The sequence below is a fragment of the Bradyrhizobium sp. USDA 4516 genome (assembly GCF_054055915.1).
In genome coordinates this window covers 7,734,159-7,790,084 of the sequence record NZ_JBSRXT010000001.1, presented here as the reverse complement: position 1 = coordinate 7,790,084, position 55,926 = coordinate 7,734,159, and the positions used below count along the sequence as shown (strand labels likewise).

52 protein-coding genes and 1 riboswitch (1 of these 53 cut by a window edge) are annotated in these 55,926 nt (G+C 65.6%); of the genes, 28 read left to right on the top strand and 24 right to left on the bottom strand.

What is annotated here, in order from left to right; all coding sequences use genetic code 11:
* The 11 genes from ACVI1L_RS35910 to fabZ form a co-directional block, all read left to right on the top strand.
* Positions 1–285, top strand: partial view of a 30S ribosomal protein S2 gene (locus ACVI1L_RS35910; protein ID WP_057016493.1) — the final stretch only. It extends 708 nt beyond the left edge of the window; the window shows 285 of its 993 coding nt (coding positions 709–993); the start codon falls outside the window, past its left edge; it ends in the stop codon at positions 283–285.
* 127 nt (positions 286–412) lie between these two features.
* Positions 413–1,336, top strand: coding sequence for a translation elongation factor Ts (gene tsf / locus ACVI1L_RS35905; protein WP_057016494.1), 924 nt, complete (start codon positions 413–415; stop codon positions 1,334–1,336).
* Between the two features lie 71 nt (positions 1,337–1,407).
* Complete coding sequence (gene pyrH, locus ACVI1L_RS35900) at positions 1,408–2,124, top strand: UMP kinase (protein ID WP_028334006.1); 717 nt, start codon at positions 1,408–1,410, stop codon at positions 2,122–2,124.
* Positions 2,125–2,198: 74 nt separating this feature from the next.
* The gene (gene frr, locus ACVI1L_RS35895) at positions 2,199–2,762 is read left to right on the top strand and encodes a ribosome recycling factor (protein ID WP_028334007.1); all 564 of its coding nucleotides are present in this window, start codon (positions 2,199–2,201) and stop codon (positions 2,760–2,762) included.
* A 21-nt stretch (positions 2,763–2,783) separates the two neighbouring features.
* Positions 2,784–3,542, top strand: a complete 759-nt coding sequence (locus tag ACVI1L_RS35890) for an isoprenyl transferase (RefSeq protein ID WP_057016496.1) — start codon at positions 2,784–2,786, stop codon at positions 3,540–3,542.
* Entirely contained in the window at positions 3,539–4,387 is an 849-nt protein-coding gene (locus ACVI1L_RS35885) for a phosphatidate cytidylyltransferase (protein ID WP_168855889.1), read from the top strand. The genes ACVI1L_RS35890 and ACVI1L_RS35885 overlap by 4 nt, the downstream gene beginning before the upstream one ends.
* A 4-nt stretch (positions 4,388–4,391) precedes the next feature.
* Positions 4,392–5,618, top strand: a complete 1,227-nt coding sequence (dxr, locus tag ACVI1L_RS35880; RefSeq protein WP_456785041.1) for a 1-deoxy-D-xylulose-5-phosphate reductoisomerase — start codon at positions 4,392–4,394, stop codon at positions 5,616–5,618.
* Between the two features lie 44 nt (positions 5,619–5,662).
* Complete coding sequence (rseP, locus tag ACVI1L_RS35875; RefSeq protein ID WP_028339659.1) at positions 5,663–6,814, top strand: RIP metalloprotease RseP; 1,152 nt, start codon at positions 5,663–5,665, stop codon at positions 6,812–6,814.
* A gap of 175 nt (positions 6,815–6,989) precedes the next feature.
* Positions 6,990–9,530, top strand: coding sequence for an outer membrane protein assembly factor BamA (gene bamA / locus ACVI1L_RS35870; RefSeq protein ID WP_057016498.1), 2,541 nt, complete (start codon positions 6,990–6,992; stop codon positions 9,528–9,530).
* Positions 9,531–9,562: 32 nt separating this feature from the next.
* Positions 9,563–10,624: a UDP-3-O-(3-hydroxymyristoyl)glucosamine N-acyltransferase gene (gene lpxD / locus ACVI1L_RS35865; RefSeq protein ID WP_316394195.1), complete on the top strand. Its 1,062-nt coding sequence runs from the start codon at positions 9,563–9,565 to the stop codon at positions 10,622–10,624.
* Complete coding sequence (gene fabZ, locus ACVI1L_RS35860; RefSeq protein ID WP_016841580.1) at positions 10,624–11,082, top strand: 3-hydroxyacyl-ACP dehydratase FabZ; 459 nt, start codon at positions 10,624–10,626, stop codon at positions 11,080–11,082. Before lpxD ends, fabZ begins: the two co-directional genes overlap by 1 nt.
* Before the next feature lie 12 nt (positions 11,083–11,094).
* On the opposite strand, the gene ACVI1L_RS35855 is transcribed toward fabZ, so the two are convergent.
* Positions 11,095–11,418: a KTSC domain-containing protein gene (locus ACVI1L_RS35855; protein WP_057016500.1), complete on the bottom strand. Its 324-nt coding sequence runs from the start codon at positions 11,416–11,418 to the stop codon at positions 11,095–11,097.
* Positions 11,419–11,565: 147 nt separating this feature from the next.
* Between ACVI1L_RS35855 and lpxA the strand changes: the two genes are divergently transcribed.
* The 5 genes from lpxA (at position 11,566) to ACVI1L_RS35830 (ending at position 15,656) form a co-directional block, all read left to right on the top strand.
* A complete protein-coding gene (lpxA, locus tag ACVI1L_RS35850; protein WP_028334015.1) occupies positions 11,566–12,360 on the top strand; it encodes an acyl-ACP--UDP-N-acetylglucosamine O-acyltransferase in 795 nt (264 codons plus the stop codon).
* A gap of 19 nt (positions 12,361–12,379) precedes the next feature.
* Complete coding sequence (locus ACVI1L_RS35845; protein ID WP_057016589.1) at positions 12,380–13,237, top strand: LpxI family protein; 858 nt, start codon at positions 12,380–12,382, stop codon at positions 13,235–13,237.
* The gene (lpxB, locus tag ACVI1L_RS35840; RefSeq protein ID WP_057016501.1) at positions 13,237–14,415 is read left to right on the top strand and encodes a lipid-A-disaccharide synthase; all 1,179 of its coding nucleotides are present in this window, start codon (positions 13,237–13,239) and stop codon (positions 14,413–14,415) included. The genes ACVI1L_RS35845 and lpxB overlap by 1 nt, the downstream gene beginning before the upstream one ends.
* A 119-nt stretch (positions 14,416–14,534) precedes the next feature.
* Entirely contained in the window at positions 14,535–15,194 is a 660-nt protein-coding gene (locus ACVI1L_RS35835) for an SRPBCC family protein (protein ID WP_076825392.1), read from the top strand.
* Positions 15,195–15,287: 93 nt separating this feature from the next.
* Positions 15,288–15,656 carry an ArsR/SmtB family transcription factor gene (locus tag ACVI1L_RS35830; protein ID WP_246786912.1) on the top strand — a complete coding sequence of 123 codons (369 nt, stop codon included), beginning with the start codon at positions 15,288–15,290 and terminating at the stop codon, positions 15,654–15,656.
* A 34-nt stretch (positions 15,657–15,690) separates the two neighbouring features.
* Here the strand turns inward: ACVI1L_RS35830 and gltA are convergent, their stop codons facing one another.
* Both gltA and gltX read right to left on the bottom strand, forming a co-directional pair.
* A complete protein-coding gene (gene gltA / locus ACVI1L_RS35825; protein ID WP_028339667.1) occupies positions 15,691–16,992 on the bottom strand; it encodes a citrate synthase in 1,302 nt (433 codons plus the stop codon).
* Positions 16,993–17,152: 160 nt separating this feature from the next.
* Positions 17,153–18,574: a glutamate--tRNA ligase gene (gene gltX, locus ACVI1L_RS35820; protein ID WP_456785040.1), complete on the bottom strand. Its 1,422-nt coding sequence runs from the start codon at positions 18,572–18,574 to the stop codon at positions 17,153–17,155.
* A 189-nt stretch (positions 18,575–18,763) separates the two neighbouring features.
* Here gltX and ACVI1L_RS35815 point away from each other — a divergent pair, with 189 nt between their 5' ends.
* From ACVI1L_RS35815 to ACVI1L_RS35805, 3 genes are all read left to right on the top strand, one after another.
* Complete coding sequence (locus ACVI1L_RS35815; protein ID WP_456785039.1) at positions 18,764–20,443, top strand: glutamine--tRNA ligase/YqeY domain fusion protein; 1,680 nt, start codon at positions 18,764–18,766, stop codon at positions 20,441–20,443.
* Positions 20,444–20,488: 45 nt separating this feature from the next.
* The gene (locus ACVI1L_RS35810) at positions 20,489–20,875 is read left to right on the top strand and encodes a YybH family protein (protein ID WP_057016505.1); all 387 of its coding nucleotides are present in this window, start codon (positions 20,489–20,491) and stop codon (positions 20,873–20,875) included.
* A 287-nt stretch (positions 20,876–21,162) separates the two neighbouring features.
* Complete coding sequence (locus ACVI1L_RS35805; RefSeq protein WP_304495523.1) at positions 21,163–21,525, top strand: SPW repeat domain-containing protein; 363 nt, start codon at positions 21,163–21,165, stop codon at positions 21,523–21,525.
* Between the two features lie 319 nt (positions 21,526–21,844).
* On the opposite strand, the gene ACVI1L_RS35800 is transcribed toward ACVI1L_RS35805, so the two are convergent.
* On the bottom strand, positions 21,845–23,173 hold the full coding sequence (locus ACVI1L_RS35800; RefSeq protein WP_057016507.1) for an MFS transporter: 1,329 nt from the start codon (positions 23,171–23,173) through the stop codon (positions 21,845–21,847).
* Positions 23,174–23,605: 432 nt separating this feature from the next.
* Between ACVI1L_RS35800 and ACVI1L_RS35795 the strand changes: the two genes are divergently transcribed.
* The gene (locus ACVI1L_RS35795; protein WP_456785038.1) at positions 23,606–25,891 is read left to right on the top strand and encodes a ComEC/Rec2 family competence protein; all 2,286 of its coding nucleotides are present in this window, start codon (positions 23,606–23,608) and stop codon (positions 25,889–25,891) included.
* Here the strand turns inward: ACVI1L_RS35795 and ACVI1L_RS35790 are convergent.
* The 9 genes from ACVI1L_RS35790 to ACVI1L_RS35750 form a co-directional block, all read right to left on the bottom strand.
* Positions 25,888–26,115, bottom strand: coding sequence for a hypothetical protein (locus tag ACVI1L_RS35790; protein WP_229193503.1), 228 nt, complete (start codon positions 26,113–26,115; stop codon positions 25,888–25,890). The genes ACVI1L_RS35795 and ACVI1L_RS35790 overlap by 4 nt on opposite strands.
* Positions 26,116–26,260: 145 nt before the next feature.
* Positions 26,261–26,689, bottom strand: a complete 429-nt coding sequence (locus ACVI1L_RS35785; protein ID WP_026192810.1) for a hypothetical protein — start codon at positions 26,687–26,689, stop codon at positions 26,261–26,263.
* A gap of 256 nt (positions 26,690–26,945) precedes the next feature.
* Positions 26,946–27,650, bottom strand: coding sequence for a transcriptional repressor LexA (gene lexA / locus ACVI1L_RS35780; RefSeq protein ID WP_016841600.1), 705 nt, complete (start codon positions 27,648–27,650; stop codon positions 26,946–26,948).
* A 243-nt stretch (positions 27,651–27,893) separates the two neighbouring features.
* Positions 27,894–29,105: a molybdopterin molybdotransferase MoeA gene (locus tag ACVI1L_RS35775; RefSeq protein ID WP_456785037.1), complete on the bottom strand. Its 1,212-nt coding sequence runs from the start codon at positions 29,103–29,105 to the stop codon at positions 27,894–27,896.
* Between the two features lie 19 nt (positions 29,106–29,124).
* Positions 29,125–29,757, bottom strand: coding sequence for an HAD family hydrolase (locus ACVI1L_RS35770; protein WP_141343147.1), 633 nt, complete (start codon positions 29,755–29,757; stop codon positions 29,125–29,127).
* A gap of 437 nt (positions 29,758–30,194) precedes the next feature.
* Positions 30,195–30,350 carry a hypothetical protein gene (locus ACVI1L_RS35765; RefSeq protein ID WP_200844552.1) on the bottom strand — a complete coding sequence of 52 codons (156 nt, stop codon included), beginning with the start codon at positions 30,348–30,350 and terminating at the stop codon, positions 30,195–30,197.
* A gap of 87 nt (positions 30,351–30,437) precedes the next feature.
* On the bottom strand, positions 30,438–31,709 hold the full coding sequence (locus tag ACVI1L_RS35760; protein WP_141343146.1) for a serine hydroxymethyltransferase: 1,272 nt from the start codon (positions 31,707–31,709) through the stop codon (positions 30,438–30,440).
* Between the two features lie 36 nt (positions 31,710–31,745).
* A riboswitch (ZMP/ZTP riboswitch) is annotated at positions 31,746–31,831 on the bottom strand.
* Positions 31,832–31,916: 85 nt separating this feature from the next.
* A complete protein-coding gene (locus tag ACVI1L_RS35755) occupies positions 31,917–32,579 on the bottom strand; it encodes a response regulator (protein ID WP_456785036.1) in 663 nt (220 codons plus the stop codon).
* The gene (locus ACVI1L_RS35750; protein WP_456785035.1) at positions 32,576–34,003 is read right to left on the bottom strand and encodes a histidine kinase; all 1,428 of its coding nucleotides are present in this window, start codon (positions 34,001–34,003) and stop codon (positions 32,576–32,578) included. The genes ACVI1L_RS35755 and ACVI1L_RS35750 overlap by 4 nt, the downstream gene beginning before the upstream one ends.
* Before the next feature lie 238 nt (positions 34,004–34,241).
* Between ACVI1L_RS35750 and ACVI1L_RS35745 the strand changes: the two genes are divergently transcribed.
* A complete protein-coding gene (locus ACVI1L_RS35745) occupies positions 34,242–35,177 on the top strand; it encodes a DUF2380 domain-containing protein (protein ID WP_456785034.1) in 936 nt (311 codons plus the stop codon).
* Between the two features lie 137 nt (positions 35,178–35,314).
* Complete coding sequence (locus ACVI1L_RS35740; protein WP_057016591.1) at positions 35,315–36,226, top strand: amino acid ABC transporter substrate-binding protein; 912 nt, start codon at positions 35,315–35,317, stop codon at positions 36,224–36,226.
* 679 nt (positions 36,227–36,905) lie between these two features.
* Here ACVI1L_RS35740 and ACVI1L_RS35735 read toward each other — a convergent pair.
* Positions 36,906–37,310 (bottom strand): hypothetical protein, encoded by a 405-nt coding sequence (locus tag ACVI1L_RS35735; protein ID WP_456780455.1) that lies wholly within the window; start codon positions 37,308–37,310, stop codon positions 36,906–36,908.
* Positions 37,311–37,540: 230 nt separating this feature from the next.
* On the opposite strand from ACVI1L_RS35735, the gene ACVI1L_RS35730 reads away from it, so the two are divergent.
* Both ACVI1L_RS35730 and ACVI1L_RS35725 read left to right on the top strand, forming a co-directional pair.
* Positions 37,541–38,734: an NADH:flavin oxidoreductase/NADH oxidase gene (locus ACVI1L_RS35730; RefSeq protein WP_456785033.1), complete on the top strand. Its 1,194-nt coding sequence runs from the start codon at positions 37,541–37,543 to the stop codon at positions 38,732–38,734.
* Positions 38,735–38,887: 153 nt separating this feature from the next.
* Positions 38,888–40,246, top strand: a complete 1,359-nt coding sequence (locus tag ACVI1L_RS35725; protein ID WP_456785032.1) for a S41 family peptidase — start codon at positions 38,888–38,890, stop codon at positions 40,244–40,246.
* A 189-nt stretch (positions 40,247–40,435) separates the two neighbouring features.
* Here the strand turns inward: ACVI1L_RS35725 and ACVI1L_RS35720 are convergent, their stop codons facing one another.
* From ACVI1L_RS35720 to ACVI1L_RS35700, 5 genes are all read right to left on the bottom strand, one after another.
* Positions 40,436–43,168, bottom strand: a complete 2,733-nt coding sequence (locus ACVI1L_RS35720) for a bifunctional diguanylate cyclase/phosphodiesterase (RefSeq protein ID WP_456785031.1) — start codon at positions 43,166–43,168, stop codon at positions 40,436–40,438.
* A gap of 157 nt (positions 43,169–43,325) precedes the next feature.
* Positions 43,326–43,853: a cyclic pyranopterin monophosphate synthase MoaC gene (gene moaC / locus ACVI1L_RS35715; protein ID WP_456785030.1), complete on the bottom strand. Its 528-nt coding sequence runs from the start codon at positions 43,851–43,853 to the stop codon at positions 43,326–43,328.
* A gap of 4 nt (positions 43,854–43,857) precedes the next feature.
* Positions 43,858–44,679, bottom strand: coding sequence for an indole-3-glycerol phosphate synthase TrpC (gene trpC / locus ACVI1L_RS35710; protein ID WP_456785029.1), 822 nt, complete (start codon positions 44,677–44,679; stop codon positions 43,858–43,860).
* An 11-nt stretch (positions 44,680–44,690) separates the two neighbouring features.
* Positions 44,691–45,704 carry an anthranilate phosphoribosyltransferase gene (gene trpD / locus ACVI1L_RS35705; RefSeq protein WP_456785028.1) on the bottom strand — a complete coding sequence of 338 codons (1,014 nt, stop codon included), beginning with the start codon at positions 45,702–45,704 and terminating at the stop codon, positions 44,691–44,693.
* A 70-nt stretch (positions 45,705–45,774) separates the two neighbouring features.
* Positions 45,775–47,676 (bottom strand): peptidylprolyl isomerase, encoded by a 1,902-nt coding sequence (locus ACVI1L_RS35700; RefSeq protein WP_253590178.1) that lies wholly within the window; start codon positions 47,674–47,676, stop codon positions 45,775–45,777.
* Positions 47,677–47,917: 241 nt separating this feature from the next.
* Here ACVI1L_RS35700 and tpiA point away from each other — a divergent pair, with 241 nt between their 5' ends.
* Positions 47,918–48,670, top strand: a complete 753-nt coding sequence (gene tpiA, locus ACVI1L_RS35695; protein ID WP_141342675.1) for a triose-phosphate isomerase — start codon at positions 47,918–47,920, stop codon at positions 48,668–48,670.
* Between the two features lie 223 nt (positions 48,671–48,893).
* Here the strand turns inward: tpiA and ACVI1L_RS35690 are convergent, their stop codons facing one another.
* Entirely contained in the window at positions 48,894–49,424 is a 531-nt protein-coding gene (locus ACVI1L_RS35690) for a GNAT family N-acetyltransferase (protein WP_229191329.1), read from the bottom strand.
* A gap of 3 nt (positions 49,425–49,427) precedes the next feature.
* A complete protein-coding gene (locus ACVI1L_RS35685; protein WP_229191330.1) occupies positions 49,428–49,994 on the bottom strand; it encodes a helix-turn-helix domain-containing protein in 567 nt (188 codons plus the stop codon).
* Between the two features lie 203 nt (positions 49,995–50,197).
* On the opposite strand from ACVI1L_RS35685, the gene secG reads away from it, so the two are divergent.
* The gene (secG, locus tag ACVI1L_RS35680; RefSeq protein ID WP_028334048.1) at positions 50,198–50,587 is read left to right on the top strand and encodes a preprotein translocase subunit SecG; all 390 of its coding nucleotides are present in this window, start codon (positions 50,198–50,200) and stop codon (positions 50,585–50,587) included.
* Positions 50,588–50,754: 167 nt separating this feature from the next.
* Positions 50,755–52,386: a CTP synthase gene (locus ACVI1L_RS35675; protein WP_057016524.1), complete on the top strand. Its 1,632-nt coding sequence runs from the start codon at positions 50,755–50,757 to the stop codon at positions 52,384–52,386.
* 23 nt (positions 52,387–52,409) lie between these two features.
* Here the strand turns inward: ACVI1L_RS35675 and ACVI1L_RS35670 are convergent, their stop codons facing one another.
* The 3 genes from ACVI1L_RS35670 to ACVI1L_RS35660 form a co-directional block, all read right to left on the bottom strand.
* Positions 52,410–53,072: a class I SAM-dependent methyltransferase gene (locus ACVI1L_RS35670; RefSeq protein WP_057016525.1), complete on the bottom strand. Its 663-nt coding sequence runs from the start codon at positions 53,070–53,072 to the stop codon at positions 52,410–52,412.
* Between the two features lie 216 nt (positions 53,073–53,288).
* The gene (locus ACVI1L_RS35665) at positions 53,289–54,668 is read right to left on the bottom strand and encodes a sensor histidine kinase (RefSeq protein ID WP_057016526.1); all 1,380 of its coding nucleotides are present in this window, start codon (positions 54,666–54,668) and stop codon (positions 53,289–53,291) included.
* Positions 54,665–55,339 carry a response regulator transcription factor gene (locus ACVI1L_RS35660; protein WP_316394226.1) on the bottom strand — a complete coding sequence of 225 codons (675 nt, stop codon included), beginning with the start codon at positions 55,337–55,339 and terminating at the stop codon, positions 54,665–54,667. The genes ACVI1L_RS35665 and ACVI1L_RS35660 overlap by 4 nt, the downstream gene beginning before the upstream one ends.
* 169 nt (positions 55,340–55,508) lie before the next feature.
* Between ACVI1L_RS35660 and ACVI1L_RS35655 the strand changes: the two genes are divergently transcribed.
* Entirely contained in the window at positions 55,509–55,835 is a 327-nt protein-coding gene (locus ACVI1L_RS35655; RefSeq protein ID WP_018271819.1) for an NIPSNAP family protein, read from the top strand.
* The last annotated feature ends 91 nt before the right edge of the window (positions 55,836–55,926 follow it).

Genomic DNA, 55,926 nt, shown 5'->3' with positions numbered 1-55,926 from the left:
GACATCGGCGCGTCGGCGACGCCCGTGCAGGAAGACCTTCCGGCGGCTGCGCCGTCCGGCTTCCAGGGCCTCGCCGGCCCGCGCGGCACCGCCGACAACCTCAAGAAGCTCACCGGCGTGTCCGGTGCGATCGAGAAGAAGCTCAACGACCTCGGCATCTTCCACTACTGGCAGCTCGCCGAGCTCGACCACGACACCGCGCACAAGATCGGCGAAGAAGTCGGTCTGCCGAGCCGTGCCGACGCCTGGGTCGCCCAGGCCAAGACGCTCGCCGAAGCGGAATAAAGGCTACGCGGCGTGGCCGGGTCTCGCCCGGCCGCCGCTTCTATTCCACGAACAACGATCTCCCTGTCGCAGATAGCGGCGCCATCGGGCGCCGCGGTTTCTGTACAGGCAAGAAGGACATTGAACGATGGCAACGATCACAGCAGCGATGGTCAAGGAGCTCCGCGAGTCGACTGGCGCGGGCATGATGGATTGCAAGGCTGCGCTGACCGAGAACAACGGCGACATGCAGGAAGCGCAGGACTGGTTGCGCAAGAAGGGCCTCTCCAAGGCCGCCAAGAAGGCCGGCCGCGTCGCGGCCGAGGGCCTGATCGGCGCGCTGACCTCCGGCACCAAGGGCGTGCTGGTCGAGGTCAACTCGGAGACCGACTTCGTTGCGCGCAATGAGCAGTTCCAGGGCCTGGTCAAGATGATCGCCCAGGTCGCGCTGCACAACGGCGCTGACGTCGAGAAGATCAAGGCGGCCAAGGTCGGCGACGTCACCGTCGAGACCGCGATCTCCGACGCGATCGCGACCATCGGCGAGAACATGACGCTGCGCCGCGCCGCCTCGCTCGAGGTGAGCAAGGGCGTGGTGTCGAGCTATGTCCACAACGCAGTCGTCGAGGGTGCCGGCAAGATCGGCGTGATCGTGGCGCTGGAATCCGCCGGCAAGACCGACGAGCTCGCGGTGCTCGGCCGCCAGCTCGCCATGCACGTCGCGGCGGCCAAGCCGCTGGCGCTCGACCCGGCCGGGCTCGATCCGGAGACCGTCAAGCGCGAGAAGGACGTGCTGGCCGACAAGTACCGCCAGCAGGGCAAGCCGGAGAACGTCATCGAGAAGATCGTCGATTCCGGCCTGAAGACCTACTACAAGGAGGTCTGCCTGCTCGATCAGGCCTTCATCCACGACAGCGGCAAGTCGGTTGCCCAGGCGGTGAAGGAAGCTGAGGGTAAGGTCGGCGGGCCGATCAAAATCGCTGGCTTTGTGAACTATGCTCTCGGTGAGGGAATCGAGAAGCAGGAAAGCGACTTCGCCGCCGAAGTCGCGGCCGCCAGCGGCAAGAAGTAACCGCTGACACCAGGGCGTCCGGCGCTCTGCGCCGGAAGCCTGCCTGCGCGGGATAAGAAAGCGATTGCATCATGGCTGAGCCGATCTATCGTCGCGTGGTGATCAAGCTGTCCGGCGAATATCTGGCCGGTTCCCACGGGTTCGGTATCGATCAACCAACGGTCGATCGCATCGCCGACGACCTGATCGCGGCCCGCAAGCTCGGTATCGAGGTCGCCGTCGTGATCGGCGGCGGCAACATCGTCCGTGGCGTCGAGGTGTCCTCGCGCGGCGTCTCCCGGCCGACCGGCGACACCATGGGCATGCTTGCCACCATGATGAACTGCCTCGCGCTGGAGGCGGCGATCGAGCGCAAGGGAACCCCGGCGCGGACCTTGTCGGCATTCGTGATGCCGGAGATTTCCGAGCTGTTCACCCGTAGTGCAACGCACAAATATCTCGCCGAGGGACGCATCGTCCTGCTCGGCGGTGGAACCGGCAACCCGTTCTTCACGACCGACACCACCGCCGTGCTCCGCGCGGCCGAAATCGGCGCGCAGGCGGTGCTGAAGGCCACCAATGTCGACGGCGTCTACAGCGCCGATCCGAAGAAGGACCCCAAAGCCAAGCGCTTCGACCGCCTGACCCATTCGCAGGCGATCGAGGGCGGCTACAAGGTCATGGACGCGACCGCTTTCGCACTTGCCCGCGAGACGTCGCTGCCTATCATCGTGTTCTCTATCGCGGAGCCCGGTTCGATCGGTGCGATTCTGCGCGGTACCGGACACGGCACCGTCGTCGCCGGCTGATTGCCGCGCCTCCGGGTCCAGATTTTGGACCCGAGGGCGTCGACAGCCGGTTTCTAGTGAAAGGGAGAAACGTCATGGCCGCAGCTGGTTTTGACATCAACGACGTGAAGCGCCGCATGCAGGGCGCCACGCAATCGCTCAAGCACGAGCTCGGCGGCCTGCGCACCGGCCGTGCCGCGGCCTCTATGTTGGAGCCGGTCCAGGTCGAGGCTTACGGCTCGCATATGCCGCTCAACCAGGTTGCCACCATCAGCGTGCCCGAGCCGCGCCTGCTCTCGGTGCAGGTCTGGGACAAGACGATGGTCAAGGCCGTGGAGAAGGCAATCGTCGACTCCAACCTCGGCCTGTCGCCGGCGACCGAAGGACAGGTGCTGCGCTTGCGGATTCCCGAACTCAACGAGGAGCGCCGCAAGGAGCTCGTCAAGGTCGCGCACAAATACGCGGAAGCGGCCAAGGTCGCGGTACGCCACGTGCGCCGCGACGGCCTCGACGTGATCAAGAAGCTCGAGAAGAATCACGAGATCTCCGAGGACGATCAGGAGCGCCTGTCGAACGAGGTGCAGAAGGCGACCGACGGCGTGATCGCCGAAGTCGATCAGCTGCTTGCCGCCAAGGAAAAGGAAATCCTGACGGTCTGAAGGCGCTACGGGAACGAGCCGATGTCGAACGCCGCCGCCCCAGCAGCTGACGGACCGGATCGCTCCGGCAGTCCGTTGCATGTGGCCATCATCATGGACGGCAACGGGCGCTGGGCCGCTTCGCGCGGCTTGCCGCGCGTCGAGGGCCATCGCCGCGGCGTCGAAGCGCTGCGCCGCGTGGTGCGTGCGGCCCATGAACTCGGCATCGTCTATCTCACCATTTTTTCTTTCAGCTCGGAAAACTGGTCGCGGCCCGCGAGCGAGATCGGCGATCTGTTCGGCCTGTTGCGCCGCTTCATCCGCAACGATCTGGCGACGCTGCATCGTGACGGGGTGCGGGTGCGCGTGATCGGCGAGCGTGACGGGCTTGACGCCGACATCTGCGCGCTGCTCAACGAGGCAGAGGAGCTGACGAAGAACAACGTCAAGCTCAGCCTTGTGGTCGCCTTCAACTATGGTTCGCGGGCGGAGATCGCCGCCGCGGCGCGGCGCCTTGCGCGCGAGGTCGCCGAAGGCAAGCGCGACGCCAACTCCATCGATGCCGACACGCTCGGGCAATATCTCGATGCGCCCGACATTCCGGATCCGGATCTGATTATCCGCACCAGCGGCGAGCAGCGTCTTTCCAACTTCCTGATGTGGCAGGCCGCCTATAGCGAACTCGTGTTCGTGCCGATTCACTGGCCGGATTTCGACAAGGCGGCGCTCGAAGGCGCGATTGCGGAATACGGCAAGCGCGAGCGCCGGTTCGGCGGGCTCGCTGCGAAAACCGGATCGTGACCGAGGGCGAGGCCGCGCCGGCGGCAGCAAACGAGCAGGGGTCGCGCAATCTCGCGATGCGCGTGATTGCGGCGCTGGTGCTGGCGCCGGTTGCGATCGCGCTGGCCTATATGGGCGGCGTCGCCTGGTCGCTCCTCGTGACATTGGCGGCGGCGGGATTGTTCGCGGAATGGCTTGTTGTCACCGGACTCGGACGCGAGCTCCGTGTCGTGGTGCCCGGCGTGGTCGCGTTGCTGCTCGCCGGACTATGCCTGATGGCCGGCCGTATCGATGCGGCCCTGATCGTGCTCGCCGCCGGTGCGGTTGTTGTGGCACTGACGTCCGGCGCGCGGCGCAACTGGGCCATTGCGGGACTGCTCTATGCGGCAGGGGCCGAGATCGCATCGGTCCTGCTGCGCCTCGACACGGCGAAGGGCTTTGCCGCGCTGATGTTCGTGTTGCTGATCGTGTGGGTCACCGATATCGGCGGCTACTTCGCGGGCCGCAGTATCGGCGGGCCGAAGCTCTGGGTGCGGGTCAGCCCGAAGAAGACATGGGCGGGCGCGGTTGGCGGCTTCGGGGCGAGCCTGCTGGTCGCTGCCGGCTTTGCCGCCTTTGAGATCGGCTCGACCGGTCCGCTCTTGATGCTCGGCGCCGTGTTGTCGGTGGTCTCGCAACTTGGCGATCTTTTCGAATCCGCGGTGAAGCGGCGGTTCGGCGTAAAGGATTCGAGTCACATCATTCCCGGTCATGGCGGCCTCCTGGACCGCCTGGACGGATTTGTCGCGGCCGTCATTGTGGCGGCGATTTTCGGCTTTCTCCGTGGTGGCGCCGATGGCGTCGGGCGCGGTCTTATGGTTTGGTGATGAGATGAGCGCAGTTCCGTTGCGTAACAACAAGGCCGCGGCGGCATCCGCCGCGCGCACCGTAACCGTCCTCGGTGCCACCGGCTCGATCGGCGACAGCACTATGGATCTGCTGCGTGGCGCGCGCGACCGCTACCGGGTCGAGGCGCTGACCGCGAACAGCAATGTCGAGGGCCTCGCCAAGCTGGCCAAGGAATTCGGCGCGCGGTTCGCGGCCATTGCCGATCCGGCGAAGCTTTCGGAGCTGAAGGACGCGCTGGCCGGAACCCGGACCGAATGCGGGGCCGGGGAGAGCGCGATCATCGAAGCGGCCGCGCGGCCGGCCGATTGGGTGATGGCGGCGGTCAGCGGCGCGGCCGGGCTGAAGCCCGCACTTGCCGCGGTTGATCGTGGCGCCACCGTCGCGCTGGCCAACAAGGAATGCTTGGTCTGTGCCGGCGATATCTTCATGGAGCGGGCGAGGAAGGCCGGCGCCTGCATCCTGCCGGCGGACTCCGAGCACAATGCGCTATTCCAGGCGCTGGCTTCCGGCAACCGCGAGGAACTGACGCGGGTGATCATCACCGCGTCCGGCGGCCCGTTCCGTACCTGGTCGCCCGCCGACATCGAGCAGGCGACGCTGGAACAGGCGCTGAAGCATCCGAATTGGAGCATGGGGCAGAAGATCACGATCGATTCCGCCTCGATGATGAACAAGGGTCTCGAGGTGATCGAGGCGTCCTATCTGTTCGCTTTGACGCCCGACGAAATCGACGTGCTGGTGCACCCGCAGTCGATCATCCACGGCATGGTCGAGTTCTCCGATCGCTCGGTGGTCGCCCAACTCGGCACGCCCGATATGCGGATCCCGATCGCGCATTGCCTCGGCTGGCCCGACCGCGTCGTCGGCCCATCCGCCAAGCTCGATCTCGCCAAGATCGGACAGCTCACTTTCGAGGCGCCGGACTTTGAACGCTTCCCGGGGCTGCGGCTGGCATACGAGGCGCTGAGGATGGGGCACGGTGCGACGACGGTCTACAACGCCTCGAACGAGATCGCGGTCGCCGCGTTTATCGCCGGCAAGATCAAGTTCGGCGCGATCGCCCGGCTGGTCGAGGCGACGATGAACGATTGGATCAAGTCAGGGAATCAGCCACCACTGCACTCGGCGGATGATGCGATTTCCGTTGACCATATCGCGCGAAATAAAGCTGCCGCCCTATTGCCTCAAATTGCCTTAAAGGCAACCTAGAGGGTTGGGGACGGAGCCTTTGGCTCTTGTCGAGGGAAAATCGAATGCCCGAGTATTTTATTCATAGTATCAATGCGTTGAGTCATGGGCTTCTCGGTACCATCGTTCCCTTCCTCTTCGTCCTGACCATCGTCGTCTTCTTCCACGAGCTCGGCCACTTCCTGGTCGCGCGCTGGGCCGGCGTGAAGGTGTTGACGTTCTCGCTGGGCTTCGGTCCGGAGCTCGCCGGCTTCAACGACCGGCATGGCACGCGCTGGAAGATCTCGGCGATTCCGCTCGGCGGCTACGTCAAATTCTTCGGCGACGACAGCGAGGCTTCGACGCCGTCCACCGAGACGCTCGCCGCCATGACGGCGGAAGAGCGTGAAGGCAGCTTCCATCACAAATCGGTCGGAAAGCGCACCGCCATCGTTGCGGCCGGCCCGGTGGCGAACTTCATTCTCGGCGCCCTGATTTTCGCGGGCATGGCGCTCTACTACGGCAAGCCGAGCACGATTGCCCGGGTCGACGGCCTAGTGGCCGAAAGCGTCGCCGCGAACGCCGGCTTCAAGGTCGGCGATGTCGTCGTGGATATCGACGGCAGCGCGATCCAGAGCTTCGCCGACATGCAGCGGATTGTAGCTTCGAATGCTGGTTCAGAGCTTGGATTCAAGGTGAAGCGCGATGGTGCGATTGTCGCGCTCAAGGCGACGCCGGCGCTCCGGGAGGTCAAGGACCCCTTCGGCAATGCCCACCGAATCGGCGTGCTCGGAATCGAGCACAAGGCTCAGGTCGGCGAAGCGACCAGCGCCTCGGTCGGCGTGCTGGAGGCCCTCAAGATCGGCGTCGAGCAGGTTTGGTACATCATTTCCAGCACGTTCAAGTTCCTGGGGTCGCTGTTCGTTGGAACCGGCAATCCGGCCGAGGTGAGCGGCGTCATTGGAATCGCGAAGCTGTCGGGGCAGGCCGCGAGCGCCGGGTTCCAGTTCGTGATCAACCTTTGCGCCATCCTGTCGGTCTCGATCGGCCTGCTGAACCTGTTTCCGATCCCGCTTTTGGATGGCGGACACCTGCTTTTCTACAGCGCGGAGGCACTGCGGGGACGCCCGCTTTCGGAGCGGACGCAGGAGGTGGGTTTCCGAATCGGGCTGGGTCTGGTCCTGATGCTGATGGTGTTTGCGACGTATAACGACATCCTCAGGATCGCCGGGTCCTGAAACGGGCTTTTTTGTGGCGTTGCCAATGGGCAACGTCTTGGAACGAAAATGGAAATGTTCAGCTCTAGTAAGTTTGCCCCCTTGGCAAATTTGGTTACAAGCTGAGCGGCAGGTTGGGAATCTGTCGGGTCGTTGGGGAACGATCTGGCATCGTTAAGATAAGGGCGCATTGCGCATGATGTTTGGAATGCGAGTGAGGGGGGGGCTGTTCGCCGCCTTGGTCATGTTCGCCGCGCCGGTGGTTGCCACCTTGGCGACCGTAGCTGTGTCTGTGCCTGCGTCGGCGCAGACCGTCGATTCGATCACGGTGGAGGGGAACCGCCGTGTCGAGCTTGAAACCATCCGCTCCTACTTCCATCCCGGACCGGGCGGTCGGCTGGCCCAGGCCCAGATCGACGACGGTCTGAAGGCGCTGATCGAGACCGGCCTGTTTCAGGACGTCCATATCGACCAGCGGGGCGGGCGCCTCGTCGTGGTCGTGGTCGAGAACCCGGTGATCGGCCGCGTTGCCTTCGAGGGCAACAAGAAGATCAAGGACGAGCAGCTCACCGCTGAAGTTCAGTCCAAGCCGCGCGGCACGTTCTCGCGCCCGATGGTCCAGTCGGACGCCCTGCGCATCGCCGAAATCTACCGTCGGTCCGGCCGCTATGACGTGCGGGTCAATCCGCAGATCATCGAGCAGCCGAACAACCGCGTCGACCTGATCTTCGAGGTCAATGAAGGCGTGAAGACCGGCGTCCGGTCGATCGAGTTCATCGGCAACAGCGCCTATTCGGCGTCCCGTCTGCGCGACGTCATCAAAACCCGCGAATCGAACATCCTGAGCTTCCTCGGCGGCAACGACGTCTACGATCCCGACCGGGTCGAGGCCGATCGCGACCTGCTGCGTCGCTTCTATCTCAAGAACGGCTATGCCGACGTCCAGGTCGTGGCCGCGCTGACCGAATACGATCCCGAGAAGAAGGGCTTCCTGGTTACCTTCAAGATCGAGGAAGGCCAGCAGTACCGCGTCGCGTCGGTCAACTATACGTCGTCGATCGCAACGCTCGACCCGAACGCGCTGCGCACCTACTCGCGCGTCAATGTCGGCTCGCTCTACAACGCCGAGGCGCTGGAGAAGTCGGTCGAGGAGATGCAGATCGAGGCATCGCGCCGCGGCTACGCCTTCGCGGTGGTCCGGCCGCGCGGCGATCGCAACTTCGACAATCATACGGTGTCGATCACCTTCGCGATCGACGAAGGTCCGCGCACCTATATCGAGCGCATCAACATCCGCGGCAACAGCCGTACCCGCGACTACGTGATCCGCCGCGAGTTCGATATCTCGGAAGGCGACGCCTACAACCGTGCGCTGGTCGACCGTGCCGAGCGCCGGCTGAAGAACCTCGACTTCTTCAAGACGGTGAAGATCACCACCGAGCCGGGTTCCTCCAGCGATCGCGTCATCCTGATCGTCGATCTCGAGGAGAAATCGACCGGCGACTTCTCGGTGTCGGGCGGTTACTCGACCACGGACGGCGCGCTGGCCGAAGTCAGCGTCTCCGAGCGCAACCTGCTCGGCCGCGGCCTGTACGCGAAGGCGTCGGTGACCTACGGCCAGTATGCCCGCGGCTACTCGCTGTCGTTCGTCGAGCCCTATCTGCTCGACTACCGCGTCGCGCTCGGCCTCGACCTCTATCAGCGCCAGCAGCTGTCCAACAGCTACATCGCCTACGGCACCAAGACGCTGGGCTTCAGCCCGCGGCTCGGCTTCAGCCTGCGGGAAGATCTGTCGCTGCAGCTGCGCTACTCGATCTACCAGCAGGAAATCACCCTGCCGTCGACGCTGAACAACTGTAACAACGTGCCGACCCTGCCGGATGGAACGCCCAACCCCGCGTTCAATCCGAGCCCGGCCTATGCGAACCTGAACGGGATCAGCCTGGTGTCGACCAATGGTCTCGGCTGCTTCTTTGACGGCGAAGCCTCGCTGCCGGTCCGCAAGGAGCTGGCGGGCGGCAAGACCCTCACATCGGCGCTGGGTTACACGCTCAACTACAACACGCTCGACAACAACAAGAACCCGACCGACGGTCTGATCGTCGACTTCAAGCAGGACTTCGCCGGTGTTGGCGGTGACGTCAGCTACATCAAGACCGCGATCGACGCGAAGTACTACACCCCGCTGGTCTCCGACATCGTCGGCGTGATCCACGCCCAGGGCGGCATCCTGAACAAGCTCGGGACCTCGGATCTGCGCATGCTCGATCACTTCCAGATGGGCCCGAACCTGGTCCGCGGCTTCGCGCCGAACGGTATCGGTCCGCGTGACATCAACCCGTACGGCACCATGGATGCCATCGGCGGCACCAAGTACTGGGGCGTGTCGGCGGAACTGCAGATGCCGTTCTGGTTCCTGCCGAAGGAAGTCGGGCTCAAGGGCGCGGTCTATGCCGACGCCGGCGGGCTGTACGACTACCAGGGCCCGACCTCGTGGGCGGCGACCGGCGAAGTCAACGTGCCTGGCTGTGTCAGGCCGACGAACAATCCGCCGTCTCCGGGTACGTGCCTTGGCCTGAGCTACGACGACAGCAAGGTTGTCCGCACCTCGGTCGGTGTCGGCCTGATCTGGCAGTCACCGTTCGGCCCGCTGCGCTTCGACTACGCGGTGCCGCTGACCAAGGGTGCGTTTGACCGCACGCAAGAATTCCGGTTTGGCGGCGGTACGACGTTCTAAGACCGATTGCCAACCGGACTGCGACGGATGGAATGGCGCAGCCGATCTTCTACAAGAGTCCTCCTTCGTCATCGCTGGCTGAAATAGCCGCGCTGACGAAGGCGCAACTGGTCGACCCCGAAAGGGGCGCGCTTCAGATCAGGGGGCTGGCCTCGCTCGACGAGGCCGGTCCGATGCATCTCGCCTTTTTCGACAATCTGAAATACGCCGACCAGCTTGCCGCGACCAAGGCCGGGGCGTGTTTGGTCAGCCCGCGCTTCGAGGCACAGGTGCCGAAGGGCACTGCCGTGCTGCGGGCGGCGAAGCCGTTCCAGGTGTTCGTCGAGCTCGCCCGGCAATGGCACGCCGATGCCCTGCGGCCGCAATCCTGGTTCGACACCGAGGGCATCGCGCCGTCGGCGATCATCGATCCCACCGCGCGCCTCGAGGACGGCGTCATCGTCGATCCGCTGGTCGTGATCGGCCCGCGGGTGGAGATCGGCTCGGGCACCATCATCGGCGCCGGCGCGGTGATCGGGGCCGACGTCAAGATCGGCCGCGACTGCAATGTCGGCGCCAAGACCACCATTCAGTTCGCGCTGATCGGCAACAACGTCCTGATCCATCCCGGCTGCAATATCGGCCAGGACGGCTACGGCTTCATCTTCTTCGGGCCGGCCGGCCATGTGAAGGTGCCGCAGACCGGCCGCGTGGTGATCCAGAACAATGTCGAGGTCGGCGCCGCCTCGACTATCGACCGCGGTTCCCTGCGCGACACCGTGATCGGCGAGGGCACCAAAATCGACAATCAGGTCCAGATCGGCCACAATGTGACGATCGGCCGGCACTGCCTGCTGGCGGCCCAGATCGGGCTCGCCGGCAGCCTGACCATCGGCGACAATGTCGCGCTCGGCGCCAAGGTGGGCATCAACAACCACCTCAAGATCGGCGACGGCGCCCAGGTGACGGCGATGAGCGCGGTCAAGGACGACATCCCGGCCAACGGTCGGTGGGGCGGGCATTTCGCCAAGCCGACCAAGCAGTGGTTCAGGGAAATTATCGCAGTGGAGCGTCTGGTGCGCGACAACGAAGCCAAAGGTGAGGGGCAGGAGTGATGGAGGAGGCACCGGTCAAATTCGAGCTGGTGGATATCAACGATATCCTGAAGACGCTTCCGCATCGCTTTCCGATGTTGCTGATCGACCGGGTGATCAAGATCCGCACCGACTACAGCGGCATCGGCATCAAGAACGTCACCTTCAACGAGCCGCCGTTCCAGGGCCACTTCCCGGACCGCCCGGTCTACCCCGGCGTGATGATGATCGAGGCGATGGCCCAGACCGCCGGCGTCATCGGCATCAAGTCGGTCGAGGGCACCGAGAAGCCGCGCGCGGTGTATTTCCTCACCATCGACAAGTGCAAGTTCAGGAAGCCGGTGATGCCCGGCGACACCATCGAGTATCACATGCGCTCGCTCGGCCGGCGCAAGACGATGTGGTGGTTTCACGGCGATGCCAAGGTCAACGGCCAGGTCGTCGCCGAGGCCGATGTCGGTGCGATGCTGACGGATTAGTCCGCGCCGGGCTCAAGACGTTGAGCAGGTGTAGCGGCCGTCCGCGCCCGCGATCCGCAGGACGCGATTGAGGAAGATGCCCATCGACGGTGCGTTCATCAGCGCGTCGTAGGTTTCGGCAGGGACGCCGCAATAATGCTGGTAGCTGCCTCTGACCGCCACCAGCAGCGCGCGCTGATCCGTGCTGTAGCAGACCCGCTGGACGATCGTGCTGCGGTTGATGTCGCGGCATTCGAAGCTCGAGAGGTCGACCGCCGTGCTGTTGCCGAGATCGACCGTCTCCGGGCCGATTGGCGCAGAGAGCAGGCTGAGGATCAGCGCGGCGGCCCGGACCATGGTTCGGTTGCGACCTTCTCTTGCAACAGGCCGTCATCATACGTCACTGGACAGGGCGGGCAAAGTCGCGCTAACGACCGCCCCAATCGACAGCCTGGCGCCTCGATAGCACCTTGGCGCCATTAACGAATTCCGGACCGAAACTTCATGAGCATGATCGACCCGACTGCGCGGATTGCCGATGGCGCTGTGATCGGGGCCGGCACCGAGATCGGTCCGTACTGCATCGTCGGCCCCAACGTCGTGCTCGGTGAGAACTGCAAGCTGATCGCGCATGTCACGATCAGCGGGCATACCAGGATCGGCGCCGGCTGCATCATCTCGCCGTTCGCAGCGCTCGGCGGGCCGCCGCAGGATCTCAGCTATCGCGGCGAGCCGACCCGCCTCGAAGTCGGCGAAGCCTGCACGATCCGCGAGGGCGTGACGATGAATGTCGGCACGGTCAAGGGCGGCGGGCTCACGCGCGTCGGCGATCGCGGCTTCTTCATGAACAACAGCCATGTCGGCCATGACTGCATGGTCGGCAATGGCGTGATCTTCGCGACGTCGGCAACGCTCGGCGGCCACTGCGAGATCGGCGACTTCGTCTATATCGGCGGCCTGTCGGCTGTGCACCAGTTCACCCGCGTCGGCTCGCAGGTGATGATCGGCGGCGTCTGCGGCGTGCGCGGCGACATCATCCCGTTCGGCCTCGCCAACGGTCAGTACGCGGTTCTCGAAGGACTCAACATCATCGGCATGCGGCGCCGCCAGTTCACCAAGGCGCGGCTGGCGACGGTGCGCGCGTTCTATCAAAAGCTGTTCCACGGCCCCGGCATCTTCGCCGAGCGGCTCGCTTCGGTGCAGCCGCTGGCGGGCGAGGATCCGGCGATTGCGGAAATCCTGGCCTTCATCGAGGGCGGCAAGCTGCGCCCGCTCTGCCTTCCCGCCGATACCAATTGAGCAGGGGATGGCCGCCAGCATGACGTCAGCGGCTCCCTCGCTTTCCTCGCCGGTCGGCGTCATCGCCGGCGGCGGCGCCATGCCGTTCGCGGTCGCCGACTCCCTGGTTGCGCGCGGCATCACGCCAGTGCTGTTCGCGCTGCGCGGCGCCTGCGATCCGGCGCGCGCGCAGCGGTTTCGTCACCGCTGGATCTCGGTCGGCCAGCTCGGGCGGGCGACCCGGCTGTTCCGCGACGAAGGCTGCCGCGATCTGATCTTCATCGGCACCCTGGTGCGGCCCGCGCTGTCGGAGATCCGGCTCGACTGGGGCACGCTGCGCCTGCTCGGCCACGTCGTGCGCGCATTTCGCGGCGGCGACGATCATTTGCTGTCGAGCGTTGGCCGCATCCTCGAGCAGCAGGGCTTCCGCATGGTCGGGATCAAGGATGTCGCGCCCGATCTGTTGATGCCGGAGGGCGCCGTGACGCGCGCGGCGCCCGACAGCACGGCGCTCGCCGACATCGCGCGCGGACGCGGCGTGCTTGACGCGCTCGGCCCGTTCGACATCGGTCAGGCGGCCGTGGTGATCGACGGTCATGTGGTAGCGGTCGAGGATATCGAGGGTACCGACGGGCTGCTCGCGCGCGTCGCGCGGCTGCGCGTCGAGGGTCGCATTCGCGCCAAGGCCGGCCGCGGCGTGCTGGTGAAGGCTCCGAAGAGCCGGCAGGATCTGCGCTTCGATCTGCCGACCATCGGCCCGCGGACGGTCGAGGGCGCGGCAGCAGCCGGTATCGCCGGCATCGCCGTGATCGCCGGCAATACGCTGGCCGCCGAGCCGCAGGCCCTGGTCGAGGCCGCCGACGCCAGGGGGCTGTTTGTCATCGGGCTGGCGGGCTGATGCAGCTGCGCAGCCCCAGCACCGCTCGCAAGATCTTCCTCATCGCGACCGAGGAATCCGGCGACCGCCTCGGCGCGGCACTGATGCAGGTGCTGCGCCAGCGGCTCGGCGATGCCGTGCAGTTTTCCGGCGTCGGCGGCCGGGCGATGACTGCTCAGGGAATCGTCCCGCTGTTTCCGATCGAAGAGCTCTCGATCATGGGCTTTGCCGCCGTCGTGAAGCAATTGCCGAGAATCCTGCGATTGATCCGGCGCACCGCCGATGCCGTGCTCGCCGACGCGCCTGACATGCTCGTCATCATCGACAGCCCCGATTTCACCCACCGCGTCGCCCGTCGTGTCCGCGCCCGCAATCCGAACATTCCGATCGTCGACTACGTGTCGCCGTCGGTCTGGGCCTGGCGGCCGGGCAGGGCGCGCGCGATGCGGGGCTATGTCGACCACGTGCTCGCGCTGCTGCCGTTCGAGCCGGAGGAATATCGCAAGCTGCAGGGACCGCCGTGCAGCTATGTCGGCCACCCCCTGACCGAGCAGCTCGCCTCGCTGCGGCCGAACGAGGACGAGCAGAAGCGGCGCGATGCGCAGCCTCCGGTGCTGTTGGTGCTGCCCGGAAGCCGGCGCAGCGAGATCAGGCATCATCTGGCGCTGTTCGGCACCGCGCTCGGCCAGCTCAACAAGCAAACGCCGTTCGAGCTCGTGCTTCCCACCATGCCGCATCTCGAGGCGATGGTGCGCGAAGGCGTCGCGTCGTGGCCGGTGGTGCCGCGGCTCGCGATCGGCGAGACCGAGAAGCGCGCCGCGTTCCGTGTCGCCCGCGCTGCGCTCGCGAAGTCGGGCACGGTGACGCTGGAGCTCGCGCTGTCAGGGATTCCCATGGTGACGGCCTATCGCGTCGGCGCCGCCGAGGCGTTCATCCTGCGCCGCGCGATCCGGGTGTCCTCGGTGATCCTCGCCAATCTCGTGATCGGCAGCGATATCATTCCCGAGTTCCTGCAGGAGGACTGCACGCCGGACAAGCTCGCGGCGGCGCTGGGCGACGTGCTTGCGGATTCGCCCGATCGTCTGCGGCAGCTCGTGGGGTTCGCGACGATGGACGGGAAGATGTCGACCGGCGACCAGCCGCCGAGCGTCCGCGCCGCCGACATCGTGCTGGCGGAAATGGGCCGCCGTTCGGCCTAGCCAATCGATCGTGTCCTCGTTCAGTTCAGTGGCGACATCCCGCCGCAAGGATCTCGCTTGCGCTGAATATTTAGACCGTCCTAATATTAGCAATAGCTAATACTAGGACGGAGCATGCCATGAAGATCGACCCGGTCGCCTATCTCGGAGCCGTCATTCGCGAAGTCGCCTTCCGGGAACGCGACGGCAAGCCGGCCCGGGCGGTGATCGCGACCCGCAGCTACGACACCGACATTGCCGATCTCTGGGATGTGCTGACCAACCCCGAACGCATTCCGCGCTGGTTCCTGCCGATCTCGGGCGACCTGAGGCTTGGCGGCCGCTATCAGTTCCAGGGCCATGCGGGCGGCGAGATCACGACGTGTGAGCCACCGCGCCGGCTTGCCGTCACGTGGGAGTCCATGGGCACGGTCAGCTGGGTTAGCGTCACGCTGGCCGAGAATGGCCCGGACGCCACGCGCCTGGAATTGGAACACCTCTCGGTGATCGAGGGCGACTTCTGGGACCGCTACGGGGCCGGTGCGGTCGGCGTCGGCTGGGATCTCGCGCTGCTAGGGCTCGCGCTCTATCTGGCCATGCCGCCCGGCGAGGAATTCGACCGCGCCGCCGCGTCCGCCTGGCCAGCCACCGGCGACGGCAAGGAATTCATCCGCCGCGCCAGCGAGGACTGGTGCAGGGCCTCGATCGCGGCGGGCACCGAGGAGGCTGCGGCGCGCAGATCGGCCGCAAACACCACGGCGGCCTATTGCGGCGAGCCGGAGCCGGGGAGCGGAGGCTAGAGCATGATCCGGAAAAGTGTGAAGCGGTTTTCCCTCGCGACAAACGCGAAGCGTTTGCGCGGAGATCATGCTCAAGCAAAGAGCTAAAGCGGGATGACGATGCAGTCTCATCGCGCTTTAGCGACCTTGCACGCCTTCGACATCCTCGGCGATCCCGTCCGCCGGCGCATCCTGGAACTGCTTGCGACCGGCGAGCACAGTTCGGGCGACGTCGTTGCGGTCGTGCAGCGCGAGTTCGGCATCACCCAGTCGGCGGTGTCGCAGCAGCTGCGGATCTTGCGCGACGCCGGTTTCGCGTCGGTGCGCGCCGAGGGCACGCGCCGCATCTATGCGGTCGAGCCGGCGCGGCTGCGCGAGGTCGACGACTGGCTCGACCGGTTCAGGGCGTTCTGGCTGCCGCGCCTTGACGCGATCGCGACCGAAGTCGCGCGGGGCAAACGAAAACGGCGCCATCAGGAATGATGGCGCCGTCCCGGATTCTCTTCAGCGATGCAGCTTACTTGCGCTTGTCGATCTGCACATAGTCGCGGCGTGCGACGCCGGTATAGAGCTGGCGCGGACGGCCGATCTTCTGCTGCGGGTCCTCGATCATCTCGCTCCACTGGCTGATCCAGCCGACGGTGCGGGCGACCGCGAACAACACGGTGAACATCGAGACCGGGAAGCCCATCGCCTTCAGCGTGATGCCCGAATAGAAGTCGACGTTCGGGTAGAGCTTGCGATCGATGAAGTAGGGATCGCTGAGCGCGATCTTCTCGAGCTCCATCGCGACCTTGAGCATCGGATCGTCGCCGTGGCCGGTCTCCTTCAGCACCGCGTGACACATCTTCTGCATGATCTTGGCGCGCGGATCGTAGTTCTTGTAGACGCGGTGGCCGAAGCCCATCAGGCGAACTTCGCTGTTCTTGTCCTTCACCTTGGCGATGAAGTCCGGAATGTTTTCGACCTTGCCGATGCCGTAGAGCATGTTGAGCGCGGCCTCGTTGGCGCCGCCATGCGCCGGGCCCCACAGGCAGGCGATGCCTGCCGCGATGCAGGCGAACGGGTTGGCGCCCGACGAGCCGGCGATGCGTACCGTCGAGGTCGAGGCGTTCTGCTCGTGGTCGGCGTGCAGGATGAAGATCTTGTCGAGCGCGTCGGCGAGCACCGGGTTGATCTTGTAGTCCTCGCAGGGCACCGCGAAGCACATGTTGAGGAAGTTCTCGGCAAACGAGAGCGAGTTCTTCGGATACACGAAGGGCTGGCCGACCGTGTACTTGTAGGCCATCGCCGCCAGCGTCGGCACCTTCGCGATCATCCGCATCGAGGCGATCATGCGCTGACGCGGATCGTTGATGTCGGTGGAGTCGTGATAGAACGCGGCGAGCGCGCCGACGGCGGCGACCATGATCGCCATCGGATGAGCGTCGCGGCGGAAGCCCTGGAAGAACCGCGCCATCTGCTCATGCACCATCGTGTGATGGATCACGCGATGGTCGAAGTCCTTCTTCTGCGCCGGGGTCGGAAGATCCCCGTACAGCAGCAGGTAGCAGGTCTCGAGGAAGTCGCCGTGCTCGGCGAGCTGCTCTATCGGATAGCCACGGTACTCGAGCACGCCGGCGTCGCCGTCGATGTAGGTGATCTTCGACTGGCAGCTGCCGGTCGAGGTGAAGCCGGGGTCGTAGGTGAACACCCCGGCCTGGCCGTAGAGCTTGGCGATGTCGATGACATCAGGCCCAACCGTGCCGCTCAGGATCGGGAAATCGTAGTTCTTGTTGCCGATGGTGAGTGTGGCTGTCTTGCTGGATTTTGCGTCCATCGTGATATCCCCGATGAATTCGTTGCGAAAACCGACCTTGCCCAGTCGCTAAATTGCGGCCCATGGCGGGGCGGAACGGCTTGTGGAGAAAGCGTCCGGGATTGGGTAGCTCATTGCCATGTGCGCTGCAAGATGGACCCTGGAGGGGGTCCATGCAGGATCACGCCGCCTGATCGGCGAGGCGGGCAAGGCACTCCTGGCGTCCCAGCACGGCCAGCACGTCGAATATGCCCGGCGACGTCGTGCGTCCCGTCAGTGCCACCCGAAGCGGCTGGGCGACGGCGCCGAGTTTCAGGTTGTTCTGCTCGGCGAAATTCCGCATCGCGGTCTCGGTGGTTTCCGCCGTCCAGTCGTTGACGGCTTCCAGCGCGGTGCGCAGGCGGCCGATCAACGCACGCGTTTCCGGCGTCAGCAGCGCCACAGCTTTCGGATCGAGCGCGAGCGGACGATCGGCGAAGATGAAATAGGCGCCGGCGATCAGCTCGATCAGCGTCTTGGCGCGCTCCTTCAGGCTCGGCATCGCCCGCAGCAATTGCGCGCGGGTGGTGTCGTTGAGCTTGGCCTTCAGCGCGGCACCCTCGGGAACATAATCCAGCACGCTCTCGAACTGGGTCACGAGGGATTGATCGTCGCTCTGCCGGATATAGTGGCCGTTGAGGTTCTCCAGCTTGGCGAAATCAAACCGCGCCGCAGAGCGGCCGATGCCCGAGAGGTCGAACGCGTCGATCATCTCCTGGGTCGAGAAGATCTCCTGATCGCCATGGCTCCAGCCGAGCCGGACCAGGTAGTTGCGCAAGGCGGCCGGCAGGTAGCCGAGCGCGCGGTAGGCGTCGACGCCGAGCGCGCCATGGCGCTTCGACAGTTTCGAGCCGTCGGGACCGTGGATCAGCGGAATGTGGGACATGCTCGGCAGTTCCCACTCCAGCGCGTCGTAGATCTGCTTCTGACGCGCGGCGTTGATCAGGTGGTCGTCGCCACGGATGATGTGAGTGACGCCCATATCGTGGTCGTCGACCACGACCGCGAGCATGTAGGTCGGGGTGCCGTCGCCGCGCAGCAGGACGAGGTCGTCGAGGTTCTCGTTCTGCCAGACCACGCGGCCCTGCACCTGGTCCTCGATCGCGGTTTCGCCGGTCTGCGGCGCCTTGAGGCGGATGGTCGGCTTGATGCCGTCGGGCGCCGTGGCCGGATCGCGGTCGCGCCACATGCCGTCATAGAGGCGGGTGCGGCCCTCGGCGCGCGCCTTCTCGCGCATCGCGGTGAGCTCTTCCGGCGAGGCATAGCAGTAATAGGCGCGCCCGGCGGCGAGCAGGCTCTCGGCGACCTCGCGATGGCGGGCAGCGCGGCTGAACTGGTAGATGACCCCGCCGTCCCAATCGAGCTCGAGCCACTTCAGGCCGTCCAGGATGGCGTCGATCGCCTCCTTGGTCGAGCGCTCACGGTCGGTGTCCTCGATCCGGAGCAGCATCTTGCCGCCGAGCTTCCTGGCATAGAGCCAGTTGAACAGCGCGGTGCGGGCACCTCCGATATGGAGGAAGCCGGTCGGTGAGGGGGCGAAGCGGGTAACGACGGGTTTGGTCATGATCGAGCGAGACGTATGCTGAGACGGCGGTGGTGTATATCAGGAACCGGACATAACTAAACCCCCGGCTGACCTTTTGCCCACCAAACCAGGCCTCAAACCAGACTTGAAACCAGGCTTGAAACCAGACTTGGCCGGACGGCACGAATTTGGCAGAAGGTTGAGCTGACTCCTCCAGGGAACCCTTTGATGACGACTGACACGACGGCAGAGGCAGGGCGCGACTTCATCCGCGACATCGTCCAGGCCGATCTCTCCTCCCACAAGCACAACCGGATCGTGACCCGTTTCCCGCCGGAGCCGAACGGCTACCTGCACATCGGTCACGCCAAGTCGATCGCCCTGAATTTCGGCATCGCGCAGGAGTTCGGCGGCCAGTGCAATTTGCGCTTCGACGACACCAATCCGACCAAGGAGGAGCAGGAGTACATCGACTCCATCCAGGCCGACGTCCATTGGCTCGGCTATGACTGGGGAGCCAACCTGTTCTATGCGTCGGACTATTTCGAGCGCCTGTACGATTGGGCCGAGGGTCTGATCAAGGCCGGCTATGCCTATGTTGACGATCAGTCCCAGGAGGAAATCCGGCTGTCTCGCGGCACGCTGACCGAGCCCGGCAAGAACTCGCCGTTCCGCGACCGCTCGGTCGAGGAGAACCTCGATCTGTTCCGCCGCATGAAGGCCGGTGAGTTCTCGAACGGCGCCCGCGTGCTGCGCGCCAAGATCGACATGGCCGCCGGCAACATCAACCTGCGCGATCCGGTGCTCTACCGCATTCTGCACGCCCATCATCCGCGTACCGGCGACAAATGGTCGATCTATCCGAGCTACGACTACGCGCACGGCCAGTCGGACGCGATCGAGGGCATCACCCATTCGATCTGTACGCTGGAGTTCGAGGATCACCGCCCGCTCTATGAGTGGCTGCTCGACAAGCTGCCGGTGCCTTCGAAGCCGCGCCAGTACGAAATGGCACGGCTCAACCTGACCTATACGCTGCTGTCCAAGCGCGTGCTGACCCAGCTCGTCCGTGACGGCCACGTCTCGGGCTGGGACGATCCGCGCATGCCGACCATTGCCGGCTTGAAGCGGCGCGGCGTGCCGCCGGCCGCTGTGCGCGAATTCATCAAGCGCATCGGCGTCGCCAAGGCCAACAGCGTGGTCGATGTCGGGATGCTCGAATTCTGCATCCGCGAGGAGCTGAACCGCACGGCGCTGCGCCGGATGGCGGTGCTGCGGCCGCTCAAGGTGGTGATCGAGAATTATCCGGAAGGGCAGGTCGAGGAGATCGAGGCGATCAACCATCCTGACAATCCGGAAGCCGGCACCCGCAAGATCGCGTTCGGCCGCGAGCTCTATATCGAGCGCGACGACTTCATGGAGAATCCGCCGAGGAAGTTCTACCGCCTCTCGCCCGGCAACGAGGTGCGGCTGCGCTATGCCTACTTCATCAAATGCACCGGCGTGGTGAAGAACGACGCCGGCGAGATCGTCGAACTCCGCGCGACCTACGATCCCCTAACCAAGGGCGGCAACGCGCCCGACGGCCGCAAGGTCAAGGCGACGATGCACTGGTTGCCGGCGGCGCAGTCGAAGCCGGCGGAGGTCCGTATCTACAACCAGCTGTTCGCCAATCCGAGCCCGAACGCGGCCGATTTCGCCGCCGACCTCAATCCGCAGTCGCTCGAAGTGCTGAAGGATGCGCGCGTCGAGCCGGCGATCGCCGAGAGCAATTCGCCCGATCCGGTGCAGTTCGAGCGGCAGGGCTATTTCGTGCGCGATGCGGATTCGACGCCGGACCGGCTGGTGTTCAACCGCACCATCGGCCTGCGCGACACCTTCGCCAAGGAAGTCGGCGGCAAGGGCTAGCCGAGAGGGAGCGCGTCCCGAGCGGACAAGCGGACGGGGGGATCGATGCCTGACGAATCCGACGAGATTGCCTCCGCCATCATCGCCAGATGGTCGGCGGGTTTCAGCAGGCTCGATGCGAATGCGTTAAGCGCGCTCTATTCGAAGAGCGCGTTCTTCTTCGGCTCGAACCCGACGCTGTATCGCGGCCGCGACGGCGTCAAAGCCTACTTTGACGGTCTGCCGCGCTGGCGCGCGCCGCGCGTTCAGTTCAGCGATGTCAGGGCAGAGCGGGTCAACGCCGATCTCGTCAACATGGCGGGCATCGCGTCATTCTTCCTCGACGGCGATGCGCCTTCGCTCGCCGTCAAGATCACCTGGGTGATCGCGCGCGAGGACGGCGACTGGAAGATCGTCTGCCACCACGTCTCGTCGCAGACGCCGCTGATCTAGGCTCAGCGCTGGAGCTGACGCAAAAAGTCGAGGGCCGGCGGGCCCTCGTAGTCAGGGAGAGTGCGCGGGGCCGGGCGCCTCGCGGCTGCACCCAACTCGCAGGCTATCCGGATCGCGCTGCATTGCGAGGAGGGACCAAGGTCGTAGGCTGCGGAACGCGGCTTCCGGGCGCCCGGACGGCAGCAAGGTCGTCGGCTCGCGGATCAGCAGCGGCAACACATCGCAGGTCGGACAGATGCTTTTTTGTCCGCGCCGCACCATGTCTTCGGAAGAAGGAGGTGAGGATCATGCGCATTCAACACTGGCAGGATGCTGCCAGCCTGTTGGTAGGCGCCTGGCTGGTCGCATCGCCGTTTGCACTGGGCTTTTCCGGGGCAGCTCTCTGGATCTCCATCGCGCTCGGATTGGGCGTCGTGCTGTTCGCCCTGGAGGCATTCATCATTCCGTCCTATCTGGAGGAATGGGGCGAGATGCTGATGGGGTTGGCTCTGGTGGTCGCACCCTGGACGTTCAACTACCAGCAGGGATCGGTCACGACGAGCAGCGTGCTCGCCGGCGTCGTGGTGATCGTGCTCGCGTGCTGGGAGCTGACGATGGATCGTGATTTCGCCACCTGGTGGCACGATCGCTGGCATCACCGAGCTGGCTGAGAGGAAGCTGACTGAGACGTTGGCCTGACCGCCAACCAAAGGCGGCCGGAGCGGGGATTTGCTTGGCGCGGGATCCCCTCTGCCGCCCGATGCAGGTTCTACAGAGACATCACGCCAGAGACGGCGGGTACGGGACGATTCAGAAGCGTCGTCCCGCACGCGCTGGACGGCGGCCATGGCGCCTGCTGCAGGGTGAGAGCGCTTTCGAGCGACGTGGATAGCGGCTCGCGTAAGGAAAACGCATCGAGACAAGATTCTAGAGTCCCGTTCCGATCCCGTCGGAACGGAGCTGTAGTCGCCCGTCAGCAAGGTGACTCCGTCACGATGCGGCTTTCGCCTCGATCTGCTCCCAAATTCTGGTCTTGCGTGTCTCGGGCATGATGAAAACGGCGATCACGAAGCACACCGCGGGAACGACAATCGGGTAGATCAGCGCGTAGCCGATGCTGCCGGTCGCCGCGAAGGCGGCTGATGTGATGAACGGCACCAATCCGCCGCCCCATCCATTGCCGATATGATACGGCACCGAGACCGAGGTGTACCTGATCCTGGCCGGGAAAAACTCCGCCAGGAACGCGCCGACCGGCCCGTACACCATCCCGACATAGCAGACGAGGATGAAGATGATGAAGACGGCGACCGGATAGTTGATGTGTCCCGGCTGCGTGACCATGCCGAGCCACAGATACAGCGGATAGTAGGTGATCGCGGCAAGCAGCATTCCTCCGAGGATCACGGACTTGCGGCCGATCTGATCCGACAGCCAACCAAAGAAGATCAGGCTCGGCGTTGCGATCAACAATGCGGCTCCCACGATGTAGGCCGAGGTAACCGCATCGACCTTGGAGACCTGCTGCAGGAAGTACAGTGCCCAGAATTGGCCACTGTACCAGACCACGCCCTGTCCAATCAGGACGACGATGGCGATCAGGATGTACTTGATGTTGGCGCTGAGGAAAGCTTCCCGCCAGGGATTCCTGGTCATCTGTCCCTGTGCCTTGATCTCCTGGAAAATCGGCGTCTCCTGGAGCTGCAGGCGGATGTAGATGGCGATGGCCACCAGCACGAACGAGACCAGGAACGGTACGCGCCACGCCCATTCGTCAAAGGCCTGATTGCCGGCCCAGGTTCGGGTCAGAACGATCACCGCCAGCGACACCACGATCCCGAGCGTCGGCGAGGTTTGTAGCCAGCCCGTGTAGTAGCCGCGGCTGTCGTCCGGAACATGCTCGGCGACGTAGGTGATGGCGCCGCCATATTCGCCGCCCAGGCAGAGACCCTGGATCATCCGCAAGCCGAACAGAACGAATGCGGCCGTCAGGCCGATCGACTGATAAGTTGGGATCAGTCCGATCGCTCCCGTTCCCAGGCCCATTCCGCTCAGCGTAATGAGGAATGTATATTTGCGGCCGACCCGATCGCCCATCCATCCGAACAGGAAGGCCCCCAGCGGGCGGATCAGGAATCCCGCAGTGAACAGCGCGATCGTGCTCAGCAGGGCTGCGACGGGGTGGGATTGCTCAAAGAACTTGACCGAAAGAACGGCGGCCAGGCTGCCAAAAATATAAAAGTCGTACCATTCAATGATGTTTCCCACTGACGCAGCGACAATCACGCGGCGAAAATCGCTTGGTACTTGAATTGCCATGTGCTGCTCCTCTCAAATGCAAACGCTACTCCTCGCGTTTTTCAGCGATCTATCCGCTCGCGGAGTGCGCGTGGTGCACGGCGTTACAGGCGAGATTTGCGCGTTCGTCCGCAACGCCTGATCTCAGGGGAGTTGTGGCCACCTGAGAGGAGCTCCAGCGGCCTTCAAGTGCCGCGAGCCGTCACTGCCTCATCTCCGTCTCTTCGGGAGCGGAGGCATCAGGACAGTCTATTCCTAATGTGATCGGTATCTTAGTGAGACTTTCGGCTCGATCGATTTGACGCAGGCGGCAGCCGTGGCCCGGCGCGAGCTAGGCAAGGCGCAGGACGATCCAGATACCCGGGCGTTCCCGGTCCGTATTCTGCATCCGTTCCGCTAGTCGGGTGACGGGGCGATCCGCTAGCCTGCCGCCCGGCAGGGATCGCAAGCGGAATGGCGGAGCAGGGCACGACGCCGGGCGGCAAACGCGGCTACGCGGGGACGTGGCCGCCGCGCACGGCTGCGCCGGTCGGCGGCTTTCTCCCGGTGCGCGCCGGCATCTGGAAGCCTCTCGTCGAGACATTGCGGCAATGGGCGCGCGCCGAGGCCGGCGCTGGCCGCCTGTTGCCCTGGGTGCCGGTGGCGTTCGGCACCGGCATCGCGTTCTATTTCGCGGCCGAGCACGAGCCGGTGCTGTCGGTCGCGGCCACCGTCGCAATCCTGCTCTGCCTGCTGGCGCTGCTGCTGCGGCGGCGCAGCGTGTTTCCCGTCATCGCGCTGCTGGCCGCGGTGGCCGCGGGCTTTGCGACGGCGACCTGGAAGACGGCGCGCGTCGCTCACACGGTGCTGGCGCGGCCGATGTTCTCGGTGGCGCTGACCGGCTTCGTCGAGACGCGCGACATCCGCGAGAAGACCGATCGTTTCGTGCTGCGCGTGGTTTCGATGGAGAGCCCGCGCGACATGACGAAGCTCAATCGGGTCCGGCTCTCGGTGAAGAAGGGCACCGCGCCCGATGTCGGCAGCTTCGTTGAGTTGAAGGCGCGGCTGTTGCCGCCGCTCGGGCCGCAGCGCCCGGGCTCCTATGATTTCGGCCGTGACCTGTATTTCCAGGGCATCGGCGCCTCCGGCTTCGTGATGGGCGCCGTCAAGACCAGGGAGCCGCCTGCGACCGGCGGCTTTGCGCTGCGCTACGCCGCCTTCATGCAGGGCCTGCGCGACGCCATCGACGCGCGGATTCGCACCACGCTCGACGGCGACCAGCGCGCGATCGCGACCGCCTTGCTCACCGGCCGGCGCGACGCGATCTCGACGCCGGTCAACGATGCGATGTTCATCTCGGGACTCGGCCACGTGCTGTCGATCTCCGGCTACCACATGGCCGTGGTCGCCGGCGTCGTGTTTTTCGCGGTGCGCGCGCTGCTCGCGCTGTTTCCGGCGCTGACGGCGGGGCATCCGATCAAGAAATGGGCGGCGGCGGCCGCGCTGGTCGCCGCCGCATTCTATCTTCTGCTGTCGGGCGCCGAGGTTGCGACGCAGCGGTCGTTCTTCATGACCGCCGTGGTGCTGCTCGCCGTGATCGTCGACCGCCGCGCGATCACCTTCCGGACGCTGGCGGTGGCGGCGCTGATCGTGCTCGCGATCGCGCCGGAGGCGCTGGTGCATCCCAGTTTCCAGATGTCGTTTGCGGCAACGCTCGGGCTGGTGGCGCTGGTGCAGATCGGGCTGCCGAACCTGCTGGCGTCGCCCGACCATTCGGCAACTGCGCGGGTTGCGCTGTGGGGCGGCCGCGAGCTCACGATGCTGATGCTGGCCTCGCTGGTGGCGGGGCTGGCGACGACGCCCTATGCCGCGTTCCATTTCCACCGCGTGACGCCCTACGGGCTGCTCGCCAACCTCGCGGCGATGCCGGTGGTCTCGGCGGTCGTGATGCCGGCCGGCCTGCTCGGACTCGTCGCCATGCCATTCGGCTTCGACGGCGTGTTCTGGGCGATCATGGGTCTTGGCATCGACTGGATGATCCTGGTGACGCAATGGGTCGCCGCACTCCCGGGCGCGGTCGGCCGCATGGCGGCGTTCGGCATCGGGCCGCTGATCGCAGCGAGCGCCGGCATCATCCTGCTCGGGCTGCTGCGCACGCCGCTGCGCTGGTCAGGTGCGGTGCTGCTGCTGGTGGCCTCGGTCTGGGCGCTCAGGGTGCCGCAGCCGGACGTGCTGATCTCGGGCGACGGCCGCAATGTCGCGGTGCGTGGCGGTGATGGACGGCTGCATCTGATGCAGAGCGCCAAGGATGCATTTTTGGTCAAGGAGTGGCTGGCGGCGGACGCCGACGCGCGCACCGCCACCGATGCGTCGCTCGGCGAGGGCGTCTCGTGCGATGCCGGCGGCTGCGTGACCCAGGGACCCGGCGGCGCCTTCGTCGCGCTGGCGACCCGGCCGGAGGCGCTGGCGGACGACTGCGAGCGCGCAGCCCTGATCGTGACGGCGCGGCCGGCGCCGCAGGGCTGCGCGGCATCGGTGATCGATGCCGAGCGGCTGCGCCGCCACGGCGCGCTGGTGCTGCGAAGGATCAGGGACGGCTACGCCGTCGATGCGGTCAAGCCCGGCGGGATCGACCGGCCGTGGTCGCCGGCGGTTCCCGGCGACGGCGAGAGCGAAACGACGCTGCGCGCGCCCGCCGCCGCGCCGCGGCCTGCGGTGGATGCGACGCCGGCCGAGACCGATCTGCAGGGTGATGATTAGCCGTGGTCCGGCGAGGGGCCGCTCGGCAGCTCGAACAGGCCGAGATGGTATTCGTCGGAGTCGGGGCCGGCGTCGGGCTTCTTGACGAGGGTGAAGGAAGCCTCGGGAAATTGCTCCCAGACTTTCAGGTCGTCGGCCGTTACCGTCAGCCAACCGAACCGGAACATGTAGCGGCCCGGTTCCGTGACGCGTCCAGCCTTTTGCCATGTGACCTTATCGACCACCGCGCACGTCCTCCGTGCCCGATGATGCGCCAAGGTGCCGGCCGACGCAAATCTCCTTCAGCGCCCCGGAAGCGGGAGTCCGGGGTCGCCCGAAATTGCTTAGGTCATCCGCCGCCGAACAGCTCATTCCGCGGCGACGATGCGCTCAACCCAAAAACAGGGTTGCGAATGCGGAGGGCCGCCGCTCCACAACCTTCGGCTTCTGCTCGACCGGCGGATGCAGCGCCGGCAATTGCAGCACGCTGACGCGCTGTCCCTCGACCAGCTGGGTCACCAGCACATGGCTGCCGTCGGGGAATTCGACCGCGTCATGATGCCGATCAGGCACGTCGGGCTCGACTTCGTTGAACACGCCGACGCGATAGTTCAGCGTCTTGGTCCAGATCCAGCGGCTGTCGTAGCGAACGTTCTCGGCGAAAGCGAGCTCGGTGCCCGGCAGCATGCAGACCGCGACAGTGGGGTCATTCTCCGAAGCAAAGCCGCGGGTCGACGTGCCGCGGAACGTCGTCGTGATCAGCGTCTCTCCGACAATGGCGGGGCGCGATGCCACGGCGTGCAGACTATAGTCACACATCGGATGGCTCCTCATTTCGAGGTAGCGACCCGTGCCTCTCCTTGAGGCATTAGGGCCTCTACCAGAGTGGACGATAGCGAACGAGCGTCTGCTCGTTTCTGGGCGATTGTACGACTGGTCCGAGATCGCTCCGATCACAAACACGCGACGCTGCGCGAGAGGTATCGGAGCGCATCGGGCAGGCCGTACGCTACACTATCATGCAAGGAACGATCCGACGTGTTGCTCGTTCCCGGCCGCCGCAAGTATTTGCAATTCAGTATTTGCGATAAAGGCCGATCAGCTTGCCCTGGATGCGGACCCGGTTCGGCGGCAGGATGCGCACTTCATAGGCGGTGTTGGCCGGCTCGAGCGCGATCGATGCGCCGCGGCGGCGGAAGCGCTTCAGGGTGGCTTCCTCCTCGTCGATCAGCGCCACCACGATGTCGCCGGTATTGGCGACGTCGTTGCGCTGGATCAGCGCCATGTCGCCGTCGAGGATACCGGCATCGACCATCGAGTCGCCGCGCACCTCGAGCGCATAGTGCTCGCCGGCACCGAGCATGTCGGGCGGCACGCTGATGGTGTGGCTGCGGGTCTGCAGCGCCTCGATCGGCGTACCGGCGGCGATCCGGCCCATCACGGGGACCGCGACCGGACGGTTGCCGTCGTCCTCGGCAATCGGCGGCGTGCTGGCGCGCCGGCCGAGGGTGCCTTCGATGACGCTGGGCGTGAAGCCGCGGCGGCCGTTGCCGCCGCCGGCCGAGAGTTCGGGCAGCTTGATGACCTCGATGGCGCGGGCGCGGTTCGGCAGGCGGCGGATGAAACCGCGTTCCTCCAGCGCAGTGATCAGGCGGTGGATACCGGACTTCGAGCGCAGGTCGAGCGCATCCTTCATCTCGTCGAAGGAGGGCGGTACGCCGGCCTCTTTCAGACGTTCATTGATGAAACGCAGTAGTTCGTACTGTTTGCGCGTGAGCATCTCGAGTATTCCCCCGGTTGATAGCGTCGTTCGATTCCGAGACTCTTCTGGTGGGGCCTGCAGGCCGGGCCTGACCTCAGGAGCATGTGCTCGATGCACCTGCTTCCACGCGGCTTCCCGATTGTAGACACCAGTACTCGAAACAAATCATGAACGGACACTATATGTTCGATATGTGTTCCGCAACCACTTAATTTCCGGTGAACGCGTCGGGCAACGCACAATCGGCGGGGCGCGAAAACCCTATTCGGGCAGTGTCAGAATCTCGCATTCGCTGCCCTTGACGGCAGCTGCCGCAAACGGCGGACGCACGAGAAGTGCCCGTGCCGCAGCGAGATTCCCGAGCAGCGACGAGTCCTGCTGCGTCACCGGCGTTGCGATCAGCGTGCCGTCCTCGCGCGCTTCGAGCCGCGCACGCAGATAGTCCTCGCGCTGGTCGTTGGCGGCGAGGTCGCGGCCGAGCAGGGCGCTCGCGCGGCGATGATGAATCACTTTCCGGCCGCTCAGCGCCCGAATCAACGGCACCAGGAACAGGAAGGCGCAGACATAGGACGACACCGGATTGCCGGGCAGACCGATCACCCGCATCGCGCCGAGCCGGCCATGCATCATCGGCTTGCCGGGCCGCATCGCAATCCGCCAGAACGCCATCTCGACGCCCTCGGCTTCCAGCGACCGCTTGACGAGATCGTGGTCGCCGACCGAGGCGCCGCCTGTCGTGATGAGGACATCGGCGCCGGCCTCGCGTGCCCGGCGGATGCCCGCCGTGGTCGCCTCTACCGTGTCGGCGGCAACGCCGAGGTCGAGGGTCTCGGCGCCTTCGGCGCGCGCCAGCGCCCGCAGCGCGTAGCCGTTGGAATAGACGATCTGGCCGGGACCGGGCTGCGAGCCCGGCATCACCAGCTCGTCGCCGGTCGCCAGCACCGCGACCTTCGGGCGGCGGCGCACCGCAAGTTCCGGATAGTTCATGGCGGCCGCCAGCGACAGCGCGCGGTCGGACAGGCGGCTGCCGCCGGCGAGCAGCACCTCGCCCTCACGGAAGTCGACCCCGGCCGGGCGGATGTGCCGCCCGACGCTGGCGGCCTCCGAGATCGTGATGTGGTCGCCGTCGACGGCGGTGTCTTCCTGGATGATCACAGCGTCGGCGCCATTGGGGATCACGCCGCCGGTGAAGATCCGCACCGCCTCGCCGGCGCCGACCGTCCGCTCGAACGGCCGTCCGGCGGCGACTTCGCCGATCACCTTGAGCCGGGCCTTTAGATCGGCCGCATCGGCGGCGCGCACTGCATAGCCGTCCATCGCCGACATCGGCTGCGGCGGCTGGGTGCGGAGCGCCGCGAGGTCGTGCGCAAGCGTGCGGTGGTAGGCGGCATCGAGCGCGACCATCTCCTCCGGCAGCGGTTCGGCGCCGGCGAGGACGGCGGACAGGGCATCGGCAACCGGCATCAGGGCCACGCTCAGAGCTCCTCAATTCCTAAGTTTCAATACCAAGTGCGGTCAAAGCCCTTGCCACGTCATCCGTCGACGTCACGTGGATAGCATGAAGGCCGCGCGCCCGCGCACCTTCGATATTGGCGGCCAGGTCGTCGAAAAACAGGATCTGCGACGCCGGCACGCCGATGGCTTTTACCACATGATCATAGGCCTCGGCGTCGGGTTTGCGGAAGCCGATGCTCGAGGACAGGAAGACGTTGCGGAAATGGCTGAGCAGCTCGGCGTGCGTGACCGAGAAATGCGCGACATGGGCCGGATTGGTGTTGGAGAAGGCGTAGAGCGGCATCCGCTTGGCGGCCGCCGCGAGCAGCGGGGCGATGCCCGGCATCTCGCCGGTGAAGATCGCGTTCCAGCCTTCGAGGAACTGGGCGTCCGTGATGTTGATGCCGAGCGTTTGGCGCAGGCTTTCGAAGAACGCTGTGTCGTCGATCCGGCCGATCTCGTGATGCTTGAAACTGTCGTCGACGACAAAGCGCGTGGCGAGCTCGGCAGGCGCACAGCCGGCATGCTGCGCCCAGCGCGCCATCACCCTGTCAAAGTTGATGTCGAGCACGACGCGGCCGATATCGAACAGCAGCACGTCGACGGAGTTGGGAGTGAATTGCGAGGTCATTGCATGAAACCGTGTACGAGAATGGCGGCCAGGCGGCAATGTCCTCGATTTCAGTGACCGGTGTGTGGATTGTACGTGGCGTTGCATTCATCGCGAGACTGTTCCCGCGCACACCACCGTCGTCCCGGCGAAGGCCGGACCCATAACCACCGCATTTGATCAGGAACGGGATCGTGGCCGCAGCGTCGCGCAACAATTGAGATTTGGGGTAATGGGTCCCGGCCTTCGCCGGGACGACGGCGGGTGTCGTCGCTTGTGCGTCAAACATCCGTATTCTCGCGACATGATCTGTCCGAGCCTTGCTCTTCGTTTCACCCTATATTTTTGCTACGGGGCTTGGCTTGCCGCGTCGGGCAACTCAGTGGCACGCGCGCGCGCTTTCAGGGTACCAAGCGACTTGATGCCTGCCGGCGGCTTGGTGCCCGCCGGCGTCGCTCTCACAGCCTGGACAGTGCCAGGCCGAGGTAACCGATCAGCGCACCGGTGCTGAGAATGATGACGACGAGCGCCTGTTCCGAGCGTGCTTGCAAGGTTTTCCGGGTCACGGCGGGGACGCTCCGTCTTTCGAGATCATGCGGTCCAACGAACAGCATCGATTTCCGTTCCGGTCCTTCCCCTGGGAACCTTCACGACCTGCCGAGTGACGCGACGGACGCGGAACAGGAACGCGGCTCGGCCGCCTATGAGGACGGCGCGATCCCCGGAACGGGGAAGGCGCGGCACATCTCGACGCTGTTCGACCTCAGTCGCTTGACGACCTCTGCATCTCCCTTCGACCGGAGGGACTCCGCAATGAGTTCGGCGATGAGGCGCATTTCGGGCTCGCCCATGCCGCGCGTGGTCGCCGCCGGCGTCCCGAGGCGAATGCCGCTCGGCTTGAGCGGCGGACGCGGATCGTCGGGAATGATCTGCTTGTTTGCGGTGATCCCGACGGCGTCGAGGATGTTCTCGGCCGCGCCGCCGTCCACGCCGACGCTGGCCACCGTATCCACAACCATCATGTGATTATCGGTTCCGCCGGTGATCAACGTCATGCCGCGTTCCATCAACGCTTCGGCCAGGACCTTCGCGTTGCGCATGACCAGTCTTGCATAGGCCTGAAAATCGGACGTCGATGCCTTCTTCAGCGTGACCGCGGTTCCGGCCACAACGTTCATGTGCGGACCTCCCTGCAATCCCGGGAACACCGACGCGTCGACCTTGCCGGCGAACTCCCGGCGACAAAGAACGATGCCGCCACGCGGCCCGCGAAGCGTCTTGTGCGATGTCGTCGTCATCACGTCGAAACCCGCATCGAGCGGATTGCGCAAGGCGTTGCCGGCGATCAGGCCGCCGTAATGGCTGACGTCGGCCATGGTCAGTGCACCCACTTCATCGGCGATGCTCTTGAAGGACGCATAATCCAGATCGCGCGGATAAGAGCTGTAGCCGCACAGCACCAGCTTCGGGCGGACGTGCCGGGCCATGGCGCGGAGCTCATCGAAATCGATGGCGCCGCCGTTTGACGGCTGCGTCTTGTAGCGGGCGAAGTTGAAGAGCCGCCCCATGTGCGACACCGGCGCGCCATGAGTGAGATGGCCGCCGTGTGACAGGTCCATCGCCAATATCGTATCGCCGGGCTGCAGCAGGCCGAGATACACGGCCTGGTTCATTGGCGACCCGGACAGAGGCTGAACGTTGGCATGTTCGGCGCGAAACAGCGCGCAAGCGCGCTGGCGGGCAAGGTTCTCTATCTGGTCGGTAAATTCCTGGCCGCCGTAATAGCGGCGTCCCGGATAACCTTCGGAATACTTGTTGGTGAACACCGATCCCAGCAGCTCGAGCACCTCGGGGTAGGTGTAGTTCTCCGATGGAATCAGCTCGACGCCGTCTTGCTGGCGGCGCTCTTCGCCCTCGAGCGCAAGGGCAACTTCCGAATCGTTGAGATGGAGTTCATTGCGGAATGACGGCATGGTGCGGGCTCCCTAAGACGCTGGATCATCAGCTGAACGGGTTGCCCAGGCGAACGGCGTTGGAACCCTTCGCGCTTCACCGTGGTCAATTCCACGTAAGCTCGCCAGTCGCGCGAGGGGCGAATGAGCCTGCGAAGCTCATCGCGAGCAGAGGCTATCCAATCTCAGGCGGGCTCGCAAGGGTTCGTCGCTGCCGCCGACGCGGGCTCAGCGTTCGCCGAGATCGAGCTGCGTCAGGATGCCTTGCCGCAGCGCGAGGCGGACCAACTCGATATCGGTGCCGACGCCGAGCTTGTCCTTGATCAGGGAATGGAGGTTCGCGACCGTCTTGGGACTGAGGTGCAGCGCCTCGGCGATCTCCTCGGTGGTGTTTTCCGCGAGCAGCATGCGCAGCACCTCGAATTCCCGCGCGGTCAGGAGGTCGGCCGCCTTGGTCTCGCCGGCAAGGTGGCTAAGCGCGAGCTCGTGGTCGATATCCGGGCTGATCGCGATCTTGCCCGACAGCGCATCCATCACGGCGTGCACCAGCGTCTCCGGCGGGCTGGTCTTGGTGACATAGCCGCTCGCGCCGGCGCGGATCGCCTGCACGGCAAAGGCCGCGCTCTGGTGCATGGTGAACACCAGGATTTTTGCGCGCCTGTCCCACTGCCGGAGGCGGCGGATGGCCTCGATGCCGCCGATGCCGGGCATCGACAGGTCCATGATGACGAGGTCGGGCCCGGTCTCTTTGTAGAGGCGGTAGGCCTCGACGCCGTCGGAGGCTTCGGCGACGACGCAGAGGCCCGGCTGCTTCTGCAGCATCGCCCGGTAGCCCTCCCGGACGACGGCGTGGTCGTCGACCAGCATGATGGTGCGCGCCGCGTGGCTCATGCCGCGCGCTCCACCGGTGCGGCCGCTCGGCTAACTGCGACGGGAACGATGACGCGGAGCGAGGAGCCGCTGGGCTGTCCAGTCTCGAAGCTGAGCCGCCCGCCCAGCGCGGCGACCCGTTCGCGCATGCCGAGCAGGCCGAGGCCGGACCTGAGCTGGGGATCGCCTTTGGGATCGGGATCGCCGGGCTGGCCGTCATCCTCGATCGCGAGCACGATCGCGCTGTCGCCGCCGCCAGGCGGCGCCTCGCGCATCTCGAGCCGCAGCATGACGCGCGTGGCGCCGGCATGCTTGGCGGCGTTGGTGAGCGCCTCCTGCACGATGCGGTAGAGATTGGCGCTGACGGAGGCGGCAAGGTGCTCGAACGATCCCGATATGGCGATCTCGAACCGCGGCTGTCCGCGGCTGCGGCCGTTCCAGCCGGCGACCAGGCCCTCGAGGCTGGCCGCAAGTCCGAGTTCGTCGACATCGGGCGGGCGGAGCCGGAAGAGGGCGCCGCGCAACGTCTCCATCATGTCGGTCGCGGTCCGCGCGATGCCGTCGCATTCGGCGAGCAAAGGCGGGCAATCCGCGGCGGCGGTCTGGCGCGCCGAGGCGGCTAGCGCGCGGATGGCGGCCAGCGACTGCCCGAACTCGTCATGCAGCTCGCGCGCGAGGTGGCGGCGCTCCTCGTCCTGCACCAGGATCAGTTTCTGCGTCAGCGCGTTGCGGTCGGAGAGCGCGGCGGCGAGGCGCTCGGCGAGCTGGTTGAAGACATCGCCGATCGCCGACAGTTCGGCGAGATCGAACGGCGGCAGGCGCGCTGCGAGGTCGCCTGCGGCGATCCGCTCGAGCCCGTCGCGGATCTGCCGCGTCGGACGCAGCGCGCGCGCCAGCGCCGCATAGACCAAAGCGCAGAGCAACGGCAGCGCGATCATGAACACCGCCATCAGCCGGCCGGCATCGTGCCAGGCCTCGGCGGTCGGCACCGCCGGATCAATCCAGGCCACCGCTTCGCCGATGGCGTTGCCGCGCGAAACCACCTGCCGCACCACCTCGCGGCCGGGATCGAACAGGCGGCGATAGAGCGCCGCGAAGGCCAGCGGCGGCGCGGCCGTGTCAGTCTGCGCGCCGCCGCAGAAGCGCTGGCTGATCTCGCCGCTATTGCTGCGAAAGGCGAGGCACAATCCCGGCGTCATGACCGAGGCGGCAACGCTGTCGAGATCGGGAAATTCGGAACGCGCATTGTTGAGCCACTGGATCTTGCTCTGCTGCAGCTGCAGCGTCTTGGCGGCGATATCGGCAACGGCCGCGATCCGCCCGCGCACCGAGCGGTCGGCCTCGATCAGGAAATAGCCGGAGATGACGGCAAAGCAGAGCGTCGAGACGATCGCCACGCGCAACGTCAGCCGCAGTTTCAGATCGCTTCCGGACCAATTCCACATTGGCGTATCCTCAGAGATCGCAGACGGGCTTCGGCGCGCCATCGCGGGCAGGGCCGTCAGGCACATTAAACGGCAGAACGGAGGCGTCGAGAAGCGCTGCCATAGCCGTTCTTCGGGCGCGGACCATCGTCGTGAAATTTTCCCGGCACCGGGCGGGAGGCACTCCGCTGCGGCGCGGCGGCCAGTTGGCCCAGGATGCGACCGACCCGCCCGCGCCCGCACCCGAAAGGCCCAGACCATGCGACAATCCCGTCTTGTCTTGTACGCCCTCGCGTTGACCGGCCTTCTGGCCGGACCTTGTCAGTTGCGCGCCGAAACGGGCACGGTGCCAGCATCTCAGCTTGGCGTCAGCATCGATGATTTCAGTTATGTCGACACCTCGGGGGAGGTCCTCGATCAGACTGCCGCGCATCAGAAGCGGCTCGATGCGTTCACGCGCGCGCTGCGCGCCGACGTCGCCGCGGAGCCGCGCTATCGCCTGGTGCCAGCAGCGGCGTCCGCAGGCGAGGCCCGGATCAAGGTGGTCGGTGGCGTTCAGAAGATGAGCACGCTGGTGCAGTGGGCCAAGGTGGCGGTCATCGATGTCGAAGGGAGCCGCGTGCTGTACGAAAAGCTCTACACGTTTCGCGGCGACAATGACGACGCATGGGACCATGCGCGGATGTTCGTGTCGCGCGAGGTGCTCGGCGTGCTCGCGGCCGTGTTGCCGCCGGCACAGACCGCCACGGCTGCGCCGATCGGGCTTGCGGTGTTCGAGTTCGAGCTTGAGGACATCTCCGCGGCGCCGGCATCCGGCCTTGCCGACGCCGATGCGGCCTACCTCGCCGATGTGACCAAGGGCGTGCGTGACCGGCTTGCGCAGTCGGGCCGCTACCGCCTGGTCGATACCGGCGGCGCGACCGCGGAACCCGTCAAGGCGCGTGCGCTGCGCGACTGCGACGGCTGCGAGGCCGCGATCGCGCAACAGCTCGGCGCAGATCAATCGCTGATCGGCGTGATCAGGCGGGTCAGCCGGACCGAATACACGATCGGCTTCCAGCTGCGCGACGCCCGCAGCGGCGCGGTCGTCTCACGCGGCGACAGCGGCCTGCGGATGGGCGCCGATTATTCCTGGACCCGTGGCGCGGTCCGCCTGGTCGGCGATCGCCTGCTCGGAGGTGGGGCGCAGCGCTAGGGATGCTTCGCGGCTGCGGCTGCAACTCTGGCAGGCGGACCATAGCAAAGTGCGATAGCTGCTAGACACACCGTCATCTGGCTCCGGGCTCATGCGTGCGCTATCACCGCCGCCTGATCACCGCACAGGAGCCGCCGATGCGTTTGCCCGCCATCCTCTTCACTCTCACGCTCGCCGCAAGCCCCGCGGCGGCCGAGGAGCTGTCGGGCACGCTGCAGAAGATCAAGGAGACGAAGAAGGTCACGCTCGGCTTTCAGGAGGCTTCCGTTCCCTTCAGCTATCTCGACGACAATCAGCGGCCGATCGGCTTTGCGCTCGACATCTGCCTGAAGATCGTCGATGCCGTGAAGAAGGAGCTCGGCGTATCCGACATCGCCGTCGACTACCTCCCGGTGACCTCGTCGAACCGCATTCCCCTGATGGTCAACGGCACGATCGATTTGCATTGCTCGGCGACCACCAACAGCGCGGACCGCCAGAAACAGGTGACCTTCACCAACACGCATTTCCTCAGCGCGACACGGTTTGCCGCCAAGAAATCCGCAGGGATCAACACGATCGACGATCTCAAGGGCAAGTCCGTCACCGCCGTTGCGGGCTCGGTGAACCTCACGCAGCTCATCAAGGTCAACACCGAACGCAAGCTCGGCATCAACGTTCTCCCGGCCAAGGACCAGGCCGAGGCGTTCCTGATGCTGGAGACCGATCGCGCCCAGGCCTACGCGCTCGACGACGTCCAGCTTGCGGTTGCGATCGCGCGATCGAAGCAGCCTTCGCTCTACATGATCAGCGAGGAGGCGTTCTCGAAGGCAGAGCCGTTCGGCATCATGCTGCGCAGGGAGGACACCCCGTTCAAGGCGCTCGCCGACCGCGCCACGGCGGAGCTCTACAAGAGCCACGAGATCGAGGTCATGTACAGGAAGTGGCTGGAAGCGCCGACCCCGCCGAAAGGTATCAATTACAACGTCCCGATGTCGCCGGCGCTGCGCCACGCGTTCGCCCATCCGAGTTCGAGCTTCGATCCCGACGTGTACGAGGTCGGCAAGTAGCGTCACTTGCGGGTGTGCCAGCGCAAATCGATTGTGGTTCTCGGAAGCCGCTGCGCTCACCCCCGCGCCGAGCGGCAGTCCGGGTGCACCTCCAATGATTTACGGCCCCAGCGTGACGGCTGGGGCCGCAGGAGGTGGTGTGTGCCTCTGGGGCAATGAATCAGAGGACAACCACTGAACCGCACATCGATGACAATGTTCCAACCGGCTGCGGCCGGCCGTGCCATGCTGCCATGCAGACTGAGAAGCTTGCAGACCGCGCCACGACCGTACCATCATGACGTCGGCCGGCCCGAATCGAATGCGGGCCTGGTGGACGTCTCCAGCGTCGGCCTTCGGCCCCAAAGGGTGCCGGGGTCACATTTCTTCTGCTTGCAGCTGATTTTTTTCGCTATGCCGATTGTTCTGCGGAGCCGACATTGAACCACGACGCATTGGCCAAGCTCACCGTCACCATCATTGTCCTGGTCGCGTCGCTGGTATGGCGCGTTGCCGACCAGAAGAAATCGATTGAATGCGGCGCAAATTGCCCAACCGATCTCTCCGCGAGCCGGAAGGCCGCTCAATAATATCTGAGCGACTCGATCAACGGCCCGTTTCGAACCGGCGCCGATCGGGTCCAGCGAGCTTTGCCGGCACCATTCCGGTTCACGGCCGCCTGGTCAGCATGGCGCGCAGCCTAGCGCTTTGCGGGTGGGCCGCTCTTGTTGCCTGGTTGTCCCTTGATGTTCGACGAATCCTGTTCCTGGACATGCAGGTTCTGCGAGTTCGAGCCGACCGTGCCTTGCTTGGCGGGCGGCCCGCTCTTGTTGCCCGGCGCGCCGGCGATCCCGGTTCCGGAACTTTGAGCGCTCGGAGACGTCGTGGCGTTTGGGGAACCGGCGGCCGTGTCGGGGCGCCCCGGAGGCGTTGCGGCCGCGCCGGGCCTGTCCTGATCGCCGACATAGCCGGATTCACCGGAGTTGCGGGTCTTGGCACCCTTGTCGGCCTCGTTTTGCAGGTTCTGGGCAACCGCGTGTTGCGCCAGTATCGGGCCGGTTGCCATGGCACCGGCGATGAGCAGTGCGATTGTGCGGGTTCTCATGAGTGTCCCTCCTCGGGTTACCGGGGACAACACGCATCGCGATCATCATTTCCTGTGCGCGCGAAAAATCCTCGCGAGGGAACAGGCATCGCGAACCTGGCGCGATCCGTTCGAGTGGCCAATTGCGGCCGCCGGCGCGCCTCTATCGGCCATTGCGCGGTGCGTATATCGTCCGCGCCAAACACAAGATCGGTCCCGGGCGCCGGGTAACGACGCATAATGAGGAAGCGATGTCCGACATGCTGCTGTTTTCGCCAATGACGATCCGCGGCGTCACGCTGAAGAACCGCATCGTGGTGCCGCCGATGCACCAATATTCCGCCGAGAAGGGCTTTCCGACCGACTGGCATCTGATGAATGCGGGCAGGTTCGCCGCCGGCGGCGCCGGTCTCGTGATCGTCGAATCGACCAAGGTCGAGCGGCGCGGCTGCGGCACGATCGGCGATCTCGGCATCTGGGACGACAAGTTCATCGCGCCGCTCAGCCGCCTCGTCGGCTTCATCAAGCAGCAGAACGCGGTCGCCGGCATCCAGCTCGGTCATTCCGGCCGCAAGGCGCGCGCAAGCCGGCCCTGGGAGGGGGATCGTCCGCTCGAACGCACCGCCGAGATCGAGGACTGGGATGCCTGGACGCCGGTGGCGCCGAGCGCGATTGCCCATAGCGAGCGCTGGCCGGTGCCGCGCGCGCTGGACACGCATGAGGTGAAGGATCTCGTCGCAGCCTGGGGGCAGGCGGCACGGCGCGCCCATGCGGCAGGGTTCGAGGTGCTGGAACTGCACGGCGCCCATGGCTATCTCGTGCACGAATTCCTCTCCGGGCGCTCCAACCAGCGCAGCGACGAATATGGCGGCTCGGAAGCCAACCGGATGCGCTTCCTGATCGAGGTCACCGAGGCGGTGCGGGCGCACTGGCCGGATCACAAGCCGCTGTTCGTGCGGCTGTCGGTCGAGGACAACGCCGGCTGGGGCCCGGAGCAGAGCGCCCGGCTCACCAGGATCCTGAAAGCGAAGGGCGTCGATGTGATCGACTGCTCATCGGGCGGAATCAGCGAGATGGCGCCGATCCTGGGCAAGGAGATCAAATACAACTATCAGGTGCCGCTCGCGGAATATGTCCGCGCCCATGCCGATATCATGACCATGGCGGTCGGCCTGATCATCCACGGAGACCAGGCCGAACAAATCCTGCGTGATAAACAAGCAGATTTGATCGCGGTCGGCCGGGAAATCCTCAATAACCCGAACTGGCCGATGGACGCCGCGCTCAAGCTCGGCGTCGAGGGGCCGTTCCGCAATGTTCCTCCGCAGTTCGGCTACTGGCTGGGCACGCGGGCCAAGCGCGGATTCGGCACCCAGCCGTCGACCTGGCAGAACGGGTTGCGGGAGACTGGGCCAAAGGCCGACGAAAGGCTGACAGGGGGCTGACAAGAGGCCGATCCGGGCACCGTGACAGGACCGTAATGGTCCGGTGACAAGGCGGCCTTGATCCGACCAAAAAGCCGTTGTGTGGTGCCCCGCGTCGGGGTGGGGCCGAATGTTGCGAAACGTTGCCGGCCGTTAGCGAAGGGATCACGGATAATGCGCAAACATGTTGGCTTCTTGCTCGGGACGGTCGCGGGCGCGTGTCTCACCTTGCTCGTGGCCTCGCCGCAGGGCGCGCATCTGTTCGCCGTCGCCAACGCCGCCGCGCATTCCGACAACAGCAACACCTATTCGCAGCTCAATCTGTTCGGCGAGGTGTTCGAGAAGGTCAAGACCGACTACGTCGAGAAGCCCGAGGACGCCAAGCTCGTCGAGGGCGCGATCAACGGCATGATCTCCTCGCTCGATCCGCACTCCCGCTACATGAACGAGAAGGGCTGGGGGGAGATGCAGGAGACCACGCATGGCGAGTTCGGCGGGCTCGGCATCGAGGTCACCATGGAGGACGGCTTCGTCAAGGTGGTGGCGCCGATCGACGACACGCCGGCCTCGCGCGCCGGCATCATGTCGGGCGACGTGATCACGTCGATCGACGACGACCAGATCCAGGGCATGACGCTCGACCAGGCCGTCAACAAGATGAAGGGCGCGCCCAACAGCTCGATCCGGCTGAAGATCATCCGCAAGGATGCCGACAAGCCGATCGAGGTCTCGATTACGCGCGAGATCATCCGCGTGCGTCCGGTGAAGTATCATGTCGAGGGCGGCGACATCGGCTATATCAGGATCACCTCGTTCAACGAGCAGACCACCGAGGGTCTGCGCAAGGCGATCGGCGATATCCAGAAGCAGATCCCGCAGGACAAGCTCACAGGCTACGTCGTCGACCTCCGCAACAATCCCGGCGGCCTGCTCGACCAGGCAGTCTCGGTGACCTCGACCTTGATGCAGCGCGGCGAGGTGGTCTCGACCCGCGGCCGCAATCCCGAGGAAACCCAGCGCTTCACCGCGCATGGCGGCGACATGACCAAGGGCAAGCCGCTCGTCGTCTTGATCAACGGCGGTTCGGCCTCGGCCTCCGAGATCGTCGCCGGCGCGCTGCATGACCACAAGCGCGCGACCCTGATCGGCACCCGCTCGTTCGGCAAGGGCTCGGTGCAGACCATCATTCCGCTCGGCACCGGCAATGGCGCGCTGGCGCTGACCACGGCGCGCTATTTCACGCCGTCGGGCCATTCGATCCAGGCACTCGGCATCAAGCCCGACATCGAGGTGCTGCAGGACGTGCCGGACGAATTCAAGACCCGCTCGGAGATCAAGGGCGAGGCCTCGATGCGCGGCCATCTCTCCGCCGAGGGCGCCGAGCAGACCGGCTCGCAATCCTACGTCCCGCCGGACGAGAAGAACGACAAGGCGCTGGCCGCGGCGTTCAACCAGCTGCGCGGCGTCACCGTCAACGCCGATGCCAAGAACGCCGACACCAAGGCCGCGCAGAAGCGGCCGGTGCCGAACTAGAACCTGTAGCCCGGATGGCTCCATCCGGGCTACGCAGCTGCCAAAATATCGAAAACAATCCCATGCAAAGGAGCCGGTGGGGGCTGGCGCTCGACCAGGCAATTTGACACGTCGGGCAATTACAGGGTATATTTCCAAAATTCCGAAATCGTGCGGGCGCGCCCCTCGGGCTCCGACTTCCGAGCAGCCTTACGCCGCGCCGGCGACCGGCTTGCGTCGCCGCGCCGTGCTCGCGCCCGCGGCGGGGCCGCGGCGATGCCCGGCCAGCAGCTCGCGGATCTGGGCGGCGGGCTTTGGCGGGCTGAACAGATAGCCCTGCATTTCCGAGCAGCCGAGCTCGCGCAGCAATTGCTGCTGCTGCGCGGTCTCGACGCCTTCCGCCGTCGTCGTCATGCTGCGCTCGGCGGCGATGTTGACGACGGCCTCGACGATGCCGGCCGAGCCTTGCGGATCGGCGATGTCGGTGACGAAGCAGCGGTCGATCTTGATCTTGTCGAACGGGAATCGCTTCAGGTAGCTCAGCGACGAATAGCCGGTGCCGAAATCGTCGAGCGCGATCCTGATCCCGATGGCGCGCAGCTGGTGCAGCGCGGCCAACGCGCTCTCGTCGTCGCGGATCAGCACCGCCTCGGTGATCTCGAGCTCGAGCCGGCTCGCTGACAGCCCCGACGATGCAAGCGCCGCGATCACCTTGAGCGCCAGCGTGCCGCTGCGGAACTGCACCGGCGATACGTTGACGGCGAGCCTGACGCGGTCGGGCCAGTTCACGGCTTCCTTGCAGGCCGTCATCAGCACCCACTCGCCGAGCTGGTTGATCAGGCCGGTCTCTTCCGCAATCGGCACGAATTCGGCCGGCGAGATCATGCCGCGCTGTGGATGACGCCAGCGCACCAGCGCCTCGCAGCCGGTGATCTCGTTGCTGCGCAGGTCGACGCAGGGCTGGTAATGCACTTCGAGCCCGCTGCCGGCGGCGATCGTCTGCCGCAACTCCATCTCGAGCTCGCGGCGGGCGCGGGCGTCGGCATCCATCGCCGGCTCGAAGAAGCGGAAGACGCGCCGGCCGGCCGACTTCGCCGCATACATCGCAAGATCGGCGTTCTTCATGATCTGGTCGAGATCGGTGCCGTCCTTCGGCGCCAGTGCGATGCCGATGCTGGCGTCGGTCGTGACCTGGTGGCCGAGGCATTGATAGGGCGCGCGGATCACCTCGTAGATGCGCGCGACGAGGTCGGCGACCTCGGCCTCGCTCTTCACCCCGGTCTGCACGATCGCGAACTCGTCGCCGCCGAGGCGAGCGACGAAATCGCCGTCGCCGATCACGCCGCTCAGCGTCCGCGCCACGGACTTGAGAAGCTCGTCGCCGACCATGTGGCCGAGCGAGTCGTTGACGCCCTTGAATTCGTCGATGTCGATATAGAGCACCGCAAGCTGGCTGTCGGGCGTGACATGCGGCAGCTCGCGCCTGATCTCCTCGTGGAACAGCGCGCGGTTCGGCAGGTCGGTGAGCGCATCGTAGTGGGCGAGATGCGTGATGCGCTCCTCGGCGCGGCGGCGCTCGGTGACGTCCTCATGGGTCGCGAGCCAGCCGCCGTCGGCCAGCGGCTCGTTGACGACCTGGATCGAGCGTCCGTCGGGCGTCGTGATCACCATGGTGTTGCGGATGCCGACGTCGCGCAGCACGAGATTGACGTAGCGCTCGACGTCGCCCTGGAACGAGCCGGTCCGGTGACGATGCACGATGACGTCGCGGAAGCTGCAGCCGGGCTTGATGATGTCGGCCGACAACCCGTACATCTCGATATAGCGCCTGTTGCAGATCACCAGGCACTGCGCGGCATCGAACAGCAACAGGCCCTGCGTCATGTTGTTGACGGCGGTGTCGAGCCGCAGCTTCTCCAGCGTCAGGCGCTGCTGCTGGGCGCGATGCTGCTGCACCAGCTTGCGCACCACCAGCGTCAGCAGGATCGCGATCGCCAGCACCGAGATGCTGGTCACCGCGATCAGGATGCCGATCTGCTCGCGCCAGTTGGCGAGCGCCGCCTCCGTGGTGCTCGTCGCGACGACGACGATCGGGAATTTGGTCAGTGCCCGCGACGACACCAGGCGGTCCTTGCCGTCGACCGGGCTGGCCAGCCGCGTCGTGCTCTGCGGCAGCTCGAACACCTGCTGCTGATTGACCGGACCGTTGCGGAAATTCTTCCCGATCAGCTCCTCGACATGGGGATAGCGCGCCAGCAGCGTGCCGTCGCGATGATGCATCGAGATCGCGGCGCCGTCGCCGAGCGCCACGGTGGAGAAGAATTTCTCGAAGGCCGCCGGCTCGATGCCGCGGCCGACCACGCCGAGGAATTCGCCATGCGGACCGGTGACCTTGCGGACGATGACGGTGGTCCAGTTTCCGGTGATGCGGCTCACCACCGGCGCGACCTGCATGTCGGGCGAATAGGGGCTCGACTTGAAGATCTGGAAGTAGGGGCGGTCGGCAATGCTGGCCTGCGGCAGCGGCCAGGTGCCCGAGCTGTTGATCAGAACGCCGTCGGCGTCGAACACGTTGAGGCTGCCGACATTGGACAGCGCGTCCATCTTGGATTTGAGCATCGCATGGATGTCGGCGGCCGACATCCGGCGCTTGTAATTCTCCGGCGTCGCGATTGCATTGTCGCGCATGAACGTGATCAGGTCGCGCTGGACGACTTCGAGATCGTCGAGCTGCTGGTCGAAATGCCGCGCCAGCAGCAGTACGGTGTTCTCGAGCTCACGCTCGCTGTTGTGCAGGGCGCGATCGCGGAAATTCTCCGCCATCAGCGTAGCGCCGATCGCGATCGCGGCCATCATCACGGCGCCGCCGAGGATCAGCCAGCGGATCGGACCGCTGCCGATCACCGATTTGATGTTGAACGTGGCGCTGCCGTTTGGAGTCATTTGCCGCAATCGCTTCCAGGTGTTTCACCCGGAAGTAGGTCTCGTGCACCCCCGGCCCGCGAAAGTCGTATCCAATCGAAATGGAGCGCGGGTTAGCGAGATTGGTTAATGAAACCTTGCGGGCATTTGCGACAGGCCGTCGCTTGCGCACCGTCGATCAAGCGCGGGTGCGATAGTGCCCGGACTTGCCGCCGATCTTCTCGACGAGGTGGATGCCCTCGATGCGGATGCCGCGGTCGACCGCCTTGACCATGTCATAGATCGTCAGGCATGCGACCGAGACTGCGGTCAGCGCCTCCATCTCGACGCCGGTCGGCCCCGTCACCTTGACGCTGCCGCGGACGATGCAGCCGGGCAGCTTGCGGTCGGGTGTGATGTCGATCGTGACCTTGGTCAGCGCCAGCGGATGGCAGAGCGGGATCAATTCCGAGGTTCGCTTCGCCGCCATGATGCCGGCGATACGCGCCGTCGCAAGCACGTCGCCCTTCTTGGCCTGGCCGGTTTCGATCAGCGCCAGCGTCGCCTTGCTCATCACGACGCGGCCTTCGGCGACCGCGGTCCGCTCGGTCGCGGGCTTGGCCGAGACGTCGACCATCCGCGCCTCGCCCTTGGCGTCGATATGGGTGAGGGCGGTGCCGGAGCCGGACGGCTCGGCCTTGGTCTTGCCCTTGCTGTTCCGCGCCATTGCGTCAGCGCGTTGCGGTGGCGCGCGGGGCGGCCTGCCGCGTCAGCAAGGCGCGGGTCGCCGCGGTGACGTCCTGCTGGCGCATCAGGCTTTCACCGACCAGGAAGGTCGACATCCCGACCCGTTCGAGCCGGGCGAGATCGCCAGGCGTGAAGATGCCGCTCTCGCCGACCATCAGGCGGTCGGGCGGGATCAGCGGTGCCAGCGCCTCGCTGGTCGCGAGCGTGGTCTCGAAGGTGCGCAGATTGCGGTTGTTGACGCCGATCATCGGCGAGCGAAGTTTCAAGGCACGGTCAAGCTCGGCGCGGTCGTGAATCTCGACCAGTACGTCCATGCCGTAGCCGAGCGCGGCGTCCTCGATCTCCCTGGCCGCCGCGTCGTCGAGCGCGGCCATGATGATCAGGATGCAGTCGGCGCCATGGGCGCGCGCCTCCGCCACCTGGTAGGTGTCGAACATGAAATCCTTGCGCAGCACCGGCAGGCTGGTCGCCGCGCGGGCCGCAACCATGAAGTCGAGATGGCCCTGGAACGAGGGCGCGTCGGTCAGCACCGACAGGCACGCCGCGCCGCCGGCCTCGTAGGCCTTTGCGAGCACGGGCGGATCGAAGTCGGCCCGGATCAAGCCCTTCGAGGGCGAGGCCTTCTTCACTTCCGCGATCAGCGCGTAGTCGCCGCGCGCATGCTTGTCCTTGAGGGCGCGGACGAAGCCGCGCGGGGCCGAGGCCGATCTGGCCTGCGCCTCGACCTCGGCGAGCGGATGGGCGCGCTTCGCGGCTGATATCTCCTTGCGCTTGTAAGCCTCGATCTTGGTCAGGATATCGGACATGTTTCGCGCTCTCAGCCGTTCGAAACCGCGACCAGATGCTTCAGCCGCGCGGCGGCAGCGCCGCTGTCGAGCGACTGGGCACCGATCGCGACGCCTTCCTTGAGGTCCTTGGCGCGGCCGGCCACGATCAGCGCGGCGGCGGCGTTGAGCAGGGCGACGTCGCGATAGGCGCTCGGCTTGCCCTGCAGCACGCTGGAGAGCGCGATCGCGTTGGCATCGGCGTCACCGCCCTTCAGCGCCTCGCCGCCGACGCGGCCAAGGCCGGCATCCTCGGGCGTGACCTCTGATGTCCTGATCTCGCCGTTCTCGAGCGTCGCAACGAAGGTCGGGCCGGTGAGGGTGATCTCGTCGAGGCCATCGGAGCCGTGCACGACCCAGACCTTGTCGGAGCCGAGGTTCTTCAGCACCTGCGCCAGCGGCTGCACCCATTGCCGCGAGAACACGCCGACCATCTGCCGCTTGACGCCGGCGGGATTCGATAGCGGGCCGAGCAGGTTGAAGATGGTGCGGGTGGCGAGTTCGACCCGGGTCGGACCGACATTCTTCATCGCCGGATGATGCGCGGGCGCGAACATGAAGCCGATGCCGGCTTCCTTGACGCAGCGCCCCACCTGTTCGGGCGTCAAATCGAGCTTGACGCCGAGCGAGGCCAGCACGTCGGCGGCGCCCGAGCGCGATGACAATGCGCGGTTGCCGTGCTTCGCCACAGGCACGCCGGCGCCGGCCACGATGAAGGCCGCGCAGGTCGAGACGTTGACCGAGCCGGAGCCGTCGCCGCCGGTGCCGACGATGTCGACGGCCCCCGCCGGCGCCGTGACCGGCAGCATCTTGCCGCGCATCGCGGTGACGGCGCCGGTGATCTCCTCGACGGTCTCGCCGCGCACCCGCAGCGCCATCAATAGCCCGCCCATCTGCGAGGGCGTGGCTTCGCCCGACATCATGCTGTCGAAGGCGGACGCCGCCTCTTCACGCGTCAGCGTGGCGCCGGTGGCGACTTTTCCGATGATCGATTTCAGGTCGTCCATTCGCTGGCTCAGGGTCTGTTGTTGGAGCTTGATCGCCGCGCAGCGCGTCGTCGCGCTGTCCCGATCATGCTCAATTATTTGCGCCTGTCACCTGTGCGAAGGCTGCCTGGTTGATGGTCACACCGATATCGGACTCGATCTTCGTGACATATTGCGCGACCTGCTCGTCGCTCAGCGACCGCCGCAGCGCCTCGGTGAGCTGCTTGGCCGCGTCGGACGCGAAGTCGACCGGCGGCACCGTCACGTTGGTGACGCGGAAGACCACCCACTGGCTGCCGCCGGCGACGGAGGTCTGTCCATCGCCGTCCTTGGCGGTCCGGAATGCCGCCGCAATCACGCCGGCCGGCACGGCAGGCAGCGAGGCCTCGCGGTTGAAATTCGCCGCGGTTTCGACCTTGACGCCGGCAGCGGCGGCTTCGTCGGCGAGCTTGGCGCCGCTGTCGAGCTTCTGGACGATCTCGGTCGCCTTGGCGCGCAGCTTGGTGGAGATCTGGTCTTCGCGCCACTTGGCCTCGACCTGATCGCGAACCTCGTCGAGGCTGCGCTCGCGCGACGGCGTGATGCCGAGCACGTCGTACCAGACATAGCCGCCGTTGAACTGGATCGGGTCGTTGTCGACGCCAACGTCGCTGTTGAAGGCCTGCGACACCACGTCGAGGCCGCGCGGGATGTTGGTCGCGACCTGGCCGTTCGGCAGCCGTCCGGAGCGATCGACCGCGTCGATGGTGACGGGCGTCAGCTTCAGCTTCTGTGCGGCTTCGACGACGCTGGCGCCGCCGCCGCGCTCGTCTTCCATCTTGTCGCGCAGGTCGGCGACCTTGGTGCGGGCGCGCTCGGAGGCGATCTCGTTCTTCACCTGCTGGGCGAGGCTCTCATAGCTCGGGGTCACGCCGGGCTCGACCTTGCCGACCTTGACCAGCGCGACGCCGAAGCGGCCCTGCACCGGCTGGCTGACTTCGCCGGCGGCCAGGGAGAAGGCGGCATCGGCGACGGCCGGATCGAGGATCGCCGACTTCGCGACCAGGCCGAGATTGACGTCGGCCAGATTGAGGTTGCGCTCCTTGGCGATGTCGTCGAACGACGTGCCCGACGCGATCCGCCCGCGCGCGGCCTGCGCCTCGCCAGCGTCCGGAAACACGATCTGCGAGACCTCGCGCTTCTCCGGCGTGCTGAGCCGGTCCTTGCGCTCCTCGAAGATCTTCCTGGCGTCCTCGTCCGACACCGTTTCCCACTTGCCGATTTCCTCGGGCGTGATGGCGACGAAGGAGATCTTGCGGTATTCGGGCGCGCGGAACTGGGCCTTGTGGTCCTCGAAATAGGCGGCGAGCGCCTCGGGCGAGGGCGGATCGATGGTTCCGGCCTGCGCGGCGCCGAGCGTGATGTAGTCGATCGAACGCTGCTCGTTCTGGAACCGGGTCAGCGCCTCGACCAGCGATTTCGACGGCTCGATCCCGGACGAGATGGTGCCGGCGATCTGGCGCCTGAGGCCAACGCGGCGCTGCTCGGCGATGTAGCGACCTTCGGTATAGCCATAGTTGCGGATCACGGCCTGGAAACGCTGCGGGTCGAACTGGTTGTTGAGGCCCTTGAAGTTTGGATCGTTGTAGATCGCGCGCAGCACCTCCGCATCGGACACATTGAGGCCCATGCGGCGTGCTTCCTCGTCCATCGCGGCTTCCGCAAGCGTCTGCTGCAGCACCTGGCGGTCGATGCCGAAGGCGCGCGCCTGGTCCGGCGTCAGCGGGCGGCCGAACTGACGGCCAAGCTGCTGCAGGCGGTCGGTATAGATCTGGCGGAACTGCTCGGCCGAAATCTCGGTCCCGCCCACCTTGGCGAAGGTCGACTGGCCAAACCCCTTGAAAATGTCGGCAATGCCCCAAATTCCGAAACTGACGATCAAAACGCCCATCACCACGGCCATAATCGTCTTGCCGAGCCAGTTTGATGAGGCTTTCCGCATTCCTCGAAGCATGGGTCCAACTTGTTTTACAGGAGGGGAACCGGGTCGTGCCCAATGGGGAGCCGAAAGTCGAGGCTTTTGTCCCGCAGCAGGGCGTCACCGGGTTGAAAACCCATCATAAAGTGGCCGAAGCGCCCCCGCAACCTTGGCCGCGCGGGCGGAAGCGTCGCACGGTGTGCGCGAAGCCGAGCTCTGGAAGTCGCCGCCCGGCTCTGGTAGCGCAGGGACACGCTTGAATGATGGGAAATCCGACATGACCGACGCCATCCGGCCGCTGATCGCCGGCAACTGGAAAATGAACGGCCTGAAATCCTCTTTTGCCGAGTTCGACGCGATGCTGGCGGGCGCCGGCGATGTCGCCGGGAAGGCTGATCTCCTGGTCTGTCCGCCCGCGACATTGGTCGGGGCGTTCGCTGACAAGGCGCGCGGCTCGAAGGTCGCGGTCGGCGCCCAGGATTGCCATCCCAAGGCATCGGGCGCCCACACCGGCGATCTCTCGGCGGAGATGTTCAGGGATCTCGGCGCGGTCGCGATCATCGTCGGCCATTCCGAGCGGCGCGCCGACCACGGCGAGACCGATGCCTTGATTCGGCAGAAGGCGGAGGCCGTGTGGCGCGCCGGGCTGACCGCGATCGTCTGCATCGGCGAGACGCGCGAGCAGCGCGACGCCGGCAAGACGCTCGATGTCTGCGGCACCCAGCTTGCGGGCTCGCTGCCCGACGGCTCGACCGCGGCCAACCTGGTGGTGGCCTATGAGCCGGTCTGGGCGATCGGCACCGGCCTGACCCCGACCGCCAAGGATGTCGAGGAAGTTCACAGGTTTATCCGAGGTCAGCTCACCGATCGCTTCAAGGGCGAGGGAAACAGGATCAGGATCCTCTATGGCGGCTCGGTCAAGCCGTCGAACGCGGTCGAGCTGATGGCCGTCGCCAATGTCAACGGCGCACTGGTCGGCGGCGCCAGCCTCAAGGCGTCGGACTTTTTGGCGATCGCTGCGGGGTGTTAGGGCTGCCCCTTTCGCACCGAGCTCTCACACCGTCATCCTGAGGAGGCCGCAACGCGGCCGTCTCGAAGGATCGACGGCCCAGCTGGTGGCCGTCGACCCTTAGAGACGCGCGGAGCCTGTCATCGGGCCGCACTTTGCGCGGACCCGTTGGCGCTCCTCAGGGTGACGGGATTGGCAGTGTTGCGCAGACAGTTGCCATCGGCATCTCTGCTTGGCTACGGATTCAGGTTGCCGCCGCGCCGATCCGCTTCCAGTAGATCATCGTGCCGGTGAGGCCGCCATGCGGCTTCAGCGCGTAGTCCGGGATGATGCCGGTGAGCTGAAATCCCAGTCTTTCATAGAGTGGCGCAGCGCCATCCTCTGCGGCGGTGTCGAGCACCAGCAGCGTGCGGCCGTGCGCGATCGCAAGCTGCTCGGCCGTGCGCATCAATTCCGTCGCGACGCCGCGATGGCGATGGGCGACGCGCGTCATCATTTTTGCAATTTCCGCCCGATGCGGCTGGTTCGGCGGCAGGTTGAGCAGCAGCGTCACGGTGCCGATCAGATCATTGTCGGTGAATGCGCCGAGCACGATGCGCTCGCCGCGCGCGGCGGCGCCGAGCGAGTCCTGCCAGAATGCATCGGCGTCATCCGGCGACAGCGGATGCATGAAGCTCACCGAGCCGCCGCCGGCGACGGTCTCGATCAACAATTCGCTGAGCGCGCTGCGAATCCCGGGCTCATCGGCGAGTGGCTTGATCGAAAACTGCGGCATGCATCAGCTCCGGGCCAGGGCGACCACATAGGTGCAGGAGGCGTTGGTCTCGTTGGCGAAGGTCGTCTCTGCCGGCGGGCCGAATCCGAGGCAATCACCGGCGCCGAGCACGTGGCGTGCGCCGCCTTCGGTGATGACGAGGCTGCCGCTGAGCACCCAGACCAGTTGGCGGATATGCGCGTAGGAGGAGGCGGGCAGGGTCACGGTCTGCTTCGGCGGCAGCTCGACCCGCACCAGTTCGACCGGATGGTCGGGACGGCTGAACACCTGGCGGCGTAGATAGCCGGTTTCCGGATCGCGCCAGACCGGTTGCGCGGCGGCGCGCGACAGCCGTTCGCCCTGGCCTTCGGCGCGCAACATCAGGCCGGCCAGGGTGAGATCGAAAGCCGAGGCGAGGCGCACCAGCACGACCGCAGTGGGGCTGACCTCGGCGCGCTCGATCTTGCTGATCGTGGCCTTCGAGACGCCAGCGCGTTCGGCGAGGTCGGCCAGCGACCAGCCCCGGCCATCGCGCTCGAGCCTGATCCGCTGCGCCAGGCGTTGGCTCAGATCTTCTACTAAAGTATCCATTTGTCTACTATAGTAGAAATTGCCGGTTCCCGGCAAGGCCCGGCCGGGCCGCCATCGGCGCCGCTTGTGATCGTCGACAGTGCGACTATCTCGGGGGTGACAATGCCCGGTGCAATCGTGTAACAGGGCGCGACTTCACGAAAACCGTAGAGCCGATAGCGCCGTTTGTCTGGCCGCTTGGCGGCTTGTGACGAAGGCTTGCGATGCAGACTGTCGTTATCATTGTCCACCTCATGATTGTCGCCGTCATGATCGGCGCCGTGCTGTTGCAGAAATCCGAAGGCGGTGGCCTTGGCATGGGTGGCGGCGCCGGCTTCATGTCGAGCCGCGGCACCGCCAATTTGCTGACGCGGACTACGGCGATCCTCGCGGTGGGCTTCTTCATCACCAGCCTGTTCCTGTCCTGGTACGCAGGCTACGACCGCAAGCCGAGCTCGATCGTCGGCACCGGCGCGCCGGCGCAGACGCAGCCGGCCGGCGGCACGCCGATGAACGCGCCGACCTCGGGCGGCATCCTCGATTCGCTGAAGAAGGCCGACGAGCAGCAGGGGCAGCAGGCCCCGAGCGGCCCGCAGGCGCCACGGTCGCAATAAAGCGGGGTGGCCATGCAGGATGCCCCGCTGGCATCCTGCATCAGAAACCCCCATCAATGCTCTGAAATCGCTTCCAGTTTGATGCAACCCACAGCCCGGCGAATTGTTTGCCGGGAACAGCCGATTCGTTTTGCGAATCGCCGGAGTCGGATTAAAGGTAAAGTCCCATGGCGCGGTACATATTCATCACCGGCGGCGTGGTCTCCTCGCTCGGCAAGGGTCTGGCTTCAGCGGCGCTCGGCGCTCTGCTGCAGGCCAGGGGCTACAAAGTCCGCCTTCGCAAGCTCGATCCCTATCTCAACCTCGATCCCGGAACGATGTCGCCGTATCAGCACGGCGAAGTGTTCGTGACCGACGACGGCGCCGAGACCGATCTCGATCTCGGCCATTACGAGCGCTTCACCGGTCGTCCGGCCACCAAGGCCGACAACATCACGACCGGGCGAATCTACCAGGACATCATCACCAAGGAGCGCCGCGGCGATTATCTCGGCGCCACTATCCAGGTGGTTCCGCACGTCACCAATGCGATCAAGGAATTCGTGCTGTCGGGTAACGACGAGTTCGATTTCGTGCTGGTCGAGATCGGCGGTACCGTCGGCGACATCGAGGGCCTGCCGTTCTTCGAGGCGATCCGCCAGCTCAAGAACGAGCTGCCGCGCGATCACGCGGTCTACATTCACCTGACGCTTCTGCCGTACATTCCAAGTGCCGGCGAACTCAAGACAAAGCCGACGCAGCACTCGGTGAAGGAGTTGCGCTCGATCGGCATCCAGCCGGACATCCTGCTGTGCCGCACCGACCGCGAGATTCCCAAGGAGGAGCGGCGCAAGCTCGGCCTGTTCTGCAACGTGCGCGAGAGCGCCGTGATCGAGGCGCGCGACGTCGACAACATTTACGCCGTGCCGGAGGCCTATCACGCCGCCGGCCTCGACGATGAGGTGCTGGCCGCGTTCGGCATCACCGCGAAGATTCCGCCGGCGCTGCAGAGCTGGCACGTCATCAACGAACGCGTCCGCAATCCGGAAGGTGCGGTGACGATCGCCATCGTCGGCAAATACACCGGCATGAAGGACGCCTACAAATCGCTGATCGAGGCGCTGTCGCACGGTGGCATCGCCAACAAGGTGAAGGTCAATCTCGATTGGATCGAGAGCGAGGTGTTCGAGAACGAGGACCCGGCGCCGTTCCTCGAGCACGTCAACGGCATCCTGGTGCCCGGTGGCTTCGGCCAGCGCGGCGCCGAGGGCAAGATCCGCGCGGCGCAGTTCGCGCGCGAGCGTGACGTGCCGTATTTCGGCATCTGCTTCGGCATGCAGATGGCGGTGATCGAGGCGGCGCGCAATCTGGTCGGCATCGAGGACGCCAACTCGACCGAGTTCGGCCCGACCAAGGAGCCGCTGGTCGGCCTGATGACGGAATGGCTGCGCGGCAACGAGCTCGAGAAGCGCTCGCAGAGCGGCGATCTCGGCGGCACGATGCGGCTAGGGGCCTATCCCGCGGCGCTGAACCGCGGCAGCCGCGTCTCGCAGGTCTATGGCGGCGCGACCGAGATCTCCGAGCGGCACCGCCATCGCTACGAGGTCAACACCGCCTACAAGGACCGCCTCGAGCAGCACGGCCTGCGCTTCTCCGGCATGTCGCCCGACGGCGTACTGCCGGAGATCGTGGAGTACGAGGACCATCCCTGGTTCATCGGCGTCCAGTTCCATCCCGAGCTGAAATCGCGGCCCTTTGAACCGCATCCCCTCTTCGCGTCGTTCATCGAGGCGGCAGCCAAGCAGAGCCGGCTGGTTTAACTGAGCGGCCGTCAGCTGCGCCGCTACACGGCGCAGTCCTCGCTGGTCCGGCGTTCTTTCTTGATCGGTGAAACGTTTGCACCAGCCGCCGGCGTGCCGTCGCGCGTCATCAGCTTGTATTGCGGGCGTCGCGTCAGCCGGTAGACCGCGGCCGGCGGCACGTTGAGGATGGCGCGATCGACCAGCGTGGCGCGCAGACCGAGTCTGTCGAGGATCGGCCGCGGCACCGGACAGCGCATGCCGTAGGTGAATTGATAGAACGCGCCGCCGGGACGTAGATAGCTGAACGCGCCGCCGACGATTGAGATGACCTTGCGCGGCGACATGTTGAGCAGCGGCAGTCCGCTGACGACGGCGCCGACCGGCGCGCCATCGTAGAGCCGCTCCGAGGCGAGGCGCGCCGCGTCCATCCACAGCACGCGCGCGCCGGGAAAGCGCAGCTGCAACAGCCGCATGAAATCCGAGCCGTATTCGATCAGCGTAAGATCCTGCTGGCGCACGCCGCGCTTCAACAGCTGATAGGTGAACGCGCCCGTGCCCGGACCGAGCTCGAGCACCGGGCCGGTGTCGGCGCTGATGTCGCGCGTGATCAGTTCGGCGAGCGCGGCGCCCGACGGCGCGATGGCGCCGACGCGGCCGGGGGCCGCCATCCACGCCGTGAAGAAAGACAGCAGATCATGTGACATTGGGATTCCCAGCAAAGTGTCGCGGCGCTTCGACTCAGATGCGAAGCGTGATGCCTTGTTTGCGGGAGCTGCATTGCGACAACATTGCGCGAGAGCCCCGTTCCGATTGAATCGGAACGGGGCTCTCGACTCTAGCTTTGACGCGTTTCCTTCACGCGAACCGGTGCCCATCCCGCATCGAGTGCGGGACAGGCTTCGCTCGAAAACGCTTTGGCATCACGACGCGAACGGCGCCGGCGGTAACGTGAGGCGGAAGCACGCGCCGCCCTTCGGGCCGTCGAGCACGGAGACGTGACCGCCGTGCAGCCTTGCGATCTCGCGCACCATGTTGAGGCCGAGGCCGGCGCCGCGATCGAGCGGCGCGAGCCGATAGAACGGGTCGAAGATCCGTGTGCGCTGGTCCTGGGGAATGCCGTCGCCTTCATCCGATACGTCGATCGTCGCGGCGCTGCCGACATGGATGGTGATGGTGCCGCGGCGGCCGCCATGCTGGATGGCGTTCTGCACCAGATTGGTGAGCGCGCGCTCCAGCGCGGCGCGATCGCCCAAGGTCTCGACCCGATCGGTTGCGGTATCGAGCGACAGCTCGTAGCCGGCCGCGATCGCAAGCGGCGCAAGGTCGGCCGCGACATTGCGTGCGACCGCGACGAGATCGACGCGGACGAACGGATTGCGGCACTGGTCGAAGCGCTGGATGTCGAGCAGTTGCTCGGCCAATGTCGCAAGCCGCGCCGAATCCTCGAGCAGGCGGGTTTTCTCCGGGCCTGGCGGCAGCGACTCCAGCCGCGTGTTGAGGATCGCGATCGGCGTGCGCAATTCATGCGCCGCGTCGGCGACGAAGCGCTGGTGCCGGGAATAGCCGTCGTCGAGCCGCTTCAGCGCATCGTTGATGGCGGTCACCAGCGGCGCCACCTCGAGCGGCAGATGGTCCGCCGACAGCCGGCTGCCGCGCTGGCGGAAATCGATCCGGCGCGCTTCGTCGGCGGTGGTATCGAGACCGGCGAAGGCGCGCTTCACCACCATCGGCGTCGCGATGAAGGTGGCGCATGCCATCAGGAAAAGGCCGGGCAGGGCAATGGCGAGGAATGCCAGCGTCGTGGCGAGCGCGGTCTTGACGCTCGACATTGGCCCTTGCGTCGCTGTGAGCACCTGCACGGGGCCGGCGTCGGAATTGACGCGCTTCAGCCGCGCCGGCGGCTTGCGCGGATCATCCTCGAACATCTGCCAGCCGAGCCGCGCCTGGCTGATCTGGTCGAGCGCGTCGCCGATCCTGGCGAATTCCGGCGGCACCGCGCCTTCCGTCAGCGAACGGCCTTGCCGGTCGCGCACCAGGAACCAGAGGTCCGGCGTGTCGTCACGAAGCTTTTGCAGTTCGGCCGTCGGGCGCAAAATCAACTCGCCCTTGCCGTCGCGTGCGACCGCGCCCTGCACGATGGAAATCACATGATCCTCATCGCGCGGAACGATCAGGAAGCCGGTGGCACACAACGCGCTGATCAGGCAAACGATCAGCATGGCAAGCAGCAGCGCCTGGAGCGTCACCAGCCGCCAGCTCAGTTGCGAGCGCAGGCAATAGTGCTCGGCCTGTTCGCTCATGACGTTTGCTTCAAGAGATAGCCGACGCCGCGGATGCTGTGGATCTCGACGCCGGCGTTGGCGTCGGCAAGCTTGCGCCTGAGACGCGAGACGTGCGCATCGAGCGCGTTGGACTGGATCTCGTCCTCGAAATTGTAGACGGCTTCCTCCAGCGTCGCGCGCAGCACGGTGCGGCCCATGCGGCGCAGCAGCGTCTCCAGCACCAGCAGCTCGCGCCGCGGCAGCTCAAGTGGGCAGCCGTCGACACTGGCCTCGCGATGGCCGCAATCGAACGCCACGCGGCCGGCCCTGATGATCTCGAGCTGCAGGCCGGCGGGGCGGCGCAGCACGGCGCGCAGCCGCGCCATCAGCTCCTCGACCGCGAACGGCTTGGCCAGATAGTCGTCGGCGCCGCTGTCGAGGCCAGTGATGCGGTCGGTGAGATCGCCGCGCGCGGTCAGCACGATGATCGGCACGCCGTCGGCCTTGGCGCGCAGCTTCGGGATCAGCGTGAGGCCGTCGCCGTCCGGAAGCTGGCGGTCGAGCAGGACCGCGCCATGCACGTCGGCACAGATCGCTTCCTCGGCCTCGGCAAGGTTCGGCACGTGGTCGACCACCATGTCGTAGCCCTTCAGCGCCTGTGACAGCGCCGCCGCCATTTCGGCCTCATCCTCAACCAGCAGTATCCGCATGTCCTTGTGGGTCCAGCTCCTGAAGGCAGGTTTTAGGGCAAGTAACATTGCAACAACATTGCGGAAATGGCCGCCTGTCGCGAGCAGGGGTGCCATGTTGTCACCCCCTCAAGACAGTCCGGAAGGCGCTGGCTATAACCGCCCGCACACAAATCTGGGAGGACTGCCAATGATCTACGAGACCCGCGTCTATCGCTGCCTGCCGGGACGGCTGCCGGCGCTGCTCAAGCGCTTCGAGACCATCACGCTGAAGCTCTGGGACAAGCATGGCATCAGGCAGGCCGGCTTCTTCACGACGCTGGTCGGGGAATCCAACCAGGAGCTGACCTATCTGCTGGCCTGGGAATCGCTCGCCGAGCGCGAGAAGAAGTGGACCGCGTTCCAGACCGATCCGGAGTGGATCACCGCGCGCGCCAAGACCGAGGAGGACGGCCAGATCGTCCTCAACATCGTCAACCAGCTTCTGGTGCCGACGGCGTTTTCGTCGGTCAAGTGACGCCCGCTGCGGCCATGTTCCCGTCATTGCAAGCGAAGCAATCCATTGGCACCACATATGCGGAGCGATGGATTGCTGCGTCGCTTCAGCG

Excerpts from the sequence above, each read along its gene's own strand:
- tsf (WP_057016494.1), top strand. The coding sequence starts at position 413 with ATGGCAACGATCACAGCAGCGATGGTCAAGGAGCTCCGCGAGTCGACT.
- pyrH (WP_028334006.1), top strand. The coding sequence starts at position 1,408 with ATGGCTGAGCCGATCTATCGTCGCGTGGTGATCAAGCTGTCCGGCGAA.
- frr (WP_028334007.1), top strand. The coding sequence starts at position 2,199 with ATGGCCGCAGCTGGTTTTGACATCAACGACGTGAAGCGCCGCATGCAG.
- ACVI1L_RS35890 (WP_057016496.1), top strand. The coding sequence starts at position 2,784 with ATGTCGAACGCCGCCGCCCCAGCAGCTGACGGACCGGATCGCTCCGGC.
- dxr (WP_456785041.1), top strand. The coding sequence starts at position 4,392 with ATGAGCGCAGTTCCGTTGCGTAACAACAAGGCCGCGGCGGCATCCGCC.
- rseP (WP_028339659.1), top strand. The coding sequence starts at position 5,663 with ATGCCCGAGTATTTTATTCATAGTATCAATGCGTTGAGTCATGGGCTT.
- bamA (WP_057016498.1), top strand. The coding sequence starts at position 6,990 with ATGATGTTTGGAATGCGAGTGAGGGGGGGGCTGTTCGCCGCCTTGGTC.
- lpxD (WP_316394195.1), top strand. The coding sequence starts at position 9,563 with ATGGCGCAGCCGATCTTCTACAAGAGTCCTCCTTCGTCATCGCTGGCT.
- fabZ (WP_016841580.1), top strand. The coding sequence starts at position 10,624 with ATGGAGGAGGCACCGGTCAAATTCGAGCTGGTGGATATCAACGATATC.
- ACVI1L_RS35855 (WP_057016500.1), bottom strand. The coding sequence starts at position 11,418 with ATGGTCCGGGCCGCCGCGCTGATCCTCAGCCTGCTCTCTGCGCCAATC.
- lpxA (WP_028334015.1), top strand. The coding sequence starts at position 11,566 with ATGAGCATGATCGACCCGACTGCGCGGATTGCCGATGGCGCTGTGATC.
- ACVI1L_RS35845 (WP_057016589.1), top strand. The coding sequence starts at position 12,380 with ATGACGTCAGCGGCTCCCTCGCTTTCCTCGCCGGTCGGCGTCATCGCC.
- lpxB (WP_057016501.1), top strand. The coding sequence starts at position 13,237 with ATGCAGCTGCGCAGCCCCAGCACCGCTCGCAAGATCTTCCTCATCGCG.
- ACVI1L_RS35835 (WP_076825392.1), top strand. The coding sequence starts at position 14,535 with ATGAAGATCGACCCGGTCGCCTATCTCGGAGCCGTCATTCGCGAAGTC.
- ACVI1L_RS35830 (WP_246786912.1), top strand. The coding sequence starts at position 15,288 with ATGACGATGCAGTCTCATCGCGCTTTAGCGACCTTGCACGCCTTCGAC.
- gltA (WP_028339667.1), bottom strand. The coding sequence starts at position 16,992 with ATGGACGCAAAATCCAGCAAGACAGCCACACTCACCATCGGCAACAAG.
- gltX (WP_456785040.1), bottom strand. The coding sequence starts at position 18,574 with ATGACCAAACCCGTCGTTACCCGCTTCGCCCCCTCACCGACCGGCTTC.
- ACVI1L_RS35815 (WP_456785039.1), top strand. The coding sequence starts at position 18,764 with ATGACGACTGACACGACGGCAGAGGCAGGGCGCGACTTCATCCGCGAC.
- ACVI1L_RS35810 (WP_057016505.1), top strand. The coding sequence starts at position 20,489 with ATGCCTGACGAATCCGACGAGATTGCCTCCGCCATCATCGCCAGATGG.
- ACVI1L_RS35805 (WP_304495523.1), top strand. The coding sequence starts at position 21,163 with ATGCGCATTCAACACTGGCAGGATGCTGCCAGCCTGTTGGTAGGCGCC.
- ACVI1L_RS35800 (WP_057016507.1), bottom strand. The coding sequence starts at position 23,173 with ATGGCAATTCAAGTACCAAGCGATTTTCGCCGCGTGATTGTCGCTGCG.
- ACVI1L_RS35795 (WP_456785038.1), top strand. The coding sequence starts at position 23,606 with ATGGCGGAGCAGGGCACGACGCCGGGCGGCAAACGCGGCTACGCGGGG.
- ACVI1L_RS35785 (WP_026192810.1), bottom strand. The coding sequence starts at position 26,689 with ATGTGTGACTATAGTCTGCACGCCGTGGCATCGCGCCCCGCCATTGTC.
- lexA (WP_016841600.1), bottom strand. The coding sequence starts at position 27,650 with ATGCTCACGCGCAAACAGTACGAACTACTGCGTTTCATCAATGAACGT.
- ACVI1L_RS35770 (WP_141343147.1), bottom strand. The coding sequence starts at position 29,757 with ATGACCTCGCAATTCACTCCCAACTCCGTCGACGTGCTGCTGTTCGAT.
- ACVI1L_RS35765 (WP_200844552.1), bottom strand. The coding sequence starts at position 30,350 with ATGCTGTTCGTTGGACCGCATGATCTCGAAAGACGGAGCGTCCCCGCC.
- ACVI1L_RS35760 (WP_141343146.1), bottom strand. The coding sequence starts at position 31,709 with ATGCCGTCATTCCGCAATGAACTCCATCTCAACGATTCGGAAGTTGCC.
- ACVI1L_RS35755 (WP_456785036.1), bottom strand. The coding sequence starts at position 32,579 with ATGAGCCACGCGGCGCGCACCATCATGCTGGTCGACGACCACGCCGTC.
- ACVI1L_RS35750 (WP_456785035.1), bottom strand. The coding sequence starts at position 34,003 with ATGTGGAATTGGTCCGGAAGCGATCTGAAACTGCGGCTGACGTTGCGC.
- ACVI1L_RS35745 (WP_456785034.1), top strand. The coding sequence starts at position 34,242 with ATGCGACAATCCCGTCTTGTCTTGTACGCCCTCGCGTTGACCGGCCTT.
- ACVI1L_RS35740 (WP_057016591.1), top strand. The coding sequence starts at position 35,315 with ATGCGTTTGCCCGCCATCCTCTTCACTCTCACGCTCGCCGCAAGCCCC.
- ACVI1L_RS35735 (WP_456780455.1), bottom strand. The coding sequence starts at position 37,310 with ATGAGAACCCGCACAATCGCACTGCTCATCGCCGGTGCCATGGCAACC.
- ACVI1L_RS35730 (WP_456785033.1), top strand. The coding sequence starts at position 37,541 with ATGTCCGACATGCTGCTGTTTTCGCCAATGACGATCCGCGGCGTCACG.
- ACVI1L_RS35725 (WP_456785032.1), top strand. The coding sequence starts at position 38,888 with ATGCGCAAACATGTTGGCTTCTTGCTCGGGACGGTCGCGGGCGCGTGT.
- ACVI1L_RS35720 (WP_456785031.1), bottom strand. The coding sequence starts at position 43,168 with ATGACTCCAAACGGCAGCGCCACGTTCAACATCAAATCGGTGATCGGC.
- moaC (WP_456785030.1), bottom strand. The coding sequence starts at position 43,853 with ATGGCGCGGAACAGCAAGGGCAAGACCAAGGCCGAGCCGTCCGGCTCC.
- trpC (WP_456785029.1), bottom strand. The coding sequence starts at position 44,679 with ATGTCCGATATCCTGACCAAGATCGAGGCTTACAAGCGCAAGGAGATA.
- trpD (WP_456785028.1), bottom strand. The coding sequence starts at position 45,704 with ATGGACGACCTGAAATCGATCATCGGAAAAGTCGCCACCGGCGCCACG.
- ACVI1L_RS35700 (WP_253590178.1), bottom strand. The coding sequence starts at position 47,676 with ATGCTTCGAGGAATGCGGAAAGCCTCATCAAACTGGCTCGGCAAGACG.
- tpiA (WP_141342675.1), top strand. The coding sequence starts at position 47,918 with ATGACCGACGCCATCCGGCCGCTGATCGCCGGCAACTGGAAAATGAAC.
- ACVI1L_RS35690 (WP_229191329.1), bottom strand. The coding sequence starts at position 49,424 with ATGCCGCAGTTTTCGATCAAGCCACTCGCCGATGAGCCCGGGATTCGC.
- ACVI1L_RS35685 (WP_229191330.1), bottom strand. The coding sequence starts at position 49,994 with ATGGATACTTTAGTAGAAGATCTGAGCCAACGCCTGGCGCAGCGGATC.
- secG (WP_028334048.1), top strand. The coding sequence starts at position 50,198 with ATGCAGACTGTCGTTATCATTGTCCACCTCATGATTGTCGCCGTCATG.
- ACVI1L_RS35675 (WP_057016524.1), top strand. The coding sequence starts at position 50,755 with ATGGCGCGGTACATATTCATCACCGGCGGCGTGGTCTCCTCGCTCGGC.
- ACVI1L_RS35670 (WP_057016525.1), bottom strand. The coding sequence starts at position 53,072 with ATGTCACATGATCTGCTGTCTTTCTTCACGGCGTGGATGGCGGCCCCC.
- ACVI1L_RS35665 (WP_057016526.1), bottom strand. The coding sequence starts at position 54,668 with ATGAGCGAACAGGCCGAGCACTATTGCCTGCGCTCGCAACTGAGCTGG.
- ACVI1L_RS35660 (WP_316394226.1), bottom strand. The coding sequence starts at position 55,339 with ATGCGGATACTGCTGGTTGAGGATGAGGCCGAAATGGCGGCGGCGCTG.
- ACVI1L_RS35655 (WP_018271819.1), top strand. The coding sequence starts at position 55,509 with ATGATCTACGAGACCCGCGTCTATCGCTGCCTGCCGGGACGGCTGCCG.